The organism is Pedobacter sp. AK013 (assembly GCF_014205835.1).
Classification (GTDB): domain Bacteria; phylum Bacteroidota; class Bacteroidia; order Sphingobacteriales; family Sphingobacteriaceae; genus Pedobacter.
The window spans coordinates 1-57,671 of sequence record NZ_JACHCQ010000010.1 but is presented as its reverse complement, the minus strand read 5'-3'; the positions used below and the strand labels follow the sequence as shown (position 1 = coordinate 57,671).

Below are 57,671 nucleotides of genomic sequence, written 5' to 3'. Positions count from 1 at the left end.
CATACGAACATATTGCCAGATATCACGCTTCGAAAGCCTTTTTAGGTGTAGATGGGATCGCTGCTGAGGGATTATATGCAGGCAGTGAGCATGAGGCTTCAAATACTTTAGCTATGGCATCGCAAAGCGATTGTGTTTATATGCTTTGCGATGCCAGCAAAATAGGAAAAACATCCTACTTAAAGTTTAATGATTTATCGCTCGTAGATATTTTAGTTAGCGATTATAATGGACCTGAAGTAACCGAATTCGGTTCAAAAGGTATATCCGTGCTTTCGGTAACCGTTTAAGATTACGAAAGATTCTTATCACGAGAACAATCCATGTGTAATTTCTTCAACAGCATCATCAGCATAGAAAAAGATGGTCAGGCAGCTGGGAGCTTGTGTAATGGCTAAAATATCTTCACGTTTAATGTGGTTTTCGTTAATAAAGCGGGTAAGGCGTTCATGCGAACTGAAGTAATCTGATTTTAAAACGATCATAAATTTAAGATTTTGATTAAGACGGTCAGTACCAAATAATGTTACAATATTCAAATAGGTAAATGGTAGTTTAAAACTCAGGCAAATACTTTTGCAGGCACCATCTTCTCCCATAAAATGGATAATTGTTTTTGATGTTCTTTCTTTTTCGAATACAGCTAAATCCTTACCAAATCTTGCTGTTACTTCATATAATTTTTGTTTATCTAAGCGTATTTTTCTTATTTCCGGACCCAAAATATTCTTGGTTTGGCAAACTATAATCAGGAGTAAAGTGGCCAATAAAATCTTGTTTGTTTTCATAATATATCTTTTTATTATGGTTAAAATTACTGGTACTAAAGGCGCTAAAATAGGATGAATCGGAACTGAAATTAAGCTTACATAATGATTATATTCACCTGAAATACAGAAATTTGAATCAAATTCATAACAATATATTAAAAAGAAAAATCGTCATTTCGGCTGAAGCTTAGTTCCGAACTTTCGGGAGAAAAATCTATATAAACAGATAAGCTTCACTGAGTTCTACGTGGTTCCAGCCTCCGTTGCACGCTGCTCGAAATGACGATTCTTTGCCTTATTGGTAATCTAAGCGATCAGATCTGCTTTCCGCTCCAAAAGCATGGTCGATCACAATTTTCCATATCCCATCTTCACCTTGTTTCATCAGTTCGATCCCTTTTGCCTTTATTTTCACTTCATCTCCATCGGTGATATTCCACTCCGATCTTCCCACTGCAAGGTTTCCGGCTTGCAGACAATAAACGGTCTTAATTTCCATTGTTCCTTTAATAGCTAAGATTGCTTTAACCGCTTCTTCAAATTCCACTCGCCCTGATACAGGTTTCCCAGGTTCAGGAACAATGATGCCTGATGTATCGTACATACTAAGAACAGTGGCCAAATCGCCCGTGTTAAATGCGGCAGCTAATGCTGAGTGGGCATCTTCTGCCCTTTTTGGTAAATTCATATCGATATTTATTAATATTTAAGAAAAAATGTCGGAAAATTCTTGCTCCGCCAATATTTTGCGGGCAAGTACACCTGCATAATCGTATACTTTATTGAAAAAGAAACCGCCCATACTAATGCGCTTAACGCCTAGCAACTCCAGTTCTTTAAAGCCTGGGAGATCGGGCATACACATTACATTAATGGGTAGGGAACTAGATTGAACTACAGTTGCAATGTCCTCACTTTTGGTAATACAAGGTACAAAAATGCCATCGGCGCCTGCTTTCTGATATAGTTTAATACGTTTTTGGGTTTCTTCCAGTGCATTGGGCAATCCCAACAGAAAAGCATCAGTACGGATGTTGAGGAAAATATTCAATCTTTTCTGTATGATGTGTCCCGCTACAGCAGCAATGGTCTCCGCAAAAGAAGCTGCCGGTGTTAAGCTTCTCTTTTCTCCAGGTATGGTATCTTCGAGGTTAATACCTACGGCACCGCGATCATGCAATTTTTCGATATTTTTCAAAATACCATCCAAATTGCGGCTGTACCCCGCTTCCATATCAACCGTTAGCGGAAGATCAACTACCTTTGTAATACGTTGGCTGATGCGGAGCAGATCTTCGAAAGGTAGATTTTCACCATCTGGATAGCCAAGCGCATTAGAAATGGCCTGACTGGAAATACCAATCGCTTTAAAGCCTGCCGATTGAAAGGTTTCGGCACTTTTCACATCCCATACATTCCCTATTAAAAGCGGACCGCTGTTTTTGTGCAGTTGTTTAAATGTCTCAAAAGAATTCATGTTATATCTTGTTTTAATTGATTATAAACCAAAGATATATCACTAAAAAAGCATCGGATTGTACAAATCCGAACAGATTAAAAGTTATGGAAAAAGCAATTGATTTACTGGAGTAAGGTTATCCAGATAACTCGAAGGAGTAAGCCCCGTGAAAGATTTAAAATCTCTGATAAAGTGTGATTGATCAAAATATCCACAAGCATAGGCAATGGCAGTAAATGGCTGATCATTTTTAGAGATCATTTTTAAACTCTGCTGAAAACGGTTAATCTTATCGTATGATTTTGGCGAAAGCCCGGTATGCTGCTGTAATAGCCGCTGTAGATAACGCGTAGTAATATTGTGTCTTGAGGCAATATTGGTGATATTACTAATCGAAGCATCTTTTAAAATACTATTTAAAATATCGGCCACTTTAGTAATATGAAAGGACTTTTTTTCTTGGCTGATCAATCTTTTTAAAAGAAACGCTTCTAACAGATCAATCCTGTTCTGCTCGTCTTCGGTTTCTAATAATTTTTGATGGATGGTATTTGCATTACCTCCTATTACATCCTGCAGATCGGTAATACAATCATTAAAGAGCCCCATTTGCTCATTAAAAAAGTATGATGCAGAATGCGTGTAAAATTTGATGCCCAACATAACGTGTTTACCTGTTGATCTAATGGATAAAGGTTTGGTGATCTGTCCCCATAATTCAACCTTCGGGGTTTTCTTAAAGCTATTATCTACAAAAGACTCCCAACTTCCATTGCCAAGGTTAAATATCACCTCCATATCCCCGCTAGGAAACACCACATCTTCAAAAACAGAATCAACATCCGATTTAAAAATGTAATAATGCCTGATATAAGGCTTTAAAGTATCTGAAGGTACAAACTGTTTAAATTCCATATCCTTAATCATTACAAGATCGTAAATTTAAGGCAATACTAAATGGCAAAATTGTAAAAATCGGAACAAAACCACACGCACCATCTGTATAGTGGTTACAGTTGTAGGTGGTTATATTTTTAATACATTTTCAATCCTATCGATTCTTTATTTGGCTGATTTACAGGAAGTGGCAAGAAATAGCTTTTAGCATCCATCAAAATTTCCGATATTTGTAGTATTGGAATGTCGAAATCAAATCCCGATTCCTACAATTTTCTTTCCCCAATGTAAAACAAAGGGGCTTAATAAACGTTATGACAAACACAAATAAATCTGTAATTTTGAGCCATGTATAATAAAAGTGATATTGAATTAAAGGTAGCGGAATTTTTATTACAGATAAAAGCAATTAAATTACAGCCAAACAATCCCTTCACTTGGGCATCAGGCTGGAAATCGCCAATTTATTGCGACAATAGAATTACTCTTTCCCACCCTCAAGTTAGAACTTACATCCGTCAGAAACTGGCACAGGCCATACAAGAAGAGTTTGGTTCAGTAGATGTTATTGCAGGTGTTGCAACCGCAGGTATCCCACAGGGCGTTTTAGTAGCTCAAGAGCTTGGTTTACCTTTTATTTATGTAAGAGCGAAGGCCAAAGAACATGGCACCGGAAGTTTAATTGAAGGCGAAGTGGTAGAAGGTCAACGTGTGGTAGTAATCGAAGATTTAATTTCAACCGGAAAAAGCAGTTTACAGGCTGTTGAAGCACTAAGAGCTGCAGGCTTATCGGTAGCTGGTTTAGCAGCAATTTTCACTTATGGTTTCGAAAAAGCAGACGAAAATTTCGCCGCTGCAAAATGCCGTTACTTAACCCTATCAAACTATGGCGCTTTAATCGATTATGCTGCCGAGCACAGCATTATTGCCAAAAGTGATATGGAATTATTAGGCAAATGGCGTTTAAACCCTTCAGAATGGGGACAAGGACAAGTTTTGAGTTCGGAGTCTTAAGTTTTGAATAAAAACAAAAACCAATAAAAAATATATAATGACTGTTATTGAAAGCACAGTAGAGGTAAATAAACCGGTTACAGAGGTTTATGCATTTCTATCCAATATGAATAATCATCAGCAACTGATGCCAGAAAATATTTACAACTGGGAATCTACAGAAGATGATGCACGGTTTACCATACAGAATATGGCAAAATTGGCTATTAAGATTTCTAGCCGTATCGAAAACCAAGAAATAACAGCAATTCCGAGCGAAAAAGCACCTTTTGATGTAGAATTAAAATGGACGGTTACCGATAACGGAAATGGAACAACTACGGCCAAACACATTATCTCAGCTGATCTGAACATGATGATGAAAATGTTGGCATCTGGTCCGCTACAAAAATTGGCTGATCATCAAACAGAAAAGCTGAAAGAGATCTTAGGTTAAAAAGTGATTGCACAGATTTAATTGATTACACAGATAAAGAAGACGAGTTAATCCTCGTCTTTTTTTATGCGTAAAAATTCTATTGCGTTCTTATAACAGCACATTATTTTAATACCTTAGTTTTATAACCTTTAAACTATGAACCTCAGATTTCTTCAGGTAACTACTTTATTTTTTGCTCTTGCTCCTCTTTCCAAAACATTTGCTCAATCACTTACCGCTTTAAAAACCGAATATTTGGTTAACCCCATCGGCTTAGATAATCCTAGCCCACGTTTTACCTGGCAAATGAACGATACCAGCCAAGGTGCCAAACAAACAGCTTACCGCATTCTTTTAGATACCGATTCGGCCTTGCTTGTTAAAGCCAATGCAAAACTTTGGAATACGGGCTGGGTTAAATCAGATAATAATCTGGTTATTTATTCGGGCCAGCCACTAAAACCTTTTACTAAATATTTCTGGAGGGTAGATATTGCTGATGGAGGGCAAAAGAAATCAAACAGGGCATATATCGCCAGCTTCGAAACAGGCATGATGAAAATGGAAAACTGGCAGGGCGCCTGGATTTCGGATACCGAGAATACCCAGCTTAAACCCGCCCCCTATTTCAGAAAGACCTTTACCGTAAATAAAAAAATCAGGTCGGCCAGGGCATACATCGCCGCAGCTGGCTTGTACGAACTCTCTATTAACGGTAAAAAAATTGGCAATCATCGAATGGACCCGATGTACACCCGTTTTGATAGACGAACATTATACGTTACTTACGATGTAGCCCAGGCCATCAGTCAAGGCAAAAATGCTATTGGCGTATTGTTAGGCAATGGTTGGTACAACCACCAATCTACTGCAGTTTGGTATTTCGACCGTGCACCATGGCGCAACAGACCAACTTTTTGCCTCGACGTACATATTACTTATGAAGATGGCACAACCGAAATCATTAAATCGGGTAAAGAATGGAAAACAGCTTTAAGTCCGATTATTTTTAATAGTATTTATACCGCCGAACACTACGATGCCCGCCTGGAAAAAGCAGGTTGGAACATGCCAAATTTCGACGATACAGATTGGAAAAATGTGATTTACCGTTCAGCACCGTCTAAAAATATTGTGGCACAGGCCATACACCCTATCCGCAATATTGAAGAGATAGCCAGCAAAAGTTTAAGGAAATTTAACGATACCACATACCTGTTCGATCTGGGCAGAAATATTTCAGGGGTAAGCAAAATCACGCTAAGTGGCCCTGCAGGAACGCTGATAAAACTGAAACACGGAGAGCGTTTATATACCAATGGGCATGTGGATATATCGAATATTGATGCCCATTACCGCCCAACCGATGATACTGATCCTTTCCAAACCGACATTTTGATTTTAAACGGAAAAGGAGAACAAAGTTTTATGCCACATTTTAATTATAAAGGTTTTCAATATGTAGAAGTAAGCAGTTCTGCCCCTATTGAATTGAAAAAAGAAAATCTGGTGGGTTACTTTATGCATAGTGATGTCCCGGTTGTGGGTAATGTTAAATCTTCAGAGTCGATCATTAATAAAATCTATTACGCTACCAATAATTCTTACCTGTCGAATCTTTTTGGCTACCCTACAGATTGTCCGCAGAGAGAGAAAAATGGGTGGACGGGCGATGCTCAGATTGCGATAGAAACGGGTCTTTACGGATTTGACGGCATTACCGTTTACGAGAAATGGCTCGCAGATCACCGTGATGAACAACAACCAAATGGTGTTTTACCTTCCATTATCCCTACCGATGGCTGGGGTTACGAATGGGGCAACGGACCCGATTGGACCAGTACCATTGCCATTATACCATGGAACATTTACCTGTTTTATGGCGACAAAAAACTACTTGCTGATTGTTATGAAAATATCAGAAAATATGTAAACCACATTGACGAAACTTACCCAACTGGCTTAACTACCTGGGGCTTGGGCGATTGGATTCCGGTGAAATCTAAATCTCCTGTCGAACTTACCTCTACCTGTTATTATTATGCTGATGTGGTTATTTTGGCAAAGGCAGCAAAAATTTTAGGTAAAAATGATGATTATGAAAAGTATATCACTCTCGCAAAAAAAATTAAAAACGCTTTTAATGCAAAATACCTGAATAAAGAAAAAGGAATTTACCACACTGGTATCCAGACCGAAATGAGCGTTCCGTTGTACTGGAAAATTGTTCCTGAAGAATCGATTGCCCTTGTTGCCGAAAACCTGGCCAAACGCGTAGAGGCTGATGGTTTCCATTTGGATGTTGGTTTATTGGGCACAAAGGCCATTTTAAATGCATTGAGTGAAAACGGCTATAGTGATATTGCTTATAGAGTTGCCGCTCAGAAAACCTATCCAAGCTGGGGCTGGTGGATGGAAAATGGCGCTACTACCTTGTACGAAAACTGGCCTATAGATGCAAAATCGGATATTTCTATGAACCATATTATGTTCGGTGAAATTGGGGCTTGGTTATACAAATCGCCAGGTGGTATTAAGCCAGATGAAAAACAGCCTGGCTTTAAACATGTGATATTGGATCCGCATATTATGGAGGGCCTAAATTCTTTTGAAGCCAGTCACATTGGTCCATATGGTAAAATTGTAAGTGCATGGAAAAGAATTAACAATGGAATCAGGTACGATATTACCATTCCTGCAAATTCTACAGCCACTATTAACCTCCCACTTACGCGTGGAATGGATAATTATATAAATGGCAGGATAAACAACATTGGAAAAATAAATTTAGCAGCTGGTAAATATGTGATTGAGCATAAAGCAAAAAATTAATCTGGCATACTAGATACATTCATTTCGAGTGAACTGCAACGAAGTCGAGATGACGACTTTTACTATAAAACCTGTGAGGTCTAAAACAATATTAGTTAAACGCCTCACTTGCATGCACTCAGGTGACTTAGGTGGTCAATATTATTTTGAAAAGCAGGGTTCGGTGCTTTTGGGCCATGAAAGCCCTGCTATCTCTTCAAGTCCTCACTCCACATTCTTCGCTGCGGACTTTCCGTTCTATCAGGTTTATTTTACAGGGTCCTGCATTTCATATTGTCGTTTCTCACCCCTCACAGGTTTTGAACAGCTTTGTCATTCTGAACGCAGTGAAGAATCTTTTGCTTAGGCCTTAAGTTTGTTGAAACCTATGGTGTCTAAATCCATAAGCAGTTAATACAAACCTACTAAACAGTTAACCATATCACTTAGATGCACTAAGATGGCTTAGGTGGTTAATAATAATTATAAAGCTTGTTTAATGTCCAATCGGTTCGGCAGTTAGCAATTGGCAATTCTAACACGACAAAATTTCAGCACAAAACACTATAAATCAGCAATTTAGTCATAAAAATAAAAATATTACCGACAAAATTTCCGATTGTAAAATCAAAATGGCCGTGGCATTTGTTTTGACTTAAAAGGGATATGAACTTCAACAATTTTACTATAAAAGCCCAGGAAGCAGTTCAACAGGCTTCTGAAATAGCCCAAGGCAATCAGCAACAGGCTATTGAAACGGCACACCTGCTTAAAGGTTTGCTTACTGTTGATGAAAACGTGGTTTCTTATGTTTTAAAGAAATTAAACGTCAATCTAAATTCATTAAATCAAAATTTAGATGCAGAGATTGCCAAGTTCCCGAAAGTGAGTGGAAGCAATGTCTATCTGTCATCTAACGCAAATAGCGTTTTACAAAAAGCGCAGACGTTTTTAAAAGAGTTTAAAGATGAATTTGTATCTGTAGAGCATCTATTATTGGGTATCCTAGCCGTTAACGATAGCACTTCTAAATTACTAAAAGAACAGGGTGTTAACGAAAAAGACCTTAAAAAAGCCATTATTGAGCTGCGTGGTGATAACCGTGTAACCGATCAAAATGCCGAGGCCACCTATCAGGCCCTGAGCAAATATGCCAGGAATTTAAACGAATACGCAGAAAGCGGAAAACTAGATCCTGTAATTGGGCGCGATGAGGAAATCCGCCGGGTAATACAGATCTTATCACGCAGAACCAAGAACAATCCTATTTTAATTGGCGAACCTGGTGTGGGTAAAACCGCCATTGCCGAAGGAATTGCTTTTAGGATTATAAAAGGTGATGTACCTGAAAATTTAAAAAGCAAAGTGGTTTATTCACTCGATATGGGTGCTTTAATTGCAGGAGCAAAATACAAAGGCGAATTTGAAGAGCGTTTAAAAGCTGTAGTTAAAGAGGTTACCCAAAGCGATGGTGATATTATCCTGTTTATCGATGAGATCCACACTTTGGTGGGTGCCGGTGGCGGTGAAGGCGCTATGGATGCAGCCAACATTTTAAAACCTGCCCTTGCGCGTGGAGAACTGCGTGCCATTGGTGCAACAACTTTAGATGAATATCAAAAATATTTAGAAAAAGATAAAGCTTTGGAACGTCGTTTCCAAAAGGTTATGGTTGAAGAACCTGATACCCAGGATGCCATTTCTATCCTCCGTGGTTTAAAAGAACGTTATGAAACACACCATAAAGTAAGGATTAAAGATGAAGCCATTATCGCAGCCGTAGAAATGAGTCAGCGATATATTTCGGACCGTTTCTTGCCAGATAAGGCCATCGATTTAATGGATGAAGCTGCATCTAAATTACGTATGGAGATGGACAGCGTGCCTGAAAATGTGGATGCTCTAGACCGTGAGATTATGCGTTTAGAAATTGAACGTGAAGCCATTAAACGGGAAAAAGACGATAGGAAGGTTAAAGAACTTTCAGAAGAAATTGCTAATCTATCAGCAGAACGTGATGAATTTAAAGCGAAATGGCAAGGTGAGAAAGACTTGGTAGATGCCGTAAATAACGAACTGGAGCAAATTGAGCACTACAAATTAGAAGCAGAACAAGCTGAACGCGCAGGCGATTACGGTAAAGTTGCCGAAATCCGTTACGGAAAAATCAAGGAAGCCCAAGATAAGGTTGAAAAACTTAAAACCGATTTAGAAAGCCAGCAAAGCAATAGCCGTATGCTTAAGGAAGAGGTTACTGCTGATGATATTGCAGGCGTAGTAGGCCGTTGGACAGGCATTCCGGTTACGAAACTGATAGCCAGCGAGCGCGAAAAATTACTTCATTTAGAAGAAGAATTACACCAGCGTGTGGCTGGTCAGGATGAAGCAATTGAAGCCATTTCTGATGCCATTCGCCGCTCGCGTGCAGGCTTGCAGGATAAACGTAAGCCAATTGGATCTTTCATCTTTTTAGGTACTACTGGTGTAGGTAAAACGGAGCTTGCAAAAGCCCTGGCCGAATTTTTATTCAACGATGAAAATGCCTTAACCCGTATCGATATGAGCGAATACCAGGAGCGTCATGCAGTTTCACGTTTAATTGGAGCACCTCCAGGATATGTGGGTTATGATGAAGGCGGACAGTTAACTGAAGCCGTTAGGCGTAAACCTTATTCGGTGGTATTGCTTGATGAGATTGAAAAAGCACATCCTGATGTATTTAACATTCTGTTACAGGTATTGGATGATGGACGTTTAACGGACAATAAAGGTAGAACGGTGAATTTTAAAAACACCATTATCATCATGACCTCAAACATTGGTGCGCATTTAATTCAAGATAATTTCAAAAACTTAAACGATGAAAACCGCGAGGAAGTAATTGCGAAAACCAAAAACGAGTTGTTCGAGGTACTAAAACAGACCATTCGTCCGGAATTTTTGAACAGGATTGATGAGCTGATTATGTTTACCCCGTTAAACCGCAGCGAAATCAGAAATATTGTAAGCTTACAGTTTAAACATGTACAGCAAACATTGGCCGAAATGGGTATAGAAATGGAAGCCAGTGATGAAGCTTTAGATTGGTTGGCACAATTGGGTTACGATCCTCAGTTTGGTGCCAGACCATTAAAAAGAGTGATCCAAAAAAGAATCTTAAATGAGTTGTCGAAAGAGATATTGGCGGGTAAGATAGATAAAGACAGCAAAATTAAGTTGGATATGTTTGATCATAATTTTGTGTTCCTGAACCAAAAAGCGGATTAAATACATAATCATCAAATCCCATAGATTAATTTCTATGGGATTTTTTTATTTAAAGCTAGTTAATTAGCTAAAAAGGCCGTCATCTCGACCGCAACGCAGTGGAGCGGAGAGATCTGCCTCTAGATAGATTTAGCTTCGCTGAATACTTATGTAGTCCCTGCATTTGCTTCAAGTTGGTCTGGATTTGCAATACAGCCCCGCGAACTGTGAATTCATAATTCACTCACCAAGCCCGCTTTATGTAACTAACATAATAGTTCGTTTTCTTGTTTTTTGTTTCAATAATGATTATTATTGATTACACACAAAAACACAAATAAAATGAAACCTAAATTAATCATCATGGCGCTGCTATGCGCCATCAGTTGGCGCAGCTATGCCCAAACTGAAAAAGGAACCGGATTTATTGGCGGAAGTCTGAGTTTTGGAACTTCTAAGCAAAACAGCTCATCACCTAGCTTAAACACGTTTACCCTAACGCCAAGAGGAGGTTATTTTTTAGCCAATAATTTTGCCATTGGTTTAGAAATCCCCTTAAATCTTTCGAAGCTCAGGGGTGAAAATTATATCGCATGGAATGAAGAATACGGGTATTACGAAGAACAGCTTGGGGTAAAAGAATTTAGCTTTGGTTTTTCTCCTTTCATACGCAAATACATCGACGTTAAAGATCGCTTTAAGTTTTTCATGCAAGCCAACCTGCTCCTACAGGTAAACACTTTTAACCGTATTGACAATGAAGGTTACCTGATCCGTACCGATGCTAAGATAAAGGGATGGGGTGCAAGCGTAAGTCCTGGCTTTAGTTATTTCATATCGAAACATTCAGCCTTGGAATTTTCATTACCGGTTGTATCTTTCTTCCATCAAAATTACTATGCTGAAGAATCGCTCTACAACTATGACAAAACCAATAACCTGAAGCTCGCCCTGCAAAATTTCACACCAACATTTACCTTCAATTATCACTTTTAATATTTAATAAAATGAAAAATATATTCAGCAGGTTAAGCTTAAAGGTTTTAAGCTTAACCATGCTTTTAACTTATACAGTTAATGTAAAAGCACAAACTACAGCGAGCACCGAAATAAAATATTACAGAAGCATTTTCCCCGAAGAAAACGGAAAGATCAAATCAATCGGTAATACCAATTTTGAATACTACAAAAGTATTTTCCCTGAAGAAAATGGGAAGATTAAATCAATCGGTGATAAAAAATTTGAATATTATAGAAGTATTTTCCCTGAAGAAAATGGTAAAATTAAATCTGTCGGCGATAAAAAAATAGAATATTTCAAAAGTATCTTTCCCGAAGAAAATGGAAAGGTAAAATCAATCGGTGATATGCCAATCGAATATTATAGAAGCATCTTCCCTGAGGAAGATGGAAAAATCAAATCAATTGGTAATGTTGTCATCGAATATTACAGAAGCATTTTTCCTGAAGAAAATGGAAAGATTAAATCCATAGGTAGCGCACAGATCGAATACTACAGAAGCATTTTTCCTGAGGAAAATGGAAAGCTCAAATCAATTAGAGGTGAAACAGGTAGTGCCTTCAATTTTTCGCCTACTGAACTGTATTATTTTATCCTGAACGCAAATTCGAAGTAAAATACAATCTAGTCATTCTTATTAATCAACACCAATCCAATAATTTAGATTGGTGTTTTTTTTTATACCTGACGATCAATCACTTAAAAAACAAATAAACTAAACAAATAGTTAATATCGGTTTTTTATGCTATTATTGAATACACAAAAACACAAATGAAAATGAAAAAACAACTATTAACGTTGGTAGCGGTATGTACTATCATGATTGGAGCCAATGCTCAAACAGAAAAAGGAGATAATTTAATTGGTGGTGCTATTGGATTTAATTATAACAAACAAGAGCCATTAAATTCTAATAATACTTTTACTACCGGCAATTCAAAATCCTTTAATATTTCACCACGATTTGGACATTTTTTTGGAAAAAACCTAGCGCTAGGTTTACAGGTTGGATATGGCGGAAATAAGTCGGAATCCCAATCAGTATATTTTCTGGGAAGCGGCAGTCCACAATACATCAATTCAGTTAGTAAAAGTCATTCCTTCAATATTATACCGTATTTAAGGTACTACGTAGATATTGTTGATAAATTTAAATTTTTCAACCAGGCAAATATTGGAATGGCTTGGGGTAAAAGCAAGTATACCCTAACATCATTAGGTAATTACATTAATGAAACCACCAATTATAAAAGTACCTATTATCAGGCTTCTATAGACCCTGGATTTGCGTTCTTCCCAACTAAAAAATGGGCCGTTGAGCTTTCTTTTCCTTTACTTTCTTATAGCAAACAAAATGTGAAAGATGATGGTGTAAATTCAAATTCTCAAGCCTCAAGCAATAAATCATTTACATTTGGCTTTAGTTCTTTCACGCCAAGCGTCGGAGTTAACTTACATTTTTAAATCGGATAGCGCCATCTTTGCTAAAGATGGCGCTAATTTTTATTTCTTCTTCGTTTCTATATTAGGCAAGAAACCGGTTAATAACCCGATTAAAGGCAGAAACGCACAAACATTAAATACGTATTCTATACTAGTAGAATCAGCTAGTTTCCCCAATAAAGCCGACCCAATGCCGCCCATTCCAAAGGCAAAGCCAAAAAACAAACCGGCAACCAAGCCTACCTTTCCAGGAATCAATTCTTGTGCATAAACCAGAATTGCAGAGAAAGCAGATGCCAAAATCATCCCAATAGGAACAATAAGAACACCTACCCAAAATAAACTGGCATGCGGAAGCAATAATGCAAACGGTGCAGTACCCAATATGGACGCCCATATTACATATTTCCGGCCTATTTTATCACCTATTGGCCCGCCCAGCAACGTTCCGGCAGCTACCGAGAATAAAAATACAAATAAATAAATCTGTGAGGTTTGCACCGAAACATGGAATTTATCGATCAGATAAAAGGTAAAATAATTAGTCAAACTCGCCATATAAAAATATTTCGAGAAAATTAATAAGAGTAAAATACACACCGAAAAGATTACCTTTCCTCTCGAAAATTGATTCACAACAGTTTGAATATTGATCTTTTTACTTCTCGAAAGCATAAATCCTTTGTACCAGTTACCTACATAGGTTAAAATAATAATAGCTAAAAGTGCAATTACCGAAAACCAGATCACGCTGAATTGCCCATATGGCACAATAATCCAGGCCGCCAATAATGGACCTAAAGAACTGCCTGCATTACCACCCAACTGGAAAACAGACTGTGCCAGTCCCCTCTTTCCCCCAGATGCGGCATGTGCCATCCTTGAGGCTTCGGGATGAAATATAGAAGAACCAATTCCGATAAAACACACAGAAAGCAAAATGGTATAAAAATGTGTCGATTGGGAAAGCGAAATCAAACCGATCAGGGTAAACCCCATCCCTACCGCCAACGAATATGGCTGAGGTTTTTTATCTGTATACAAACCTACAAATGGCTGTAATAAGGAAGCAGCCAATTGAAAAGTAAGCGTAATTAAACCAATCTGCGAAAAACTTAAATGATAACTGGTTTTGATAATCGGATAAATCGCCGGAATTAATGATTGTATGGTATCATTTAACAGATGCGAAAAACTTAAAGCAAAAAGAATGGGAAAAACGGTTTTTTCAATAATTGATGTGGTAGTAGTATTCTCAGTCATAACGGTATCTTATACCGTCAAAAATAGCGATTATAATTTTTTAAACTACACGATATGTCCTTGTAAAAACCAACATTTTGATAAAGTTTTGGTTTTATAACTATGGAAAAGAACAGAAAAATTGTTGGTTTATGCGGAAGAATATAATTATGGAATGTGGGGAACAGTTAGAATTCAAACCGCATTTTTACCTTTTTAAATATGAATCCGGTTTTACAACCGGAAGTTTTAATTGCGCAAGCTCAAAACAAATTCGATACTGAAGGAAATCTGACAGACGAGAGAAGCATCGATATTATTAAAAAGAAAATAGAAAATTTAATTTCTGCCTGTAAGGTCTAATCCAAAACCACAACAACTCTTCTACAAGATCTGCCATTTTAGACATAATAAAATCTGACATTTATACAAAAAAAGTCAGATTGTCAATCTGTCATGTCTAAAAAATTAATCAGTCGATTAATTTTTAGTCACACGAAAATAATATTGACTTAACATTAATTTTATATCTCTTTATCAATTAGACAGTTGACCAAAAACTGATTTTTTGATGACGCAGACAAAGTTTTTTGGCACAAGTGTTGACTTTTATTCAAATATAGTCAGAAATTAAAAAAGTAAAATTGACTATATTTTAATAACAAATAAATAATAAAAAAGATGAAAAAACTATTATTATCTTTAGTAGCAGTAGCAGGTTTAGTTTATGGTGCACAAGCACAAACTGAAAAAGGAAATTTTATGTTAGGTGGTAATGTAGGTGTAAACTCTACAAAAGTAGACGGCGCTCCAAAAGCAGATTTCAGCTTTAGCGTATTACCAAGTGTTGGTTATTTTATCAGCAATAATTTTGCTATCGGTACAGGTGTTGGTTACGAATATGATAAAAAAGTAAGCAGCAGAACAGAGAATGGTGCATTTAAAGTTGCTCCTTTCGGTCGTTACTATGTTGGTTTATCTGATCAATTTAAATTCTTCGGACAATTATCAGTACCATTGGCTTTCGGTCAATTAAAAGCAACAGATGCTAACGGCGATAACGCAGTTAAAGTGGGTACCACGACCAAAATCGGTGTAGAAGTTGCTCCAGGTTTTGCTTTCTTCCCAACTAAAAAAATCGGTATCGAACTTTCAGTTAAAGGTTTAAGCTACGACAATTACACTGTTAAAGCTGAAGGAACTGGCGCTAAAGTTAAAACCAATACTTTTGGCTTAAACGCTGATACTTTTGCACCAAGATTAGGTGTACAGTTCTACTTTTAATTAATTCTCCCTTAAGGGAAATTTAATAAAATGACTTTTTTTTCGAAGAGCGTCCCGGTTTACCATCGGGACGCTTTTTGTTTTATTTCTTTTCCCGGATGGCTTTAAATTCAGATCCGTCTTTCCACTTAGGATACGAATCTTCATTGCTGATGCGATATCCCATATTAAAAAGCATTCTAACATCTTCTACGATACCAGATAAATCCCATGTTTTGGCATCAAAATTATCTTGTGGCGAATGGTAGCGGAATTTGGTAAAATCGGCTACCTGCTTTAATCCCCATTCCCTACCATTTTTAATGTTATCTACTCCAGAACCCGTAAACAATGAAGGCACACCAACTTTAGCCAGATTAAAATGATCTGAACGGTAGTATAATCCCGATGATGGAACAGGATCTGGAACAATTACCCGCCCCTGCTTTTTAGCCGCCGCAGCAGCATAATCTTCGAGTTCTGACTGGCCAAAACCATACACGACAATATCTTTCGTTTTACCTGCTATGCCCATCATATCCATATTAATATTGGCAACAGTTTTAGCTAATGGAAAAACAGGATGTTTGGCATAATATTCAGATCCTAAAAGGCCTTGTTCTTCTGCTGTATAAGAAATAAACAAAATAGTACGTCCAGGTACTTTAGGCAACTTTTTAAAGGCCGAAGCAATTTCGAACAAGGCCGCTACACCTGTTGCATTATCAACCGCACCATTATAAATAGAATCGCCTTGTATTTTCTCTCCTACACCTAAATGATCCCAATGTGCCGAATAAATAATAGCTTCATCTTTACGTTTATCGCCAGGTATTTTAGCCAGAACATTATAAGTAACTGATTTTTTGATCGTATTTTTAACTTTTAGTGAGGTGGTAATATTTAAATCGACAGCTTTAAAACCTTTTTTACGGGCACTTAAAGCCAATTGATCAAATGATTTCCCATCCAGCGCAAATAATTGTTTCGCCTTATCTAAAGTAATCCAGCCTTCTACTACAGCCCTGCTCATTCCATTGTCTTCGCTTTGCAAGGTAAGCTTAGATTTCGACCATCCGCTCCGAACAACTGTCCAGGGGTAAGCCGCTGGCTCGGTATCATGAACAATAATAATACCGGTAGCACCCTGCCGGGCCGCCTCTTCAAATTTATAGGTCCATCTGCCATAGTAAGTCATATTTTTACCTTTAAATAAGGTAGAATCCGCAAAGCCAGGATCGTTAATCAACACCACCACCGTTTTTCCCTTTACATCAAGATCCGCATAATCGTTCCAGCCGTACTCGGGTGCCACAATACCATAGCCAGCAAAAACCAGTGGTGAGTTACTAATGCTTACCTCATCTTGCACATGGCGGGTACCAGCCACAAAATCGGTTAAATAATTTAAGGTTAAGGATGCTGTTTTTCCTTTAAGCACCATTTTATCTTCTGGAACAGATTTAATCTCTACCATGGGTACCTCTTGAAAGAAACTATCTCCATTACCAGGTTGCAAACCCAGTTTTTCGAACTGTGTTTTTAAATAATTAATGGTTTTCGTTTCTCCATTGGTAAACGGTTTTCTCCCCTGTAAACTATCAGCCGCAATTACCGATAGATATTGGGTTAAACTCGAATCGTTAATGGCTTTTATGGCCAAAGAATCGGCGCTAACATCAGTGCTTTTTACACCTTGCTTGCAGGAACCAAAGAAAAGGAGCGCGCAACTGGAAAGTAGGAGAAGTTTTTTCATTTATAAAGAATTGGATTTTAATAAAAATGCATTGCTGAAAATTACGAAGAAATTAGGAGTTTCAGTCTTTATTCTCTTAAATCTGCAGGAGAAAGTATATTTAATGCAGGATCAAGTAGAATATAATACCGGTTATTTCTTAATCAGCTTAAATTTCTTCAATTGCTGCCCGTTTTTATTAATCACACCGACATAAACACCCGTTGATAAAGCATTGAGCAAAAACCGATTGGAGCTTGTAGCTTTTTCTTCAAAAACCTTTTGCCCTAAGATATTAAAAATCGATAGGTTGTAATCTTCAAATGATCCACTCAGAACGGTTAAATAATCGGCTACCGGATTGGGGAAGAACGTAAATTCATTTTCTTTAAGAAACACCACCGAAACCAGATCACTCTGTACCTGGCCGTTGGCTGTTTGGAAAGTAACACGGTAAAACTGGATTCCATCTTTTGGTTTTTCATCAAAAATTGTATAATCGAGTTGATTTGAAATTGGTTTGGTCTGCTGTAAAATACTAAAAGTATTTGGGCCTGTCTGTTTTTCCCAGATAATGTTCTTTAAATCCAGCGTACTGCCTATACTCAGATCAACCCTTATCCGGTTATCATCCGCTACTGATGCAAATAAATTTTTCACATAACAGGCTACTCCCTGTTGCGTATAATCAATGGTGTAGCTTTTTAAACCTGTAAAATCTGTACCGTTTGCTGCCACCGCAAAATACCTGCTATTGATCTTGCCTGCATCAAGCTTAACTACGGTATCAGCAAGGGTTAACACCGGAGAAAGGCTATTATCTACTATATTGTACAAAGTATAGTCTTTAGCCCCAGGCTGAGGGTTCCAGTTTAATACAATTCCATCTTTGCAAACATAACCCACCTGCAATGCCCTTGGCTTCGAAATTACAAATGTCCGGCTCAATATTACATTTCCTTCCACTTCCATTTTAACTATTGCTTTAGCAAACAAATCTGGCGTATTCCAATGGTAAAAACCTTTACTTAAATCGACATTGGTGACAATTGATTTCCACGTGACACCCTCATCATAACTCACGGATAGATTTCCGGTTTTGCTGGTATAAGTATTCTCCCACCTGATGTAGTTACCTTCATTGGCAAAAAAGTATTCGTTTTTTTCAGGACTAATAAAGGAAAAAGTGTTTTTGAATATGTAACGATAAGCCAATGCAAATGGCTGGTTATTGCCTTGCACTATCCTATTACCCTTAACATGAATATTATAAACACCTGCAGTGGGATTATCAAGCGTAACCTGTTGAATATTATTGATAACATCTGCCTTACGCACTGCTGGTTTTGAGAGTGAATCTAAATGAGGAAAACTGCTTAATACCCAAGGTAGCGTTAAATTTCCTGCAGGATTTTCGAGACTTAAATCTAGTCCATTAACCAAACTTTGGGCTGCATTTACAACAGCAGGAGGATCGTTCCAGGCAATAGTCAGTTTCACTTCAGCTACATTAGCCGGAATAGCTAAGGGAATAAGCAGATCCTGATTTTTGGCTACTTCGTATAATAACGCCCTATTTTCATCTAAAGTTTTTAACGATTGTGCTACATTGAGTTTTCCATAACCGTACACAAAATCAACCTGTGGTGTGCCTAAATCATCGGCAGAATTAATTACTGTTGCCCTGATTAGTGAAGCGGGAGCAGTTTTTTTATATTTCTGCTGATAAAATTGTTCCAACAAAGCAATCGACCCACTGGTAGTTGCTGCAGCGCCTGATGTTCCGTCTTCGCCTAAAGCAACAAGTTCTGGTTTTACACGACCATCGTAGGCAGGGCCTTTACTGCTCAGATTTTCGGAAATGTTTTCTCTGTTGATACCTCCTATTACTAATAAATTTTTCGCCTGCTTAAAATTTCCCGTTAAATTGGCACGAGCAGTCATGCCTTGATAAAATCCTACAGAAGGTGTGCTTGTTCCTTTATTTCCGGCAGAAAAAACATGCATCAAAGTATCGGTTTCGAAGATCTGTTTATCGTATGCTGCCGCCTCCATTCCGTAATCGTTATCTATATCAGTACCATAAGAATGATTTTGAACGTTAATCTGAAGTTTGTTTAAATCGGTTACCAGATCGGGCATCAGATTAGTGAAATCCGAATAGGCAAGTTTGGCCTTTGGTGCCGCGCCTAAACCCCGGATAAAGGAATTACCGTTTCCTAATGCTAAAGTAGCCATAATAGTGGCGTGGGTAGTTGGCGTTTTACCAATAGTGGCCCCTGTAACGGTTTTTCCTAATAAATCAAGATCAGTAGCATCGTACATCCCTTCTTTAAATGAAACATTTATACCTGTGCCATCAACACCGGGAAAAAGATTTCGGGCGTTAGAAATTTGGTTTAAAGCCAGGTCCAGTCCATTAATTACCACTTCCTCTTTGGCTACAGGCAAAACATCGGCGTATAAAACATCGCCAAGTTCTAACAACAACATTAAATCTGCCGGCAATAGGTAAGCAGTACAAATGTTGTTTACGTTATCGGCTGATTTTATCTTTAGGTTTGCAACAGCCTTTGGTAACGCATTTATATTTTTGAAAGCCAGCCGAACCAGGATAGAATCGTTCTTTTTATTGGTTTTACTTAATACTTTCATCAATCTATCGCTAACCTTCCAAAGTCCATTGGCTTGTTCCTGAGAAACTATACTGTTAGAAAAGCTAGAAACATTCGATTTTTCGACAATAAAATAATCACCTGAAAGACGTTTTTTGGGTTTCAACAATTGAATTTCGGCAGCTGTTAAAGTACGGTTGAACCTTACCAAAATAGGCTGATCGCCGCTTGGTTTTAAAGTGTTGCCTGTTTTTGAAATATATTTTTCAAAATATTTTTCCATTCCACCAGGTTGTACCTGTGCATTTAAACTAAGAACAGACAGACAAAAGCATATAAATAAAAATACAGTGTTGACTTTCAAAAATTATTTTATTATAAAATTTTGTTTACATCATTTATCTTCTCTAAATTAGGATTTATAAGGTAATCCACAAATTTTATTAACTAACTTATTCAACCTAAACTAATTTAATTCTATTCAAGATGAAAACAAACAAATTTTTATCGATTGCAGCCGCATGCTTCTTAATCACTAACCTATACTCATGTAAGAGTAATAATACAGAAAATGCAGTAGAAAGCAAAACTGACATCTCAGCAGATAAGTTATCACAGATCAAATCTTTAGGCTTCAACACCAATAACATCCGTAAAATAGACGAAGGATATTTGATAGAGGGTGACATTCTTTTAACTGAGGATAACCTAACTGAAACTTCTACCGGTGCAAATTTAAACATTGCCGAAACCGAACAGTACCGAACCACAAATCTGGTTAAATCATTACCACGTGTAATTACCGTTTCAGTAACTAACCTTCCTCAGGTATATAGTGATGCTGTAAATACAATGATTTCGAGATACAACTCATTAGGTTTACGTATCACTTTCCAAAGGGCAAGCGCAGGTACAACCGGAAACATTAATGTGGTAGGTTTTAACGAAGGTCCGAGCGGTGGTTTTATCACCTTAGGCTCTGCTGGTTTCCCTACTTCATCAGGTCAGCCATTTAACCAGATCAGAATGAACACCAATTCAGCCGCCTATGGTTCCAATCCTAATTTATTGTACCTGGCTTCTGTAATTCAGCATGAAGTTGGCCACTGCATCGGTTTCCGCCATACCGACTACATGGACCGCGCGTTTAGCTGTGGCGCAAGTGGTGCAGGTAACGAAGGTGCATCAAATGTGGGTGCAATTAGAATACCAGGAACTCCTTCAACTCCTGATGCTGGTTCATTTATGCTAGCTTGTTCTAATGGTGGTAACCGCACTTTCAATGCAAATGATGTAATTGCAGTAAATTACCTTTACAAATAAGATCAAAAAACAAGGATTACCTAAACTTAAGATATGGCCTCCCGATGTAAAAATCGGGAGGCTTTTTTTAAAAAGAAAATTAACGATACAAATTATAAGAAGATGCATTAAACAAACTCGATCAACGCTAATAAAAGAATAAGGGCTTATTAATGTTGAGTTTTGGTTTGGAGCGCAAGGCTTCTACAAGACAATAAGCTTTTTCCCGTTTTACGCTTATACGCTTCACTGCCTCGTACCTCGTTGCTGCAGGGTATCACTGCAACCGGGGCTAGGTGGCTAAGGCAGCATTTCATTTTTGAGGTTGCAGGGGTGCCTAACCTGATAACAGTACTAAAATAACCGAAAAGAATATGATCCGTGAGGATACGAATCATAGCAAAGGAAAAGAAAAACTTTGCAATTGAAGGCTTGTATTTGGAAAACAACCCAAATTAAGCAAACCTGATAGCGCCAAATAGCTCCCGATTTAGAACAAAAGTGTATTTAAAAAGATTCAAATCGGGACTATGGGCAATAGTAGAACTGGAACAACAAAAGAATTACCGGAGCCTGCTTTTCTAAAAACAAAAATTGGTAAAAAAATAAAGTGTTTCATGAGGACATGAACCACGGTGAGAGAAAAAAAGGCCTGCGTTTCCACAGGCCATTGTAATCACTTATTGTATTAAAAATTACTTGCCATTCTGCTCAATATCCCTATCCATTTCTACCAGATCAACATCACTTGGTTCAGAAAAATCGCCGATTAAATATTTGTTAAAATGATCGGCCAGTTTCCAGAAAGCATACTCCGTCATATCTCCAAAACCATGGCGCTGACCGGGAATAATCAAGAAATCGAAACGTTTACCTGCTTTCATTAGTGCATTGGCTACACGGATTGAGTTTGCTGGATGCACATTATTGTCTACATCGCCATGCATCAATAACAAATGACCCTTTAGATTTTTGGCCAGATCAGGATTTTTATCAATGCTGTATTTAAATGAGGTATCGCCTTTTAACGAAATGGTTTCTTTTACGCCATGGTGTTTTTCGCTCCACCAGCGGTTGTAAATGCTATTATCGTGGTTTCCTGCATTCGAAACCGCAACTTTAAAGAAATCTGGATAAACCAACATAGCTGCTGTCGACATAAATCCACCGCCAGAATGGCCGGTAATGCCCACTTTAGATTCGTCTATGTATGAATACTTTGCAGCCAATTGCTCTATAGCCGTTTTCTTATCTGCTAAACCGTAATCGCGCAAATTGCCGTAACCGTAAGTATGGTACCATTTAGACCGCGAAGGGTTTCCACCGCGGTTTCCTACTGTAATTACGATATATCCAAATTGTGCCAAACGTTCGGTACGGTCCATACTTTTGCTGAAAGCTTTGTTTACAGCTTCGGTTTGTGGCCCTGGGTAAACATACTCGATAATCGGATATTTTTTATTGGGATCGAAATCGAAAGGTTTATACATTACGCCATACAGATCAGTTATTCCATCATCTGCTTTTACTTTGAAAGGCTCAGGAAATTTGTAGCCTGCCGCTATAAGCAATGAAAGATCTGTAGTTTCAAGATCCATTACTTTTTTGCCTGCTCCATCATAAAGTGTAGCTTTTGGCGCAGTATTTACTCTCGAATAATTATCTACAAAGAAAGTATTGTTATCATTCATATTCGCCACATGGTCAAAATCACCTGCATTTAACAATTTCATGTTTGAACCATCAAAATTGATGCTATATAAATGTAAGTAATAAGGATCTTCTTTGCCTTCCCTACCATTTGCGGTGAAATAAAGGATACGTTTTTTCTCGTCAATATTTACGATATTCTCACAGTGGAAAGCGCCTTTTGTAATCTGGTTTTTTAGCTTGCCATTTTCGTCAAAAAGATAAAAATGTGCCCAACCATCGCGCTCGCTCCAGTGAATTAATTCTTTACCATCATTTACCAAGCCTGGGCGGTTAACTTCAACATAAGTATTAAAACGTTCGTCGATTAAAGGTGTTACTTTCCCCGTAGCAATATCAACGGTACCAATGTCTATACGTTTTAAATCGCGGCTGGTACGTGAAAAATAGAACCGGCTATCATTACCCAGCCAAATAGACGGGCGGAATTCGTTATCACGGTCTTTATTTAATGATGGTTTGCTCCAAACCGAAACACTTTGATCTTTAAAAGCCGAAACATTGAGTTTTTTATAAGATTTTGCAGCAAAATCGAATAACAAAACCTCATCCTGAGGGGCTTCGGCCTCTCCTGGCATTTGGTATTTATAGGTTTCTAAAGTTGGGCGACCAGGTGTAACACTATTAATTACCCAAAGATCTTTAACCTTACGCGAATCAGTCCTATCCAATACAAAATATTTCGAATTCGGCGACCAAAGCACATAAGCACCGCGACGTTTTTTATTGTTTTTTTCGTTTTCTACATTGTTTTCGCCATCGCCATCGCTTCCATAAGAATAGAATTTAACCCCATCTTTAGTAAGCTGATGCTCTACAATGGTACTATCATCTTCATTTTTAACAGCTTTTTTGTAATTCTCTTTATCCATCCAATACAAGTTGTAATTACGGGAAAAGATAATGGCTGAAGAATCGGGGGCTACCGATCCCCATGATGGTTTTGGTTTTGGTTTACTGAAATTCGGTACTTCAGTTAATTTTGCACTTGCCAGTTCGTATTTGAAAGAAAATATTTTCTTCTGCATAGAATCTGCAGCTTTTTTATCTTTTCTATCTTTTTTTAGTTCATCAATTGTACTTTTTATTTCAAAAGAAATACTTTTTTCGTCGGCTGCAAATTTTAAGTTTTCGAGTGGCAAATGTTCTGCATCAAATGGATCGCGAACAATCAGGGTAATATCTGCTGCTAGTTTAGCATTATCAAACATTATTTTTTTGCTTTTTGATGCAGGATCTACCAAGTACCAAAACTTTCCTTTTGGACTTTCAAAAGTATACCAAAAACGGTTGCTCAATTTTAGCCAATGTGGGTCTACAGCAGTAGAATAAACCATTTTTTTCAATTTATTTGGCGAAAAACGCGAAGCAAGCTGATAATTTGCTTTAGGTTGTTGCTGAATATTTTCGGTAATGGTAAATGTTTTATTTTGTGCAGTAACAGTTAGAGATAAAAACTGTGCACCCAACAGGAGTTTATAAAGTTTATTCATTAAAATTTGTTTGAGCCGCTAAATTATTTAATTAAAGGATATTAAGCAGATTTTGATATGTAATAAATGCGATAGTTAGTGTAATTTCCTGCAACTAAAATTAATTATTAACACAATTTATTTTGATGGATAAATAATTAATGGATTTTATAGTTTTGTAGCTATATATCCTAATAATGAAATACAGCTTTTTAACACTGATAACAGCCGGAGTAATCTTATTTGCCAGCTGCCAATCTAAATCTCAGACAGAAAATTCTGCCACTAAAGATTCTTCTGCGCAAAGCAACAAAACTGCAGCAAGCTCCGGAACACCAGTTGATGTTTCGAAAATAAAAGTGGCTGATGCGAAAACCATCCTAGCCAGAAAACAAGTTCCAATTTTATGTTACCACCAGGTAAGAAACTGGAAACCAACTGATGGCAAAGTAGGTAAAGATTATATTGTAGAAATCCAGAACTTTAAAGATCAGATGAAAATGTTGGCCGATAGCGGTTATCATACCATTTTACCAGATCAGCTGTACGCTTACTTAAATACTGGTGCTGCCCTACCTAGTAAACCGATTATGTTAACTTTTGATGATACCGACATGGACCAGTTTACCGTTGTACGCCCAACTTTAGATAAACTGGGCTATAAAGCTGTTTATTTTATCATGACGGTTTCGATCGGTAGAAAAGGCAAGTTTGTGGATTATATGACGAAAGAGCAGATCAAACAACTTTCTGACGAAGGAAATGTGATCGGCAGCCATACTTACGATCATAAAAATTTCAAAAAATATGCTGGTAAAGATTGGGAAGAGCAATTAGACAAACCAACCAAAAAACTGGAAGAAATTACAGGTAAAAAGATGACAGAATTTGCCTACCCTTTTGGTTTATGGAATGCGGAAGGTATTCCTGAGCTTAAAAAGCGTGGTTTTAGAATGGCTTATCAGTTATCGACCAAACGTGATGAAAAAGATCCGTTGTTTACCATCCGCAGAATTATTGCCAGCGGTTATTGGTCGCCAAAAACATTAAGTAACAGCATTAAAAACAGCTTTTAAACAAGATCGCTACATTATGAAAAGTTTCTTGCTCTATGGTGCAGTTTCTACATTACTTTTAACCTCTTGCCAGCCTTCTAAGGCTTCAAAAGAAAAAGAAGCTGCAGATACTACCGAAACGGTTAAAATAGACTCTGCAAATACCAAACCTGCCGATAACAAAACCATTTTGGCGCGGAGAGAGGTACCCGTTCTGTGTTACCATCAGATTAGAAACAATATTGCCAGCGATAGTAAAAGAGCTCATGACGATATTATTGCCCCTGATAAATTTAAGGAACACATGAAAATGCTGGCCGATAGCGGTTATCATTCTATTTTACCCGATCAGCTGTACAATTACCTTGTTTACGGTGCTAAATTACCCGAAAAGCCAATTATTATCACTTTTGATGATACAGATGAAGATCAATTTACCATTGGGAATACAACATTGAAAAAGTACGGTTTTAAAGGCGTTTATTTTATCATGACGGTATCAATAGGCAGAAAAGGGCGGATTAATTATATGACCAAGGAGCAGATTAAACAATTATCTGACGAGGGAAATACGATTGCCAGCCATACCTACGATCATAAAAACTTTGCTCAATTTACTGACGAGGACTGGACAACCCAAATTGATGCGCCAACTAAAAAACTGGAAGAAATTACAGGCAAAAAAGTGGAGTATTTTGCCTTTCCCTACGGCGTTTTTAAAGCTTCAACTTTACACAAACTGAAAGAGCATGGCTTTAAAGCAGCATTTATACTTTCAACAGCGCGGGATGAAAATTATCCACTTTATACCATTAGGAGAATAATTGATCCTGGAAGATACACGGCAAAAAATCTATATTATAGTATTAACAAGAGTTTTAATAAAACAAAACCTTAGTAGAGGGGTTAATGATTAGAAGCTGAAATCCTTTAACATTAAAAACCCCTGTAACAACCGCCCTATGAAATATTTTTTTCTTTGTTTTCTTTCCGGATTATTGATCATATCAGCCTGTAACAATCCTAAAAACAGCGCCAATAACACCGAAGCTACAAATAACGCAACACCTATAAAAACCGAACTCAGCGATAGTTTTTATAAGAGGCTTGAAGGTACCATTGCAGGCAAAAAAGTTGTGCTGCACCTGCAAAAAGTGGATGATGATGTGAGCGGAACTTACTATTACGACGGTGCATGGCTTAACCTATCAACTGATACTTTAATCGGGAAAGATAGCATCGTACTTACTGAATATAGTTTTTATGAATCATACTTTTCGCCCGATTTTAAATCGCCTCATTTAGCTTTAAAATGGAATGGAAATGGCTTCAGTGGGCATTGGGAAAGTGGCGATAAAACCAAAAAATACCCGATAGCCTTGACAGAAAAATATCCTGAGGGCAGCTATCCTTTCAATGCCGGAATTTACAAAGATGCTATTAAAGCATTTGCCGACCAGCCAAAATCTCCTACAGCGGAAATCAGCTTTGAATACCTGGAAAGCAAAAGCAATGATGAATATGGCAACTGGCTAAACTCAGAACTTAAAAAAATTTCAGGATTAAAATCGCAGGCCGATCGCCCAATAGGTTTCAAAAATATTGCAGCTGCTTATTTCAAAGACTATAAAACCCAGGTTGCCGAGGAACAAAAAAATGGCCGCGACAATGATTTCCAGGCATGGATGAATTATACCGAAAACAGTCAGCAATCGGTTAATTATAACGATAATGGTTATATAGTAATCGATTTCCTGGCTGATTCTTATACCGGTGGCGCACATGGCAATTATAGTAGCACAATGTTTTGTTTAGATGTGATGAACAAAAAGCAATTGGCGCTAAACGATATCATAAAAATAGATTCGAATACCTTACAAAGCATTTTAGAACGCAATCTTCGTAAAGAATATAATATTAAAGCCAAAGATGCACTGAGCACCGTTCTTTTTGACGACTTTATAAAACCAAATAACAACTTTTATTTTAATGCCAATGGTATCGCTTTTATGTATAATCCATATGAAGTAGCCAGTTATGCCCAAGGGCAGATTGTGGTTTTTGTACCTTATTCGGATTTAAAGACCTATTTGGTGCCTGCTTTTGCAAAGCGGATGGGAATTAAATAGTTGGCAATTGGCGGTTATCAGTTTACAGTTGATTTTAGGATATTGATTAATCAGTTAATTGCTTCAATCGGTCAACTGTGAATTTCAAACTGCCAACTGCTTCTGCGTTCATCATCTTAAATCAGCCGGAAATTTATTTGTTAATCGATCAACTGAAAACTTTATAATATCTCTTTCACAATATAATCTTTTCCATTAAACTTAAAACTTTCATTTATAGCTTTTCCGATCAAAAACCGCCCGATTGGCGAAGCCTGCGATACTGCAAAGAATTTTTGCCCATCGGTATTTAATTCACCTGCACTAATGCTGATATAAAAATTACCTGCTGAGGTTAAAACCAAACTTCCGTTTTTAACCAAGTGGTCCGATTCTACATTTTCGATCTGCTGTAATGCAATTTTCTGTTGCCCTGCTTCGTACAGCAACTTACTGTTCCGGTCCATCTCCTGCTGCATCATTTCGCGCGTCGTTTCGTATTTATCGCCTGCACTACTTTTTGTATCATCATTAGAAGCTTGCCTGGCCTGCTGCAGAGAATATTCAATATTTTCTATCCTATTTTGAATAAATGTTAAACAAAGCTGATAAAGTTTTGATTTTAAGGCTGACATATAATAGTTAGTAATGGAAAATGTAAAACGGATGATATTAATGGAAGACAGACTATCTCCTTAAGGCAAAGGCCTGTATTAAAATAGATTCGATTTTCTTTTTGGGAATATCTTTGAGGTGGTTGATCAATAAAATTTTCATTCTGGCCCTTTTCTCCTGCAACAAATCTTTGTGTTCAATTTTATTTCCATCAACCAAACCAATGTAAGGCTGATGGAGCTTTTTATGTATCCAAAGATAGCAGAACATTTTTCCTTTATGATAATAAAAAGGCATTCCGTATTTCCAGTGTTCAGTAATATCGGCATAATCCATTAAAAGCGACCTTAAATATTGAAGGCAACTTTTAATAGGCTCATCTTTTTTTTCGAAATAATTATCCAACGGACTTAGCATAATTTTAGATGATGTTAGATGGAGATAGTCTATAGTCTTCAGTCCGTAGTCTAAAGTCGATTAACCGGTTAACCGCATCTACCACTTAACCTTTGACTAATGAACAAATGAACTACCCTTCTATCCACCTCACCTTTTCTTCCATCGAAGTCCGGTTTGGCGCCCATGGTTTTTCGTTATGATAGCCCATGTAAAATAAGCCGATGCACTTTTCATTTTCACCCAGGCCTAAGAAATTGCCTAAATCATCAATTAATGGTGGAGAACTCCAATATGCGCCAACTTTTAAACTTTCGGCAGTTAAAGCCATATTTTGAACAGCGCAGGAAACAGCGGCCAACTCTTCCCATTCGGGTATTTTACCACTAACCTGCATGTTTATTGCAATAATGCAATCAGCCTGGCTCGTTTTCTCAGCAAAGCTGTCGTACTTTTTCTGTAAAAACTGTTGGGGGCTAACCAATTCCTTATATAATTTTCCCAATTCTTCACCAAGTTTTGTTAATCCCGCCTTTCTGATCACAACGAAGCGCCAGGGCTGGGTTAACTTATGCGTTGGCGCATAATTAGCTGTTTCCAAAATCTGGTTAATTACTTCTACAGGGATTTCTTTTTTGATATAGCTTGCAGGAAAAATACTGCGACGTTCTTTTATAACTTTTGAAATGATATCGTATGTTGTACTCATTTGGTAAATATAAGGTAAAAGGCTTAAGGTTAGATAAGGCGGAAGTTGAAGGTTTAAGGTTTAAGGCTAAAAGCACAAAGATTTGACTTTGCGTTAACCGAAGAAAAAGTTGAGGGCTAAGAAACATCAACTAAAAATTGCGAACTGATAACTGCTTCCTAATCTGTTTAACTTTCGCGAAAAAGGCAATACTTTCTTTATCCACCAGAAAATCCATCGTTTGCAACAATTCTTCTTTAATCCAGTTGTGCCTGGCATTTAAATTGGCCAAAATATTTAAACAATGTGATTTTACAGCTACCGGAATCTGCGCATCAATTAACCAGGCGAAAACAACTTCTACCAAATGGTTGGTATCATAATCGGCAAGGATTTTCTTAATTTCCACTGAGGCATTTTTCTTAGTCATTAAGGCGAGAATTTTAACATAATGCCTCAATGCCGATAAATTGCTTTGTTGCGGAAGTTTCTCCAAAAAATAAAGCGCACAGGGCAAAAATCTATGCTGATGGTTAGTAAATACATTTTCTAAAATCCATGCAGCCCTAAAACCAATCTGTTCATCCTGATAAAAGCTTAAATTGATCAAATCTTTTACCGAAAAGGCGTCTTCCGAGGCTATGGCTGCCAATTTTTCTACTTTACTTTTTTGAAGAGTTGTTTTAATGTTTTCGAGCAAGGTTTGATTTAGCATGAGGCTAAAATAAATATTTTAGGATAAAGTATTTTGAGATAGGTCCTCATTCCCAACTCGATTGCGAATCTTAATGCATACGGCATATTGTGTTAAGATTCCCGCCTACGCGGGAATGACGTACCCCTTAATTTAATTTGCTTAATAAGTTTTAATTTTCGGGAACTAAGTTTTTAGCCTTTAGCTCAAAAGCTTCTCCCCTTTGTAAAATAAACCCGGTAGCAGCGAACACGGAGTGTAACGGAGTAAAGCGGATAACGGGGCTTCACCCGCAACCAAGAACCAGCCCCTACATTTCTTAACCCTTCCAACTTATAATATTTCTGTACTAAAACTTTCCGGCAAGCAAACCATTAAACACTTTCCTACCCTCAACCTTTTTCCGTATCTTTGCGGCTTATTTCAATTATAGCATGATTTCAGTTTCTAATTTATCGTTACGATACGGCAAACGCACATTATTTGAAGATGTTAACTTAAAATTTACCCAGGGCAACTGCTATGGTGTAATTGGGGCTAACGGCGCAGGTAAATCTACTTTTCTAAAAATTTTATCAGGAGAAGTGAGTCAGACCTCTGGTAGCGTGGCTTTTACTCCAGGCGAAAGAATGGCGGTTTTAAAACAAAATCACTACGAGTTTGATGAGTTTTCGGTATTAGAAACCGTAATGATTGGTCATAAAGAACTTTATGCCATTATGAAAGAGAAAGACGCCATTTACATGAAAGAAGATTTCTCTGAGAAAGATGGCGAACGCGCCGGAGAGCTTGAAAATCTGTTTGCAGAAATGGATGGCTGGAACATGGAAAGCAATGCAGCAACCATGCTGAGCAATTTGGGTATAACCGAAGATAACCACTATAAACTGTTAAAGGAACTCGATAATACACAAAAAGTACGTGTATTATTGGCGCAGGCCCTGTTTGGCAACCCAGATATTTTACTGCTGGATGAGCCTACCAACGATTTGGATATTGAAACCATTGCCTGGTTAGAGAATTTTTTGGCCGATTATCAGAACATTGTATTGGTAGTATCGCACGACAGGCACTTTTTAGATGCGGTATGTACACATATTGTGGATATCGATTTCGCTAAAATGAGCATTTATACCGGTAACTATACCTTCTGGTACGAATCTAGTCAACTGGCACTAAAACAACGCAGCGACCAGAATAAGAAAATGGAAGATAAGGTGAAAGAGCTGCAGGAATTTATCCGCAGGTTTAGTGCAAATGCTTCTAAATCAAAACAGGCTACTTCACGTAAAAAAGCTTTAGATAAGATTGATATTACTGAAATTAAAGCATCAAGTAGAAAATACCCGGCCATTATATTCAACAATACCGGTCGTGAGGCTGGCGACCAGATTTTACAGGTAGAAAACCTGGGCAAAAACGGAAATGATGGTGTATTATTCGATAAAATTACTTTCATGGTTAATAAAGGCGATAAAATTGCCATATTATCTCAGAATAGTTTAGCCACCGCTGCATTTTACGATGTTTTAACAGGCAGAGATACAGACCATAAAGGCGAATTTAAATGGGGTGTTACCATCAGTACAGCAGATATTCCGAATGATAACTCTGAATATTTCGCCGGTAAAGATGAAAACCTGGTAGATTGGCTGCGCGAGTACTCTGGTACTGATGCTGATGAACAATTTGTACGTAGCTTTTTAGGCCGTATGTTATTCTCAGGTGAAGAAGTACTCAAAAACGTAAAAGTGCTTTCAGGAGGAGAGAAAATGCGCTGTATGTTCTCCAGAATGATGTTACAACAAGCTAACTTATTAATGTTTGATGAGCCAACCAACCACTTGGACTTAGAATCGATCGAAGCATTGAACAATGGTATGAAGGATTTTAAAGGTACCATATTATTTACCTCACGAGATCACCAGTTAACAGAAACCGTTGCCAACCGCATTATCGAAATTACACCAAAGGGTACTATTGATAAGTTAATGACTTATGATGAATACATTAACAGCAGTGATGTTGCGAAATTAAGAGAAGAGATGTATTCTTAATTACACTTAAAATATTTGCTTTATAGCCACATGCACCCCCATGTGGCTTTTCTTTTATAAAAAAATGAGCACAGGTGTAGCGTTTTCGTTCCGTTAATCGTTTTACAGGAAAAAAGCGTTAATGGCCATTAACCAATTTTGTTTAAAAATTGATTTAAAACATTAAAATGAAAACGGATTTGAAAAATTTTAGCAGTACAGTAAAAATTATACTCTCTCTATTTGCAATAACTTTAACTATTTCAGCTTGTAAAAAGGATTTCAATAACGATCCGATAGAAGCAGCGGGCATTGGTTTTGTTCATGCATCGCCCGGAACAGGTCCTTTGGATTTTATATTGGATAACCAAAAAATAAACAGCTTTACTTACACTAAAGATTTGGGATATTATGCAGCTTATCCTGGAACAAGATTGGTAGGTGTTGCTAAAAAAGATTCTTTAAAATATTTAACAAATACTACAGCTACATTAAAATCGGGATTCTTTTATTCGGTTTTCGTGGTTGATACTTTAAAATCTACAAAACTTTTGATCCTTGAAGATGATTTAAAAGCACCTGAAACTGATAAGGCTAAAGTTCGTTTTGTAAACTTAAGTCCGGGTTCTGCTCCGTTTGATTTAGCAGTTGCAGGTACTGATGCACCTTTATTTACTGCTAAAGCATTTAAAGAGTTTACCACTTTTAGCAATATTGCACCAAATGACAGCTATACTTTCCAATTAAAACAGGGTGGAGCAGTTAAGGTTAGCTTACCAGCCGTTAAAATCGAAAAAGGCAAAATTTATACCATCTGGGCTAAAGGCTTATCGAGCAAAACCGATAGTACGGGCGTTGGTTTATCAGTGATGACGAACAAATAAAAATATTTCACTCTACCTGTGGAAACGGAAACTGACATCACCCAAAAATTGGGTGGTGTTATTTTTCTTAAATTTGCAATAATTAATCATGATAAACCTTTAATAAATAGTCCTTTACAGGAGTGATAAAAAAAATACTCAGTTTTGAGGAAATTTTAAAAGGCTGTGTAAAAAACGACAATAGCTGTAAAGAAATGATGTATAAATCATTTTATGGCTATTTAATGGGCATAATTTTAAGGTATACCAAGAATCCTTCGGATAGTGAAGAGCTTGTAAATGATAGCTTTATCAAGATTTTCAAACATGTTGGTGGCTTCAAAGCACCAAAGAATCCGGAAGAATTACAACGATCGTTTAAAGGTTGGATTGCCCAGATTGCTTCGCGAACGGCGATAGATAAGATTCGGAGTGCTAAGGTTCAGTTTTATGTTGATGATTTAGCAGAAAGTGAACATCCTGTTACCCAGGTTTCGATTGCTTCGGAACTACACGTTAATGATATTTTGAATTTACTAAATCACTTACCAGATACGCAGAGACTGGTATTTAACTTATATGAAATTGAGGGCTTTGCCCACGATGAAATTTCGAAGATGTTAAACATTCCGGAAAGTTCCAGTCGTGTTTACCTCACACGTTCTAAAAATAAGTTACGTACCCTTTACCTAAATACCATGGTTAATTCATACGAAAAAAATGGATAAGGAATTAATTGAGCATATTACCGCGCAACTCCAAAACCATGAGGAAACATACCCTGATGGTGCCTGGGAGCGCTTTTCGGAGAAAAAAAATAAGAAACGAGGCATTGCTTACTGGCCTTTATGGGCTGCTGCTGCCTTAATTTTCATCTTCGGAGCTGTATTTTTTGCGCAAAACAATATAGATCAGAAAAAAAATGCTACAATAGCTAAATCTAAAGCAGACCATAGTCCTGTTCATGGAAATACAGATATCCTAATTTCGCCAAAAAATATTAAGCCACCATTAAACAATAATATTAACAACCATACCACTGCAGTAAATAATTTAGCTGGTAATTACTCTACCAAGGTTACAGAAAATTTAAAACCGATATTGGAACAACAGCATAGCTATGGATTTATCAATACATCGGAAGAATTAAATCCAATTAATAACAATTTATTGGATAATAAACTTTCTGGTACAAATCTTTCAAATTTAAAATCAAAAGAATTTAATATTTTAACAGAAAAGAACAAGCCTCAACCCAGCCCACAAACAAACTTTGAAAAGTTGCTTGCTCATGATAGTTATGTAAACCAGCACAAACCTGCCGATAAAACGAGCGGGAGCTCTAAATGGCAACCTGACCTATACATTGCCCCTGCTATGGGTAACGACAATAAAGTAACCATGAATTATGGATTTTCTTTGTCGTATGCCATTGCCAATAAATTGTCAATAAGTTCTGGTGTATCATATGCTTCTATTAGTACAACGGAATCGTTAGATGCCACTGCACCACAAACCTTATCAGGCAAAAACTTAGCTTCAGTTGATGCTAAAGTGCGTGGAATTAATGTTCCTTTAGAATTAAAGTACAATATAAGTGATAAACTTTATACCAATGTTGGGGTATCTGCGCTAGCTGTTTTAAATAATTCGCAGCAAAACAGTTATATCGTAAATCAGGTTCAAAGCTTTTCTTCTCCGGCGGTAAATGGTTATGCAGATTCTAAAACCATGATTGTTAAAGAAAAAACGGTTGAGCCGCAACCCGAGGAGAGCATAAATCCTGATAGATATATCGGGTTCTACAATTTCTCTTTGGGCTATAAGCAGAAAATTTCCAAAAAGAATAACATAGCTATCGAGCCCTTTTTAAGGTTGCCTATGAAAACTTTCTCTAAGGAAAACCTTAACCTCACTAATGGTGGACTGCGGTTGAAAATTGATTTTTAAAAAAAACTAAGATATTTAGTATATTTGGTTAAATGCCTCATATGAAAAATATCAAGCCATACCCTACCGAAGAGGAGTTACCTCCCATTAAAACCCTTAACGAGGTAGATTTTTCTGCTATTTACAGTTATGCAGATTATATGCGCTTCGAATTTGAAGAGCGCTTAGAGATTATTAAAGGCTACATTTTTGAAATGAGCCCCGCTCCTTCTAGGATCCACCAGGGTATTTTAACCAATATTTTTGGGCCAATTTACAATGCGCTCCAAGGCAAATCCTGCCGTGTTTACACTGCACCCTTTGATGTACGTTTGGCTAAAAAGACTCAAGATGACAGAGAAGTTTTTACTGTGGTGCAGCCCGATATTGTGATAGTTTGCGATCCGACTAAATTAGATAAGCGTGGCTGTATTGGTGCACCAGATATTGTTGTCGAAATTTTATCTCCAGGCAATAATAAAAAAGAACTAATCAACAAATATGAAGTCTACGAAGAAGCAGGTGTTAAAGAATATTGGATCGTAAGTCCATCTGACAAAACATTTTTCAGGTATATCCTTGATGATAACGGCAAGTTTCAGCCTACCAAACTGCTTACTGAGGGCGAAGAGGTAACCACAGCGATATTGCCTGGCTTTAAACTTGTCCTGGATGAGGTTTTTCAAGATTAAACTTTGACATATTAACGAAAAAAGTCAAGTTTAAACGGCAAAATTGCTATTTAAAACTTGACTTCTTTGAAAATCGTTTATATCGATTAATTAGTGACCTGAGTGACCATCAGCTCCGTGCGCATGGCCATGAGCCAATTCATCTTGAGTAGCCTCACGTACATTTAAAATCACACCGCTAAACAATAAGTTTTTACCAGCCATTGGATGGTTTAAATCTACTGAGATGGTTTCATCGTGAACAGCAGTAACACCTGCTCTAAACTGGTTGCCATTATTATCTTGCAATGGAATCACATCACCAACATTTGGCAATTCGCCTCCTGCTTCAGTAAACATTGTTTTTGGTAGATCTGCAAAAGCACCTGGATCAATATCGCCATAACCATCTGCAGCAGATAGCTCAAAGCCATATTCATCACCAGTTTTCAAACCGGTTAAATGCTCTTCAAATTTAGGCAACATCATGCCAACGCCATATAAAAATACTAAAGGATTTTGTTCGTCAGCTTTTTCTACAAAAACTTGTTGTCCTTCTTCGTTAGTAGTATGTAATTCGTAAGTTAACGCTACTACAGAGTTTGGTGAAATATTCATTTAAATTAATTTATTGTAAATACCCTAATGCGTCCTCAACAGTGTTAACCGGCAACTGGCATACTTTATTTCGGCAAATATAAACTTTTGTTTCGTTGCTTTGCTTACCTTTTAACAGCGGCAGGTTACTTTTTGTTCCACCCAATGTAATTTTGTTCGGAATATAATATCCGCTTAATGCTAATTTAATATTATCGGTTTCTAAACCGGTAATGGCAATTTCGTTTATGCCGTAAATTTCGTTTAACAATTGAATGGCCCAGTTTGAATAAGCAGAACCATAACTTTTGATCTTCGGATGAACCGCAGCAAGCATTTCTGCAGCTTTTTCGATATATTGTTCAACATCAAAAAGCAAACCCAGTTTTTTTAAATTCTGCGCCATGGTAGAATTTGAAGCCGGAATAACATTATCCATCACTTCATGTTTACGGGCAATTAAATCTTCGCTTTCTGCTGAGGTATAAAAAAACATGGACGAATCTGCATCCGTAAAATTAGCGATTACATAATCAGTTAACGATTTTGCCTCTTCCAACCATTTTTCATTAAAATCAGCTTCGTACAAGGCAATTAACGCTTCAATAAAAAAAGCATAATCATCCAAGAAGCCCGTAATAGAGGCCTTTCCATTTTTATAATTACGGTATAAGCCACCATTTTTAGCTTTTAAGTGGTTTAAAATAAAACTGGCTGCAGTTGAGGCTCTTTCATAATAGTGTCTGTGATTCAATACGGCTGCAGCATCAGCCAAAGCTTTAATCATCATGCCATTCCAGGCGGTTAAACATTTATCATCCAAACCTGGCCTAACTCTTTTGCTGCGAACAGCCATCAATTTTGTTTTGGCGGAGTTTACCTTGTCATAAAGTACCTCAGCCGTAATGTTAAATTTCGCCAGTAAATCATCATCACTGATTGTTTTACGCAGGATATTAGTTTGTTCTTCTTCCCAATTACCATCTTCTGTAATATTATAATAAGCGCCCATTAGTTGAGCATCGTCTCCCAAAACCTGATCGAATTCTGCTTTGTCCCAAACATAGTACTTACCTTCTATCCCTTCGCTATCTGCATCCAATGCCGAATAAAACAATCCATCTGTAGAGGTCATTTCGTCAAAAACCCAATTAATGGTTTCTACAACAGTCTGTTTAAAAGCGTCAAATTTGGTACACTGATAGGCTTCTGCATATAAACTGATCAATTGTGCATTATCGTAAAGCATCTTTTCAAAATGTGGCACATGCCATCTATCATCAACCGAATAACGGGCAAAACCTCCACCAATCTGATCATAAATACCGCCTCTACTCATTTCTTCGAGCGTATGGCAAACCGCTGTAAAAACAGATTCATCATCTTTTAAAAAACCATAACGCAATAAAAAGACCCAATTATTGGGCAAAGGAAATTTTGGAGCGCGATTATAACCTCCATAACCAATATCGAAATGACGTTTCCAAGGATCGATAATTTCAGTTAAACGCTCCTGGGTATATTCTTCTGCAGTTACTGCTGGGATTATCTTTTCACTGTCTTTAATGCCCGAAGTTAACCTTTCAGCATATTGAATGGCTTTATCAGGCTCATTTGCCCATAAAGCAGCCACGTTTTCCAGAATATTGATCCAATCATTTTTCCTGAAATAAGTTCCGCCATAGATTGGACGCTGATCTGGCAAGCAAATACAGTTTAAAGGCCAACCACCGCTACCCGTCATGAGTTGGATGGCATACATATAAATCTGGTCAATATCCGGACGTTCCTCGCGATCAACTTTAATACAGATAAAATGCCTGTTCATCACTTCAGCAACTTCGTGGTTTTCGAAACTTTCGCGCTCCATTACGTGGCACCAGTGGCAGGCCGAGTAACCGATACTTACTAAAATCAGTTTGTTTTCGGCCTTGGCTTTTGCTAATGCTTCAGTCCCCCATTCGTACCAATTAACCGGGTTATGGGCATGTTGCAGCAAATAAGGTGATGAAGCATGGATTAAATTATTGGTTTCTGACATGGTCGCGTGGTGTAAAATATAATGGGGAATCGAATTTAATTTGAAACGTAAAGCTATTAATAATCTACAAACCTGTTTCGATTTAGTTTTTGTTTTTATACTTTAGTTAGAAATCTATCTGGATGAATGGATTTGAGCAAAAATGAGTTGTTTATCCGAAAATTTGACACAGTGGCTCAAGAATTTAAACTACACAAACTGACTACCCTTTGATTAATAAATCTTAAACCTTAAGCCTTTTATCCTTAACCCTAAAAAATGAAAATCACCCATACAGAAATATACCGCTTTAGCATCCCCATGGAACCTTTTGTAATTGCCACAGGAACCATGCACTTTGCCCAGAATGTATTAGTGAGGATTTATACCGATACAGGTATTCACGGCATTGGAGAGTGCTCTGCTTTCCCGATGATTGTAGGCGAAACCCAGGAAACCTGTATTGCCATGGCTAAAGATTTTGCTGCTATTTTAAAAGGTAAAGATCCTTTAGAAATTCCGGAACGGATGAACGATTTATTGGGCTATGCTGATCATAACAGTACTATTAAAAGTGCTTTCGATATGGCATTATTTGATATTGCAGCGAAAAATGCCAAATTGCCATTGTATAAATTTCTTGGAGGAACGAAACGCAGCATCGAAACCGATATGACCATCGGCATAGACACACCAGAGGGAATGGCTACAACAGCATTGAAATATAAAAGCCAGGGTTGCCGGATTATAAAAATTAAGCTGGGCAAAAAAGTACATGATGATATAGAAAGGGTAAAACATATCCGCGCTGCAGTAGGCGAAGATTTGATTTTGCGCCTGGATGCCAACCAGGGCTGGAGTTTTGATGATGCTTTATTTGCTTTAGGCGAACTGGAAAAATACAATATTGAGTTTTGCGAACAACCCATGCGCACCTGGTACGATGATAAATTACCAGAGCTGAATGTAAATTCGCCAATTAAATTAATGGCCGATGAAAGCTGTTATAACCACCATGATGCCCGGAAACTGATTAATAGCCAGTCTACCACTTATTTAAACATTAAATTTTCAAAATCCGGGGGTATTTTAGAAGCGCAAAAAATTCATGAAGAAGCCTTACAACGGGGCGTAAAATGTATGATTGGAAGTATGCTCGAAACCAGAATTGCCTTAAGTGCGAATCTCCATTTTGCTTATGCCAGTCCTAATGTTGAATTCTTCGACCTCGATACTGCTTTATTGGGGCATTTGGTCGATCCGGTTGTTGGTGGCCTAACTTACAATGGTTACTTTCTTGATGTTCCTGAAGAAATCGGTATCGGCGCTGAAGCTGATGAATTTTTCTTAGCGGAATGTGAAAGCTGGACGGTTTAGTTCAATGGTTCATTGGTCAATAGTTCATTGGTTTTCCTGCCTGGCGCCTTATCGATTAGCTGGTTTGAAGAATTAATCAATGATTAAGCACCGATTTATTATCTGATTAACGACCTCTAGAAACTACTAACCAGGTTGCTTCATCGCCTGAAAAAGCCTTCTTGCAATGACGAAGACGGTTATCATGCCTAAGAACTAATACCCAATGAACCAATGACTAATGAACCGATGACTAATGAACTAACAACTTATCCAACGCCAAACTATCGCCATTAAAGGCATTAAAATCTACCACATGGCCAATACCGTTAATTTTGGCTTTATCAGAATGCTGCCAGAATTTCCACCGGCTTTTATCCATCCTTAATTTTGGCTGATAATAATGGGCAATCCACAAAGGATAATCATCAAAATAATCAACTAAATAATCTTCGTAAAATTTAAGCCCGGTGTAGATAATTGGTCTTACTTTGGTTTTCATTTCTACATAATTGAGAAAATCGGACAATTCTGCCCTCATTTTTAGGGGCGAAACGCCATCTAAAGATTCAATGTCCACAACTGGTGGTAAATCACCTTTCTCGATATTTACCACTTGTAAAAAAAATTTAGCTTGTGTTTTACCATCCTTTTTTGGTCTGAAAAAATGATATGCACCGCAAATAATCCCTACTTTTGGAGCCTCACGCCAATTGCGTTGAAAATATGGATCAACCAGCATTAATCCTTCTGTAGCTTTGATAAAGGCAAAACGGATACTCACTTCATCCTCTTTCATTTCCTTTACTTTTTGCCAGTTAATTTTACCTTGATAATAGGAAACGTCGATACCATGAACTGTATATTTTTTAGGGATTTTGATGTTAAAACTTTCGTAGGTTCTGTAATTAGGATCTTGCCCCCAATCTTTAACCCAGCGCCAGGTAGCTACAAAACTTCTTAATACATAACCGTAGTAAAATGGAGATAGCAAAATCAACAATAAACCTGCAATAACCAGTTTAAGCTGAACCGAAATACCACCCTGCTTTTTTTTGCCTGTTGTGGATTTTCTGGCTGCAGGTTTCCTAACGGCAGGTTTTCTGGTAACTGTTTTTTTGTTTATTGGGGTTCTTTTCTCTGGCGGCATTTGATCGGTTTCCGGATGCAAATTTGTAAAAATTATGGGATATTTTTTTGCCCATATTTTTTAACCTAACAAGCGGATATTGAATTCAGATGATTAATTAATATTTGCCTTTTGTTATTTTTACAACATCTAAATACACTATGTTCAAACTTATTTTCAATACCTACAAAACATCATTTAGCGGATTAAGCAGAGAAACTTGGCTTTTAAGCTTTGTGATACTCTTTAATAGGTTTGGAAGCATGTCGGTTCCGTTTATGGGGCTATTCGTTACCCAAAGTTTACATCGATCTGTAACAGATGCAGGTTTAATCATCATTTTATTTGGTGTGGGTTCAGTGCTGGGCTCAGCAACAGGTGGTAAACTGACCGATATGATCGGCTTCCGCCCTGTACAGGTCTTGTCTTCCATTATAAGTGGCCTGCTATTTATCCTATTTTCTACCCTAACCCACTTTTACAGTCTATGTATACTGGCTGTGGTGATCAGTTTTTTTTCTGAAGCTTTCCGACCGGCCAACTTTACAGCAGTTGCCCATTATGCGGCAGAAGGTACTTTAACAAGATCATATTCTTTAAACAGGTTGGCCACAAACATGGGCTGGTCTATTGGAATTAGTTTTGCGGGTATAATTGCTTCCATTAACTATCGACTGCTTTTTATCGTTGAAGGTGTTGTAAGCATTATTGTGGGTTTATTGATACTATCATTTTTGCCACAGGTGAAAGGTTTTATCAAAAAAGCAAAAGAGACGGCCAATACTATGATCATAATGAAACCATGGGAAGATGTTTTCTATGTAAAATTCATTTTGCTTACTACTGTTTTTATTACTTGCGCTTTTTTAATGTTCAGGATTGTGCCAGTATTTTTTAAACAAGAATGGCATATTGACGAATTTGCAATCGGCCTCATAATCGGGATCAATGGTGCTGTTATTGCCCTGTTTGAGATGGTGATGATCAATAAAATTGAAGCAAAAAGATCGCCAATGTTTTTTATTATTGTTGGGGCAATCTTATTTTCAATTTCGTATACTATATTAAGTGCGCCGGTTAGTCTTCACATTGTGATGGCAATATTAACCATTGTCGTATTTACTTGTGGGGAGATGCTTACATTGCCCTTTATCAATACCATTGTAATCAGTAGAAGTAATCCGCACAACAGAGGGTTATATGCAGCAGGTTATACGTTGAGTTGGTCGTTTGCACAACTCGCAGGTCCATATCTGGGCTTTTTAGTTGCCAAAAAATTCGGCTACAACTGGCTTTGGCTGGGGCTTGCCGCAATGCTTTTACTATGCACATGGGGATTTAATACACTTAATAAAAAGCAGATAAAAACTGTTTTACAAAAAAGTGAAGCCCAGTTGGAAATTGAATAAAACCTCCAGCCGAGCAGCAATTATTTAACTTTCTGGGCTTTTACACCTTCGTTTGTAATTTTTACAGGAAGAATATTACCATCTGCATCAAACTTCATTTCATCGATACAGGTTACGCGATGGTTACCATCAGTTTCGGTTAAAGGCCTGCGGTGGTAAACAATGTAGTACTTTCCTTTTTTCTCGTTAATAATTACAGAGTGATGGCCGGCTCCGGTAGCAATTGCAGCATCTTGCTTTAAAATTTTACCTACCCTTTTAAACGGACCGAAAGGCGAATCGCCAACAGCATATGCTACTGAATAATCTGGGCCGGTCCAGCCGCCTTCGCTCCACATAAAATAGTATTTCCCATCTCTGATGAACATATATGGCCCTTCTACATAGTTATCAGGCGTAATTTCTTTAAAGGTTTTGCCATCTTCAAATGGCAAAAAGCCAGTAAAATCTTTATTCAACTTGGCAATATTACAGTGTTTCCAGCCACCATAAATTAAATAGTACTGACCATCTTTATCTTTAAACACAAACTGATCTATAGGTTGGGCGCCATTATAAAATTTATCTACCAGAGGTTTTCCCAAGTGGTCTTTATACGGTCCTTCTGGTTTATCGGCAACAGCTACCCCTATCCCTCCAATCTCGTTATCGTTCTGGATATCGTTGGCACCGAAAAACAGATAATATTTTTTATCTTTTTGAACAATTGCAGGCGCCCACATGGCTTTATTGGCCCATTTTATGGCAGCAGTATCCAAAATATGAGGATGTTTCTTCCATTTTACCAAGTCATCTGATGAAAAGGCATCTAAAAAAACCTGTTCCCTATATTTAGCTGAATAGGTAGGATAAATCCAATACTTATTGTTAAAAATAGCAGCATCAGGGTCTGCATACCAACCTTGAAATATTGGGTTTCCAGACTGATTAATCGTTTTAGTATCCTGAGCAAAAGAAGTAAGCCCAGATAAAAGTAAAAGAGATGAGAATAGGTATTTCATGGCACCAATTTAGAAAAAAATCCGTGGTAAAAAAATTTAGCGTCAGGTTTAACTGCAAAATGCACGAAGAAAAGGCGCAAAGAACACTGATTCAAATTTAAGAATATTTTTTGGAAAGCAACTGCAGTGCTTATCGGTTTCGATAGCCCCGCTCCCGTTCCTGCTCCGATGAAAAATCGGGAGCATCCACTAAAATCGGGTTTAGGTGGCAAGATTGGCAATACTATTTAAGTTTTATAACGAATGTAGGAACAGGCTCTGTTTCGAAGAACCAACCACTGTTAAATAAACCCGACAAAGCTAAATAGCCCGCAGCGCAGCGAGGACTATAAGCGAATGGCAGGACTACAGAACCTATGAAAGACAAACCGCTCATTTCTCAGTCAAATAAACCTGCTTAGTAAATGAGATAGGCCTTTTAATTCCGCTTAAAAATTAATTTTATTAAGTTGTTTTGGAAAGCAAAATCTGTAGCAATTCGGTCAAACCTGCCCCGGCCTGTGTTTCAAATCCTCGCCCTCATGCTTCGGCCTGCGGGTTTTACACTACGGTCGGGTTTAGGTGGTAAGATTGGCAATACTATTTAAGTTTTATAGCGCATGTAGGAACAGGCTCTGCCTCGAAGAACAAACCGCTGTTAAATAAACCCGACAAAGCTAAATAGCCCGGAATGAAGTGTAACGAAATGAGGACTATAAGCGATGGCGGGACTAAAGTACCTATGAAAGACAAACCGCTCATTTCCAAAAAAAATCCCTGCTTATTAAAATAGGCAGGGATGGTCTTCGACTCCGATCAGACTGACATTTTCGACTACGCCGCGCTTTGCTTGAAATGACGTTTTTTTTATTTGCTCAGCTCTGCGAAATATTTATGGAATAACGGCAAGGTTTCTATTCCTTTATAATAATTGTAAATATCATATTTCTCATTTGGAGAGTGTAATGCATCGCTATCTAAACCGAAGCCGAAAAGTACCGATTTAATACCCAATACATCTTCGAACAGCGCTACAATAGGAATACTACCCCCACCTCGTGTTGGAATAGCTTTTTTACCAAAACTATCTTCAATTGCTTTTTCCGCTGCCTGATACGCGATACTATCAGTTGGGGTAACCACTGGTTCGCCACCATGGTGAGGCGTAACTTTTACCTTTACATTTTTAGGCGCAATGCTTTCGAAATGTTTGGTAAAAATCTCGGCAATTTCTTCTGAGCTTTGATGTGGAACCAAACGCATAGAAATTTTTGCATTGGCTTTACTAGGTAATACGGTTTTTGCGCCCTCGCCAATATAACCACTCCAAATTCCGTTTACTTCTAAAGTTGGGCGGGTACCTGTGCGCTCCAGGGTCGTATAACCTTTCTCCCCCCAAACTTCTTCAATATCAAGATCCTTTTTATATTCTGCTTCATCGTAAGGTGCTGAATTTAAGGCCTTTTTCTCTTCATCTGATAATTCTACAACTTTATCGTAAAAAGCAGGGATGGTGATGTGGTTATTTTCATCGTGTAAAGAAGCAATCATTTTGCAAAGGATAGTTGCCGGATTGGCTACTGCCCCGCCATAAACGCCAGAGTGTAAATCGCGGTTCGGACCAACTACTTCTACTTCCATGTAAGCTAAACCTCGTAAACCGGTTTCAATTGATGGATGTTCCATGCTAATCATCGAAGTATCAGAAATTAAAACTACGTCGGCTTTTAAACGCTCTGTATTTGCATTTACAAAAATACCCAGATTTGCAGACCCTACTTCCTCTTCACCTTCAATCATGAATTTAACGTTGCAAGCCAAAGTATTGGTTTGCATCATCAGTTCGAAAGCCTTAACATGCATGTAAAACTGGCCTTTATCATCGCAAGCACCGCGGGCGTAAATTTTACCATCGCGTACAGTGGGCTCAAAAGGCGGTGTATGCCAAAGTTCTAACGGATCTGCCGGTTGAACATCGTAATGGCCGTATATTAAAACTGTTGGTAAAGAAGCATCAATAATTTTTTCGCCATAAACAATAGGATACCCTGCGGTTGGGCAAATTTCTACCTGATCAGCACCTGCATCCCTTAATTTCTGCGCAACATAATCGGCAGTTTTTAAAACATCGCCTTTATATTTAGGATCGGCACTAACCGATGGAAAACGCAATAACTCAAACAATTCATCTAAAAAACGTTGTTTGTGCGTTTCTACGTATTTTTTAATCTCTTGCATAACAAAATTAGTTTGAGCAAATATAGGCTTTACCAAATAAAAGGCACAGTAAACGGTTAAATTATCCCACTTAGGCATAAAACTTTGCCTATCGTTAAGATGGTAATGAGTTTAATTAAATTTAAAGCGCTAAATCAATATGTTATCTTAAAACTTAAAACCGTCTTTTAATAAATACAAAAAAATGTTTTAATGTTGTAAAAAAGAATAACACAGCATTATTTATATTTACTTTTTTGTAAATTGCGCCAATAACAGATATCCTTAATCCTGTACGAAAGAATTTTAACAATGAAGTTTAGCGCAAAAGTTTTTCTATCTCTGCTGCTGCTTCTTGTTGTTCGCATTTCTTCGTTCGCTCAAGGTACAACTCAACCCCCAACCCGTGTAAGTTGCCCAGAAGCAGCCCAATATTATTCTAAAGACAGTATAAATATTGTAACTTTTGGAGCCAGTACGGTAGAAGGCGTAAAAGGCCTTGGTTTTCAAACCCTGCTCCAGAACAATTTTTTAAATTGTTATACGAACAAGATAGTGGATATTACCAATCATGGTATTGGGGGCCAGACTACTTATCAGGGATTGCTCAGAATTGATAATGCCATAGCCAATAGAACCGGCTTTATTGTGATTGATATGGGCATTAATGATGCTATTGCCATTGCTGCTGGCAAAGGAAGTGTAGCTGAAACCGTAGCTAATATGCGCGTTTTGATTACGGCAAGCCTTAAACAGAAATTAATCCCGATTTTATGTACGCTTCAGTTTGTTGATGATAGGACTATTAAAGGTTATGTTGCTGTAAATACCAACATCAGAAACCTTAATACGGCATACAAAAAATTAGCAACAGAGTATAAAATATATTTAGCTGATGTAAATGCAGCCATGAGGCGTGATTTTTCACTTTATCAGGATGCATTTCATCCAAATGCACGCGGTTATAGATTGGTGAGCTACGTTATTTTCGACACTATTAATAAAGCCATTTTTGATAAATTTTTGAAGTTTACCGTTACCCAGAATTACCCAAATCCTGCAGCAATGCAAACATTTATTGATATCGTTTTGCCAGAAGCGGATAAGATTAATGTGCAGATTTACGATTTAATGGGCAGATTGGTTAAAACAGTAGTAAACGAATACCTTAATACCGGCAAACACACTTTAGAAATCAATACCTCTACTTTTGTTCCCGGTATTTATTTCTTCAAAATCTCTTCCGATTCCGGTCAGTACAATTCTGCAAAAAAGTTTATTGTAGCCAGGTAACAAAAGATTTAAACAGGAGTCTATTTATAGATTAATATGTTTTATATCTTTAAGTATGACTACTGAGACCGTTTTCACCAATGAAGTTATTGATCTTGATCTTCTTCCAAAATACGAAGACATTCAGTTAAACCGACCGCATCCCGATTACTGGAAAATTATCTGTATTAATCTGTTGATTTTTTTTGGCCTGGTGGGAATAACTATTGGTATACTCCTATTTTTTATTGATGAACTAAAACCAAATGCAAAATGGATTATTCCGCTTTATCTGGTTTTTTTAGCCATCTTTTTGCTACTCTATCGCGCCAGTTTTAAGAAACGGGGCTATGCTATCCGCGCACATGATGTAATGTATAAGAGTGGAATTATCGCGGAATCCACAACAATTGTTCCTTTAAACAGGATTCAGCATATCGAATTAAATGAAGGAATTTTTTCCAGAATGTACAAATTAGGGTCATTACAGCTATTTACCGCAGGCGGACAAACGGGGCATATCCATATTTCGGGCATCGCAATTGATGACGCAAAGCGTATTAGAGATCTGCTGTTGAAAAAATTGGACCTGCTTGAAAACCCAACAACTGAATCGAATCCTAATGAATAACGATTTTAGCAAACCACAGCGCGAATCGGCCTTTGGTATTATTATAATGGGCGCTCATACCATGCTAAAGATTGGTAAGGCGAGCTTTTTCTTATTCGTTGTTGCATTTGTAAAAATGTCTAGCACTTCTTTTGCCTATCTTATATTAGGTATTTCTGCTATCGTTGTATTCAGTTTTATATTCGCCTATTTATGGTATTTAAAATTCACTTTCTTTCTGGATAAAGAAAAACAGGAATTTGTGGTAAATAAGGGGATATTCAGTCGTGATCAGGTCATTATTCAGCTCGATAAAATACAACAGGTTAACATTAACCAGAATATTCTACAAAAAATCATTGGTGTTTACGGGTTAAAAATCGATACTGCTGGTACTCATGGAGAAGAAGTAAGCATAAGAGCTATTGACGAAACTTCGGCCTATGACCTTAAAGAACATTTATTAAATGGAAAAGCGGCAATTGAAACACAATCGGAAATTGAGCAAGAAAATGGCAAGACAGCGGAAGCACCTTTTTTAAAAATAAGTGCCTGGACTTTGTTTAAAGTTGGATTAACCTCTAATTACGGACAAAGTTTGGCTTTACTTGCTGCTTTTTTTTACACGGTTATTTACGAAGGAAGACAGTTGCTTGATGCTTTTAAAATTAATAAAGATGAAATTCAGAGTACAGTAACGGGTATGTTAACCATTGTTACAGTTTTTATCTTAATTGCATGCCTTTTAATCGTACTGTTAATTATTAACCTGGTTAGAACCTTTTACAAGTATTTCGAACTTCAAATTAGTGAGCATAAAAACACGCTCTTACTCTCTTCAGGACTGATTGCGAAGAAAAATACCCTGATTAGCCCAAATAAAGTCCAGATTACAAAATACAGCCAGAATTACTTTCAGAAAAAGATGAACTTGCTGAATATGAGTTTAAAGCAGGCTCATTTTGGCCAAAGTAAAAAAGGACATGAAATGCAGGGAAACACCCTGGAAATTCCGGGCTGCAATGCTGGTGAACGGGACGAATTGTTAAAAATGATATTAGGCCAAACACCTTTGAAATCAAAAATATTTATCCCAGACTGGCGTTTTTTGAATTTACCCATCTTCTTTAAACTGATTTTACCCATTGTGGCATTTTTAATCATTGCGTTTAATATCCCTGAAGTTAAACCTTACATAGCTGCATCAATTGTTTATTTTATCATTGGCACTTTGATGATTTATATCAGCTATCGCCGGCATCGGATTTCCGTAAGTCAGGATTTCATTATCAAAACCAGTGGAATTTGGGATATTTCGAATGAAATTGTACTGCCTAATAAGATTCAGGCCATTACCACTTTTCAGTACCCTTGGCACAAAGGAGTGGATGTTGGCCACCTCACTTTACATACCGCAGCCGGTCAGATCCATTTTAAATATGGCAATTATACCGCAATTAAACAGCTTGTAAATTACTGGCTATACCAGGTAGAGTTTAAAAACGAGAATTGGATGTAACATAACAGTTGTCCGACTGCTAAACCGAACAACTGTTATGCTTTAATTAGCTATGATATGCTGAAGCAAAATCTGCAGCGAAATCCTTAAGTTTAATGTTACCTAAAACAGGCCTGTTTTTGTAATAATCTACAAAAAGTTTATTGCTTCTGATCGCATCGCCCATTTCTACATAGCTTTTGGCTATTTCTTCAGGTAAACCTGCTCCTACCATTCCGTTCAATGCATCTTCGTCGCTAAATTCTATCCATGGCAATTCTGGTTTACCCACTGCAGTTCCTAATACTTTTGCAACATCAGCAGGAGTACTTTCATCATCGCTTGCTACATACTGTAAGGTTTTACCTATAAAATTGCTTTCTAATACCTCGGCTGCTACCTCGGCAATGTTACGGGGGTGTACCAAAACAAGTTTTGCACCGGCACCAAAATTAGATCCCAATATGTTTGCATGTTTGGCCATATCGATGTTGGCTAAAAAGTTGATATAGAAATAACCGGCACGCAAATGTTTTACATCTACCCCATTTAATGCGGCAAAAATATTCTCTACGTCATGCAAACCAGCAATTGGGCCAGTTCCATCCGGCAGATCTGCACCTACACTACTTAAATTCACAACTTTTTTAACCCCCGACTCTTTTATAGCGACAGCATAATTTTCGCCGATACCTTTAATATATGCTCTGAAGTTTGGTGCTGCAAAATTTGGAGGAACCATGGTGTAAATGGCGCCAGCGCCAGCGAAAGCATCTTTTAAAAATTCTGTATCACTTACACTACCAATTAAAGGTATTGCACCCAGCGATTTAATTTCTTCGGCTCTATCAACGTTACTGCTAATAACTGTGACTTCATGACCTTTAGCCACCAATATTTCGGCTAAAGGTTTTGTAATATTACCTGTAGATCCTGTTAATGTTATTTTCATGATTTTTTATTTTTAAATATTGAATACAAAGCTATATTTGTACTTACTTTTATACAAGTACTTACCCCAAAGTATGTAACTATGACAGCTGTTAAAGAAAGTTCGACCCGTAATTTTAATAAAGGCGTAGCATTAACCAGCTGCCCTGTTACTTTTGTAATGGAGAAAATTGGTGGTTATTGGAAGCCGATCATTATTTTTCATTTAATGAGTGGGCCAAAACGTTACAGTGAGTTAAAACGTGCTATACCACAGATTACGGAGAAAATGCTTATACAGCACTTAAAGCAATTGCAAAGTGATGACCTTGTTCATCGAGATGCGCAAGCCGTTATTCCTCCTGTAGTTGCGTACAGCCTCACAAAATCGGGACAGGATCTATTTCAGGTATTAGATTCGATGGTAGATTGGGCCATTAAAAATGGCTCTGTTTAATTATCACATCATATAAACCTCAGTGAAGCATTACCCCTATAGCAAGGAGACAAGACAAAGGGAAGCACCGGAACCGACTTGATTACCTACACAGTCATTGCGCTCCGAAAAGAAAATTAGACGATAAATAGACTATTTTTTTTATTGATTGGAAATGAAAGGCTAATTTTCCATTGGAGATTGCAGCCCTGCTGTTCGCTGTAGCCCTCATGCTTCGGGACTGTCGCTGCCATCAGGTTAGGAACAGCATAGCTACAAACTGCAACCTCAAAATGAAATACGAATCGAGCTTTTTTAAAACCAAAAGAAAATCATTTTAAATATGCGGGAGCGCCTACAGTATCATAATTCCTTTGATGTTACCCACTTGTTTATAAACAGCTATAACTTCATCAGCATTTTGCACTGGCTTTTTTACTGTAATCGAAACATATTTTCCGGTTTTTGAGGCATGTTCAATAAACTCATCATCAGGTAAAATAACACGTAAATCTTGTATTTTGTCTAGCCCGCCAGTGACAATAAATTTAAAATTATAAACACCTGGAAACTGCTCAACACTTTCCAGTTTCTCTTTTAAATTGGCGTAAATATCTGTATTTGCTCCATCAGGGATATCTGTAAATTCAATATCCTTATTTATTCTTTTCTCTTCCATGAGCAGACTATATCAAATTCCATACCTAAACCATCTATGTGTAATTCTGGCAGCATACTACATTATTTAATTGAAAATCTTACGATTTTGATTGTTTTGAGGGTATTTCCATTAACCCTAATAATAGCACAAGCCCAATTAAATAAACCTTGGCGAAGCGGATACCGGCCCAGCGCTTAAGGCCTGCAGGTGTATGAGCAAAGCAAAGGACTACCGAAGCCGATGAAATACAGATGTAGCTTTTCTAAAAACCAATGTAAAGAATTTACCTTAGCGACAATTAATTCGATATAAAACATGATTCAATTACCATTGTAAGCACAGAAGTCTTTGCCTAATAGATTCTGAAACAAGTTCAGAATGACGAACGATAACTTTGGGGTTTTAACCCTTAATAGTAGCACAAGCCCAATTAAATAAACCTTGGCGAAGCGGATACCGGCCCAGCGCTTAAGGCCTGCAGGTGTATGAGCAAAGCAAAGGACTACCGAAGCCGATGAAATACAGATGTAGCTTTTCTAAAAACCAATGTAAAGAATTTACCTTAGTGATAATTAATTCGACATAAAGCATGATTCAATTATCATTGTAAACACAGAAGTCTTTGTCCAATAGATTCTGAAACAAGCTCAGAATGACGAACGATAAAATATGACTTTTGGTTTTTAACTAATTACTAACAACTTTGGCAAAAAGCGATAGGAATTGTTATTTTTGAACCTCAAAAAAACAGGAGCCGATTTGGATTATTTAGCAGGATTAAACCCACAACAAAGAGCAGCAGTAGAGAACACAAAAGGACCGGTAATGATTGTTGCGGGTGCCGGTTCGGGCAAAACCAGGGTAATTACCTTTCGTGTAGCCCACCTCATTCAAACCGGCACCGATCCATTTAATATTTTGGTGCTCACCTTTACCAATAAAGCGAGTAAGGATATGCGTGAGCGTATTAGTAAAGTGGTTGGCGCAGAGGCAAAGAACATCTGGATGGGTACTTTTCACTCTGTTTTTGCAAAAATTTTACGGGTAGAGGCCGAGAAAATAGGTTATCCAAGTAATTTTACCATTTACGATACTGATGATAGTAAAAGTGTAATCCGTGCAATTTTGAAAGAAATGCAACTGGATGATAAATTATATGCAGCAAACTTTGTTTTCAACAGAATTTCATCAGCCAAAAATAATTTAATTTCATGGGGCGAATACCAGTCTAACGATCAGATACAGGCCGAAGATATTCAGAATAAACGCCCCTTAATTGGTCAGATTTACGAAACCTATGCTAAACGTTGTTTTAGGGCGGGTGCAATGGATTTCGACGATTTATTGTTCAAAACCAATATCCTGTTAAAAGAACACCCTGATGTTTTAAATAAATATCAACAGAAATTCAGGTACCTGATGGTGGATGAGTACCAGGATACCAACTTTTCACAGTATACCATTGTGAAAAAACTGGCTGCTGCTTATCAAAACATTTGTGTAGTGGGTGATGATGCACAGAGTATTTACGCTTTCCGTGGTGCAAACATTCAGAATATTTTAAATTTCGAACGCGATTATCCTGATTTAAAGGTTTATAAATTAGAACAGAATTATCGTTCTACCCAAAATATTGTTGATGCAGCGAGCAGTATTATCGCTAACAATAAAAACCAGCTCGAAAAGAACGTTTTTTCAGACAACGAACCTGGTGACCGTATTAAGGTTTCGCGGGCTTTTACCGATAATGAGGAGGGTAAATTAGTTGCCGAAGCCATTATTCAAGAACGAAGTACAAAAGGATATCAATATAACGATTTTGCCATTTTATACCGTACCAACGCGCAAAGCAGGGCAATGGAGGAAGGTTTACGCAAGCTAAATATTCCCTATCGGATATATGGCGGCCAGTCTTTTTACCAACGCAAAGAGATTAAAGATTTAATTGCGTATTTCCGTTTAACTTTTAATCCTAAGGATGAAGAGGCTATAAAACGCGTAATTAATTATCCTAAGCGTGGTATTGGCGACACCTCGATTGATAAAATTATTGTTGCGGCAGACCAACATGGAAAAACCATGTGGGATGTAATTTCGAATGCACATGAATATGTAGATGGGCGTTTAGCCAATCAATTGAACGATTTTGCCACGATGGTGCAAAGCTTTCAGGCAGAGGCTAAAAAGCTAGATGCTTATGATACGGCTTTGTTTATTGCCCAGCATGCAGGTATTTTAAAAGAATTATATACCGATGATAGTGTTGAAGGACGTTCGAGATACGAAAATATTCAAGAACTATTAAACGGTATTAAAGAGTTTGCGGAGCGCGAAGACATTGAGGAAAAAGGACTGGATATCTTTATGCAGGATGTTGCTCTTTTAACCAATGATGATAAAGACGGTGACAAGAATAAGGATACCGTTTCTTTAATGACCATCCACTCGGCCAAAGGTTTAGAGTTTAAAAACGTGTTTATAGTAGGATTGGAAGAAAATCTATTTCCTTCGCAAATGTCGTTAACTAATCGTACTGATTTAGAAGAAGAGCGTCGTTTATTTTATGTGGCCATTACCCGTGCTGAAGTAAAATTAACACTTACCTATGCTACTTCGCGTTACCGCTGGGGAACCTTAACCAACTGCGAACCAAGCCGTTTCATCAACGAAATTAATCCGAAGTTTTTAGAATTGGATGTTAAACCAGCCAAATCGAACAGTTTTGAAGGTAATTTTGATGATGATCGCAAAACATGGACCTCACAGCCGCGAGATTTCTTTAGCAAACCCAAACCAGCAGCCGGCGCAACTACTTCTGCCCCGCCAGCCCGTCCAAAAACTACATCACTACTGGCAAAAGCACATGTACCAACCTCTGGCTTTACCCCTTCACAACCACACGAATTTCAGGGCGGTATGGAAGTAGAACACGAAAAATTTGGCTTCGGAAAAATTATCAGTTTAGAAGGAGCTTTACCAGATGTAAAAGCCACTGTATTCTTTCAAGGTTTAGGCAACAAGCAATTATTGCTTAAATTTGCAAAACTGATGATTGTAAAATAAACGCAGATTTCCATTTAGCCACGAAAACTCAGATGCACGGAAAATAACGTTGATTCGTCATCCTGAACTTGTTTCAGGGTCTTTTATAGGTAAAACAAATAGATGCTGAATCAAGTTCAGCATGACGAGTGGTATTAAAATTATGTCCAACTCAGTGCTCTCTATGCTTTTCTTTCCGCAACCTTTGCGGTTAAAATCACTTGAAAAAACACAAAATTATCCTTAATATTGAGGCTGGTTCTCCCGATTACAAACCATGCAACTTACTAGGTTAGAAATTAAAGGTTTTAAGAGCTTTGGCGATAAAGTGACCATCAATTTTAATGAGGGTGTTACTGCTATTGTTGGTCCTAACGGTTGCGGAAAATCTAATGTAATTGATGCCATGCGCTGGGTTTTGGGCGAGCAGAGTACCAAAGCACTTCGTTCTGAAAAGATGGAGAACATCATTTTCAATGGAACAAAAAACCGAAAACAGGCACAGCTCGCCGAGGTTTCATTAAGCTTCGATAATACAAAAAACATCCTTCCTACAGCCTACTCGCAGGTTACCGTAACCCGTAAACTCTATAGAAATGGCGATAGTGAGTATCGCTTAAACGATGTTCAATGTAGGTTAAAAGACATTACCGACCTTTTTCTGGATACCGGAATCGGCTCTGATAGTTATTCGATCATTGAGTTGAAAATGGTTGATGAAATTATTACCAACAAAGAACATAGCCGTCGTTCTTTATTTGAAGAAGCATCGGGAATTTCGAAATATAAATTACGCAAAAAACAGACTTTCAGCAAGTTAAAAGATACCGAAGCTGATTTAGAACGGGTTGAGGATTTACTTTTCGAGATCGAAAAAAACCTTAAAACCTTAGAGAATCAGGCACGTAAAGCTGAACGTTATTATAAGTTAAAAGAGCAATACCGAGAACTGAGTGTTCAGTTGGCCACACACCGTATTGCCTTCTTCCGTACCGACTTAAATGCTTTAGAAACACAGGAGCAAAATCTGCAGGTAAACCGCACAGAACTCAGCACCAAAATAGATACCGGTGAAGCTGAGCTGCAAAAACTTAAATTAGGCAGTATCAGTCAGGAAAAGAACCTTTCTGTACAACAAAAGGCCACAAATGAGTTTGTTTCCAAAATTCGTGCTTACGAGAGTGAGAAAAAAGTAAAGAACGAACAGATGCGTTTTTTACAGGAAAAAGAAACACGTTTATCTGGCGAGCTCGAAAAAGATAAAAATCAGGTTAACCACATTAAATACAATATCAAACGTTTAAATGAAGAAGTTTTAACAGAAACTGAGGTTTTTAACCGGCTGGAATCTGATTTAAAAAGCTTAAAATCTACGCTTGATACTTTACGCGAGCAGCAGCAAACCGAAAAGAACAGAATTGATAACCTGATCAAATCGGTTAACGAGTTGCAAAATCAAGTATATCAATCGCAAAAGGAAATCGATATCCTGAATATCCAAAAAGATGCTCTGGTGCAGGAAACCAACCGGAATGTTGATGATACCGAAACCAAAACGTTAGAATTAAAGGCTTTTGATCATGCTTTGGCCGAACTAGATATTCAGGTAAGGGAAAAGCAGGCCAATATTAAAAACCTAACGGAAGCCGAAGAAATCTTAAAAGAAAAATTAGCCGCTTCAGAAATCAACCTGGGTGCAAACAAAGAAAAACTTACGGCAGAAAACCGTAAAAAAGATGCCAAGCAGAACGAGTATAACCTCACGAAATCGCTGGTAGACAGCCTGGAAGGTTTCCCAGAATCGATCCGTTTTTTAAAGAAGAATAATGCGTTTGCTAAAAGTGCCCTGCTCCTTTCTGATATTTTATTCTGTAATGAAGATTACCGCGTAGCGATAGAAAATTACCTGGAACCGGTAATGAATCACTACGTTGTTGATCAGTATGCAGATGCAGTACAGGCCATTAACCTTTTAACTGACGCCAGCCGTGGCAGGGCAAACTTTTTCATTTTAGAGAATGTTCCCGATAAAAATCCTGTTATCGGCACTCACGAAGGGCTTATTTCGGCTTTATCGGTAATAGAGGTCGACAAAAAATACCAGCACCTTTGCAACCTGCTCTTACAAAATGTGTACATCGCAGTAGCTGAACAAGAGCATTTATTTAAAACCACGCCAAGCGAAAGTTTAACCATTTTGGCTAAGAACGGAAAATATGCCCAAACCAAATTCACTTTGGCAGGTGGATCGGTAGGTTTATTTGAAGGGAAAAGAATTGGTCGTGCCAAGAATTTAGAAAATCTGGCAAAAGAAATCAAGGCATCAGAATCGTTGATCAATCAATATAATGCGGCAATAAAAGCAGAAACTGATAATATATTTACATTAAAAGAAGCTTCAAAAATCAATCAGATCAATGCTTTGCAGCAAGAAATGAACCGCTTAAACAACGAACATATTTCTGTGCAAACCCGTCGCGATCAGTATCAGGAGTTTATTACGACAAGCGAAAACCGTAAAACAGATATTGCCCAAAAGATTGTATCAATAGAGAAAGCCTTGTCTGAAAAATTGCCTGCATTGGTTCAATTGCAAAAAGACCAGCAGGAAGCTCATATTAATTTGCAGGAGCAACAACTAAATTATCAGGAAATTGCCGACCAGGTAAACGAAAGTGCGGGCAAATATAACCAGGATAATATCCGTTTCCACCAACAACAAAATAAATTATCAGGCTTGGAAAAAGATTTAGATTATCGTTTTGTTCAGGAAGAAGCTTTAAATAAGCGGATTGCCCAAAACGATAAAGAATTACAGGAAGCACTGACCCAAATTACGGCAACTTTACAGCACACTGATCTCAACGACGATACACTTTTAGAGATGTATCAACAACGTGAAGAGATGGAAAAAGGGCTTGCTGAAGCCGAACAAGCTTATTTCACAAGCAAGGGGAGCATTAACGAGGTTGAAAACGACCTGACCAATATCCGTAAAACGCGCGAAGAAACCGATTTCTTATTAACCGAAATCAAGGATAAAAAGAACGCATTAAAGATAGATCTGAATGCCTTAAAAGAACGATTAGCCGTCGAATTCAACATCGATATCAATGATCTTTTAGAAACAGACACCGAAATTGAAGCTTTGGAAAGTGAGTTCGATCTACGCCAAAAGGTAGAGCGGATGAAACGTCAACTTGACGAATTTGGCGCCATTAACTCTATGGCGATGGAGGCCTTTAAAGAAATGGAAGAACGTTATACTTTTATCCAGAATCAAAAAAAGGATCTTAATGCAGCCAAAACCGATCTTTTACAAACAATTAAAGAGATAGACGATACGGCTAAAGATAAATTTATGCAGGCCTTTACCCAGGCCCGTGAGCACTTTATTGTGGTTTTCCGCTCTTTATTTAATGAAGAGGATAGCTGCGACCTGATTTTATCTGATATTAATAATCCCTTGGAGGCCGATATTGATATTGTTGCCCGTCCGAAAGGGAAAAGGCCTTTATCTATCAATCAGTTATCTGGTGGAGAAAAAACATTGACGGCTACGGCCCTGTTGTTTTCGCTTTACCTGTTAAAACCCGCACCTTTCTGTATTTTCGATGAGGTTGATGCACCTTTGGATGATACTAACATCGATAAATTCAATAATATTATCCGTAAATTCTCTGATCAATCGCAGTTTATCATCGTATCACATAATAAACGCACCATTGCCAGTACCGATATCATTTATGGGGTAACCATGGTAGAGCAGGGTGTTTCGAGGGTTGTAGCGGTAGATTTAAGGGAAGTAGCAGCGTAAGCATTATTATTTCGTCCTTGCAAAGGAAGTATGGCGAAGCAATTTTTTATGCATTTTTTCAATTGGAAAATGAAAGATGTAATTACTTTTTTAATTCCCCTTTATTTCAATCGTCATGCTGAATTTATTTCACTGTTGTCCGGTTAAAATTGATTATTGAAGATAAATAAGGCTTATTGGCTAATTAAGGTTGTTTATGTTTTAAAATCTATTTCTAAGGTCC

The 57,671-nt window shown here is 37.6% G+C and carries 46 protein-coding genes (1 of these 46 running past the window's edge); 27 read left to right on the top strand and 19 right to left on the bottom strand.

The genetic code is table 11. From position 1 onward, the window contains the following. A protein-coding gene (locus HDC90_RS08870) for a DeoR/GlpR family DNA-binding transcription regulator (protein ID WP_184465606.1) crosses the window boundary here: on the top strand, positions 1-290 show its 3' end. Its footprint begins 463 nt before the window's first position; the window shows 290 of its 753 coding nt (coding positions 464-753); its start codon lies beyond the left edge, outside the window; the stop codon is at positions 288-290. 18 nt (positions 291-308) lie between these two features. On the opposite strand, the gene HDC90_RS08865 is transcribed toward HDC90_RS08870, so the two are convergent. From HDC90_RS08865 to HDC90_RS08850, 4 genes are all read right to left on the bottom strand, one after another. After that, positions 309-788, bottom strand: coding sequence for a hypothetical protein (locus HDC90_RS08865; protein ID WP_184465605.1), 480 nt, complete (start codon positions 786-788; stop codon positions 309-311). 277 nt (positions 789-1,065) lie between these two features. Next, on the bottom strand, positions 1,066-1,458 hold the full coding sequence (locus HDC90_RS08860; RefSeq protein WP_184465604.1) for a DUF4440 domain-containing protein: 393 nt from the start codon (positions 1,456-1,458) through the stop codon (positions 1,066-1,068). An 18-nt stretch (positions 1,459-1,476) separates the two neighbouring features. Beyond that, positions 1,477-2,247, bottom strand: coding sequence for an isocitrate lyase/phosphoenolpyruvate mutase family protein (locus HDC90_RS08855; RefSeq protein WP_184465603.1), 771 nt, complete (start codon positions 2,245-2,247; stop codon positions 1,477-1,479). Between the two features lie 84 nt (positions 2,248-2,331). Next, positions 2,332-3,156, bottom strand: a complete 825-nt coding sequence (locus tag HDC90_RS08850) for a response regulator transcription factor (RefSeq protein WP_184465602.1) — start codon at positions 3,154-3,156, stop codon at positions 2,332-2,334. Between the two features lie 318 nt (positions 3,157-3,474). Between HDC90_RS08850 and pyrE the strand changes: the two genes are divergently transcribed. The 7 genes from pyrE (at position 3,475) to HDC90_RS08815 (ending at position 13,101) form a co-directional block, all read left to right on the top strand. Then, positions 3,475-4,140, top strand: a complete 666-nt coding sequence (gene pyrE / locus HDC90_RS08845; RefSeq protein WP_086547031.1) for an orotate phosphoribosyltransferase — start codon at positions 3,475-3,477, stop codon at positions 4,138-4,140. Between the two features lie 37 nt (positions 4,141-4,177). Next, positions 4,178-4,576: an SRPBCC family protein gene (locus tag HDC90_RS08840; RefSeq protein WP_184465601.1), complete on the top strand. Its 399-nt coding sequence runs from the start codon at positions 4,178-4,180 to the stop codon at positions 4,574-4,576. Between the two features lie 138 nt (positions 4,577-4,714). Continuing rightward, positions 4,715-7,390, top strand: coding sequence for an alpha-L-rhamnosidase (locus HDC90_RS08835; RefSeq protein ID WP_184465600.1), 2,676 nt, complete (start codon positions 4,715-4,717; stop codon positions 7,388-7,390). Positions 7,391-8,035: 645 nt separating this feature from the next. After that, positions 8,036-10,636: an ATP-dependent chaperone ClpB gene (gene clpB / locus HDC90_RS08830; RefSeq protein WP_184465599.1), complete on the top strand. Its 2,601-nt coding sequence runs from the start codon at positions 8,036-8,038 to the stop codon at positions 10,634-10,636. A 321-nt stretch (positions 10,637-10,957) separates the two neighbouring features. Beyond that, the gene (locus tag HDC90_RS08825; protein ID WP_184465598.1) at positions 10,958-11,611 is read left to right on the top strand and encodes a hypothetical protein; all 654 of its coding nucleotides are present in this window, start codon (positions 10,958-10,960) and stop codon (positions 11,609-11,611) included. 11 nt (positions 11,612-11,622) lie between these two features. Next, positions 11,623-12,252: a hypothetical protein gene (locus HDC90_RS08820; RefSeq protein WP_184465597.1), complete on the top strand. Its 630-nt coding sequence runs from the start codon at positions 11,623-11,625 to the stop codon at positions 12,250-12,252. Between the two features lie 162 nt (positions 12,253-12,414). Next, on the top strand, positions 12,415-13,101 hold the full coding sequence (locus HDC90_RS08815) for a hypothetical protein (RefSeq protein ID WP_184465596.1): 687 nt from the start codon (positions 12,415-12,417) through the stop codon (positions 13,099-13,101). A gap of 39 nt (positions 13,102-13,140) precedes the next feature. Here the strand turns inward: HDC90_RS08815 and HDC90_RS08810 are convergent, their stop codons facing one another. After that, positions 13,141-14,343: an MFS transporter gene (locus tag HDC90_RS08810; RefSeq protein ID WP_184465595.1), complete on the bottom strand. Its 1,203-nt coding sequence runs from the start codon at positions 14,341-14,343 to the stop codon at positions 13,141-13,143. Between the two features lie 201 nt (positions 14,344-14,544). Here HDC90_RS08810 and HDC90_RS08805 point away from each other — a divergent pair, with 201 nt between their 5' ends. Both HDC90_RS08805 and HDC90_RS08800 read left to right on the top strand, forming a co-directional pair. Continuing rightward, entirely contained in the window at positions 14,545-14,685 is a 141-nt protein-coding gene (locus tag HDC90_RS08805; protein ID WP_184465594.1) for a hypothetical protein, read from the top strand. A 318-nt stretch (positions 14,686-15,003) separates the two neighbouring features. Continuing rightward, a complete protein-coding gene (locus HDC90_RS08800; protein ID WP_184465593.1) occupies positions 15,004-15,606 on the top strand; it encodes an outer membrane beta-barrel protein in 603 nt (200 codons plus the stop codon). Between the two features lie 82 nt (positions 15,607-15,688). Here the strand turns inward: HDC90_RS08800 and HDC90_RS08795 are convergent, their stop codons facing one another. After that, a complete protein-coding gene (locus tag HDC90_RS08795) occupies positions 15,689-17,341 on the bottom strand; it encodes a M28 family metallopeptidase (RefSeq protein ID WP_184465592.1) in 1,653 nt (550 codons plus the stop codon). 132 nt (positions 17,342-17,473) lie between these two features. After that, the gene (locus HDC90_RS08790; protein ID WP_184465591.1) at positions 17,474-20,218 is read right to left on the bottom strand and encodes a S8 family peptidase; all 2,745 of its coding nucleotides are present in this window, start codon (positions 20,216-20,218) and stop codon (positions 17,474-17,476) included. A 203-nt stretch (positions 20,219-20,421) separates the two neighbouring features. Between HDC90_RS08790 and HDC90_RS08785 the strand changes: the two genes are divergently transcribed. Beyond that, on the top strand, positions 20,422-21,258 hold the full coding sequence (locus HDC90_RS08785; protein WP_184465590.1) for a M57 family metalloprotease: 837 nt from the start codon (positions 20,422-20,424) through the stop codon (positions 21,256-21,258). A 674-nt stretch (positions 21,259-21,932) separates the two neighbouring features. Here the strand turns inward: HDC90_RS08785 and HDC90_RS08780 are convergent. Continuing rightward, entirely contained in the window at positions 21,933-24,440 is a 2,508-nt protein-coding gene (locus HDC90_RS08780) for a DPP IV N-terminal domain-containing protein (protein WP_184465589.1), read from the bottom strand. A 176-nt stretch (positions 24,441-24,616) separates the two neighbouring features. Between HDC90_RS08780 and HDC90_RS08775 the strand changes: the two genes are divergently transcribed. From HDC90_RS08775 to HDC90_RS08765, 3 genes are all read left to right on the top strand, one after another. Further along, complete coding sequence (locus tag HDC90_RS08775; protein WP_184465588.1) at positions 24,617-25,495, top strand: polysaccharide deacetylase family protein; 879 nt, start codon at positions 24,617-24,619, stop codon at positions 25,493-25,495. A gap of 16 nt (positions 25,496-25,511) precedes the next feature. Then, entirely contained in the window at positions 25,512-26,372 is an 861-nt protein-coding gene (locus HDC90_RS08770) for a polysaccharide deacetylase family protein (RefSeq protein WP_184465587.1), read from the top strand. 64 nt (positions 26,373-26,436) lie between these two features. Then, positions 26,437-27,603 carry a DUF3298 and DUF4163 domain-containing protein gene (locus HDC90_RS08765; protein ID WP_184465586.1) on the top strand — a complete coding sequence of 389 codons (1,167 nt, stop codon included), beginning with the start codon at positions 26,437-26,439 and terminating at the stop codon, positions 27,601-27,603. A 161-nt stretch (positions 27,604-27,764) separates the two neighbouring features. Here HDC90_RS08765 and HDC90_RS08760 read toward each other — a convergent pair whose 3' ends face one another. The 4 genes from HDC90_RS08760 to HDC90_RS08745 form a co-directional block, all read right to left on the bottom strand. Then, positions 27,765-28,217: a 3-oxoacyl-ACP synthase gene (locus tag HDC90_RS08760; protein WP_184465585.1), complete on the bottom strand. Its 453-nt coding sequence runs from the start codon at positions 28,215-28,217 to the stop codon at positions 27,765-27,767. Positions 28,218-28,269: 52 nt separating this feature from the next. Continuing rightward, complete coding sequence (locus HDC90_RS08755; protein ID WP_184465584.1) at positions 28,270-28,614, bottom strand: DUF1801 domain-containing protein; 345 nt, start codon at positions 28,612-28,614, stop codon at positions 28,270-28,272. Positions 28,615-28,726: 112 nt separating this feature from the next. Beyond that, positions 28,727-29,302: a nitroreductase gene (locus HDC90_RS08750; protein ID WP_184465583.1), complete on the bottom strand. Its 576-nt coding sequence runs from the start codon at positions 29,300-29,302 to the stop codon at positions 28,727-28,729. A 130-nt stretch (positions 29,303-29,432) separates the two neighbouring features. Beyond that, on the bottom strand, positions 29,433-29,996 hold the full coding sequence (locus HDC90_RS08745; RefSeq protein ID WP_184465582.1) for a hypothetical protein: 564 nt from the start codon (positions 29,994-29,996) through the stop codon (positions 29,433-29,435). Between the two features lie 413 nt (positions 29,997-30,409). Between HDC90_RS08745 and HDC90_RS08740 the strand changes: the two genes are divergently transcribed. The 5 genes from HDC90_RS08740 (at position 30,410) to HDC90_RS08720 (ending at position 35,495) form a co-directional block, all read left to right on the top strand. Further along, a complete protein-coding gene (locus HDC90_RS08740) occupies positions 30,410-32,032 on the top strand; it encodes an ABC-F family ATP-binding cassette domain-containing protein (RefSeq protein WP_167295052.1) in 1,623 nt (540 codons plus the stop codon). A 167-nt stretch (positions 32,033-32,199) separates the two neighbouring features. Then, on the top strand, positions 32,200-32,895 hold the full coding sequence (locus HDC90_RS08735) for a DUF4397 domain-containing protein (protein ID WP_184465581.1): 696 nt from the start codon (positions 32,200-32,202) through the stop codon (positions 32,893-32,895). Positions 32,896-33,017: 122 nt separating this feature from the next. After that, the gene (locus HDC90_RS08730; RefSeq protein WP_184465580.1) at positions 33,018-33,602 is read left to right on the top strand and encodes an RNA polymerase sigma factor; all 585 of its coding nucleotides are present in this window, start codon (positions 33,018-33,020) and stop codon (positions 33,600-33,602) included. Continuing rightward, positions 33,595-34,824 (top strand): hypothetical protein, encoded by a 1,230-nt coding sequence (locus HDC90_RS08725; RefSeq protein ID WP_184465579.1) that lies wholly within the window; start codon positions 33,595-33,597, stop codon positions 34,822-34,824. Before HDC90_RS08730 ends, HDC90_RS08725 begins: the two co-directional genes overlap by 8 nt. Positions 34,825-34,865: 41 nt before the next feature. Continuing rightward, complete coding sequence (locus HDC90_RS08720) at positions 34,866-35,495, top strand: Uma2 family endonuclease (RefSeq protein WP_184465578.1); 630 nt, start codon at positions 34,866-34,868, stop codon at positions 35,493-35,495. A gap of 90 nt (positions 35,496-35,585) precedes the next feature. Here the strand turns inward: HDC90_RS08720 and HDC90_RS08715 are convergent, their stop codons facing one another. After that, a complete protein-coding gene (locus HDC90_RS08715) occupies positions 35,586-36,092 on the bottom strand; it encodes a peptidylprolyl isomerase (RefSeq protein WP_113951462.1) in 507 nt (168 codons plus the stop codon). 10 nt (positions 36,093-36,102) lie between these two features. Continuing rightward, positions 36,103-38,112 carry a thioredoxin domain-containing protein gene (locus HDC90_RS08710; RefSeq protein ID WP_184465577.1) on the bottom strand — a complete coding sequence of 670 codons (2,010 nt, stop codon included), beginning with the start codon at positions 38,110-38,112 and terminating at the stop codon, positions 36,103-36,105. Between the two features lie 258 nt (positions 38,113-38,370). Here HDC90_RS08710 and HDC90_RS08705 point away from each other — a divergent pair, with 258 nt between their 5' ends. Then, positions 38,371-39,468 (top strand): mandelate racemase/muconate lactonizing enzyme family protein, encoded by a 1,098-nt coding sequence (locus tag HDC90_RS08705; RefSeq protein ID WP_184465576.1) that lies wholly within the window; start codon positions 38,371-38,373, stop codon positions 39,466-39,468. A 232-nt stretch (positions 39,469-39,700) separates the two neighbouring features. On the opposite strand, the gene HDC90_RS08700 is transcribed toward HDC90_RS08705, so the two are convergent. Further along, positions 39,701-40,597: a glycoside hydrolase family 25 protein gene (locus HDC90_RS08700; protein WP_184465575.1), complete on the bottom strand. Its 897-nt coding sequence runs from the start codon at positions 40,595-40,597 to the stop codon at positions 39,701-39,703. 140 nt (positions 40,598-40,737) lie between these two features. Here HDC90_RS08700 and HDC90_RS08695 point away from each other — a divergent pair, with 140 nt between their 5' ends. Then, positions 40,738-41,985 carry an MFS transporter gene (locus tag HDC90_RS08695; protein ID WP_184465574.1) on the top strand — a complete coding sequence of 416 codons (1,248 nt, stop codon included), beginning with the start codon at positions 40,738-40,740 and terminating at the stop codon, positions 41,983-41,985. A gap of 20 nt (positions 41,986-42,005) precedes the next feature. On the opposite strand, the gene HDC90_RS08690 is transcribed toward HDC90_RS08695, so the two are convergent. Together HDC90_RS08690 and HDC90_RS08685 are read right to left on the bottom strand one after the other, a co-directional pair. Continuing rightward, positions 42,006-42,986, bottom strand: a complete 981-nt coding sequence (locus HDC90_RS08690; protein ID WP_184465573.1) for a glycoside hydrolase family 43 protein — start codon at positions 42,984-42,986, stop codon at positions 42,006-42,008. Between the two features lie 846 nt (positions 42,987-43,832). Next, positions 43,833-45,203, bottom strand: a complete 1,371-nt coding sequence (locus HDC90_RS08685) for a dipeptidase (protein ID WP_184465572.1) — start codon at positions 45,201-45,203, stop codon at positions 43,833-43,835. A 291-nt stretch (positions 45,204-45,494) separates the two neighbouring features. Between HDC90_RS08685 and HDC90_RS08680 the strand changes: the two genes are divergently transcribed. From HDC90_RS08680 to HDC90_RS08670, 3 genes are read left to right on the top strand one after another with little or no spacing between them, the layout of a single operon-like run. Further along, complete coding sequence (locus tag HDC90_RS08680) at positions 45,495-46,475, top strand: SGNH/GDSL hydrolase family protein (protein WP_184465571.1); 981 nt, start codon at positions 45,495-45,497, stop codon at positions 46,473-46,475. 55 nt (positions 46,476-46,530) lie between these two features. Next, positions 46,531-47,085 carry a PH domain-containing protein gene (locus HDC90_RS08675; RefSeq protein WP_184465570.1) on the top strand — a complete coding sequence of 185 codons (555 nt, stop codon included), beginning with the start codon at positions 46,531-46,533 and terminating at the stop codon, positions 47,083-47,085. After that, positions 47,078-48,583, top strand: coding sequence for a PH domain-containing protein (locus HDC90_RS08670; RefSeq protein WP_184465569.1), 1,506 nt, complete (start codon positions 47,078-47,080; stop codon positions 48,581-48,583). Before HDC90_RS08675 ends, HDC90_RS08670 begins: the two co-directional genes overlap by 8 nt. Positions 48,584-48,629: 46 nt before the next feature. Here HDC90_RS08670 and HDC90_RS08665 read toward each other — a convergent pair whose 3' ends face one another. Further along, on the bottom strand, positions 48,630-49,514 hold the full coding sequence (locus HDC90_RS08665; RefSeq protein WP_184465568.1) for an NmrA family NAD(P)-binding protein: 885 nt from the start codon (positions 49,512-49,514) through the stop codon (positions 48,630-48,632). An 81-nt stretch (positions 49,515-49,595) separates the two neighbouring features. On the opposite strand from HDC90_RS08665, the gene HDC90_RS08660 reads away from it, so the two are divergent. Then, positions 49,596-49,949 (top strand): helix-turn-helix domain-containing protein, encoded by a 354-nt coding sequence (locus HDC90_RS08660; protein WP_184465567.1) that lies wholly within the window; start codon positions 49,596-49,598, stop codon positions 49,947-49,949. Positions 49,950-50,283: 334 nt separating this feature from the next. Here the strand turns inward: HDC90_RS08660 and HDC90_RS08655 are convergent, their stop codons facing one another. Then, positions 50,284-50,607: a DUF493 family protein gene (locus tag HDC90_RS08655; RefSeq protein WP_184465566.1), complete on the bottom strand. Its 324-nt coding sequence runs from the start codon at positions 50,605-50,607 to the stop codon at positions 50,284-50,286. A 741-nt stretch (positions 50,608-51,348) separates the two neighbouring features. Between HDC90_RS08655 and HDC90_RS08650 the strand changes: the two genes are divergently transcribed. Both HDC90_RS08650 and smc read left to right on the top strand, forming a co-directional pair. Then, entirely contained in the window at positions 51,349-53,652 is a 2,304-nt protein-coding gene (locus HDC90_RS08650; RefSeq protein ID WP_184465679.1) for an ATP-dependent helicase, read from the top strand. Positions 53,653-53,908: 256 nt separating this feature from the next. Next, on the top strand, positions 53,909-57,448 hold the full coding sequence (gene smc / locus HDC90_RS08645; RefSeq protein WP_184465565.1) for a chromosome segregation protein SMC: 3,540 nt from the start codon (positions 53,909-53,911) through the stop codon (positions 57,446-57,448). Positions 57,449-57,671: the final 223 nt, after the last annotated feature.

What these genes read in the sequence shown, in the direction of transcription:
- HDC90_RS08720 (WP_184465578.1), top strand. Translation starts at nt 34,866, where the DNA reads ATGAAAAATATCAAGCCATACCCTACCGAAGAGGAGTTACCTCCCATT.
- HDC90_RS08665 (WP_184465568.1), bottom strand. Translation starts at nt 49,514, where the DNA reads ATGAAAATAACATTAACAGGATCTACAGGTAATATTACAAAACCTTTA.
- HDC90_RS08740 (WP_167295052.1), top strand. Translation starts at nt 30,410, where the DNA reads ATGATTTCAGTTTCTAATTTATCGTTACGATACGGCAAACGCACATTA.
- HDC90_RS08855 (WP_184465603.1), bottom strand. Translation starts at nt 2,247, where the DNA reads ATGAATTCTTTTGAGACATTTAAACAACTGCACAAAAACAGCGGTCCG.
- HDC90_RS08760 (WP_184465585.1), bottom strand. Translation starts at nt 28,217, where the DNA reads ATGTCAGCCTTAAAATCAAAACTTTATCAGCTTTGTTTAACATTTATT.
- HDC90_RS08810 (WP_184465595.1), bottom strand. Translation starts at nt 14,343, where the DNA reads ATGACTGAGAATACTACTACCACATCAATTATTGAAAAAACCGTTTTT.
- HDC90_RS08860 (WP_184465604.1), bottom strand. Translation starts at nt 1,458, where the DNA reads ATGAATTTACCAAAAAGGGCAGAAGATGCCCACTCAGCATTAGCTGCC.
- HDC90_RS08655 (WP_184465566.1), bottom strand. Translation starts at nt 50,607, where the DNA reads ATGGAAGAGAAAAGAATAAATAAGGATATTGAATTTACAGATATCCCT.
- clpB (WP_184465599.1), top strand. Translation starts at nt 8,036, where the DNA reads ATGAACTTCAACAATTTTACTATAAAAGCCCAGGAAGCAGTTCAACAG.
- HDC90_RS08790 (WP_184465591.1), bottom strand. Translation starts at nt 20,218, where the DNA reads ATGGAAAAATATTTTGAAAAATATATTTCAAAAACAGGCAACACTTTA.
- HDC90_RS08795 (WP_184465592.1), bottom strand. Translation starts at nt 17,341, where the DNA reads ATGAAAAAACTTCTCCTACTTTCCAGTTGCGCGCTCCTTTTCTTTGGT.
- HDC90_RS08840 (WP_184465601.1), top strand. Translation starts at nt 4,178, where the DNA reads ATGACTGTTATTGAAAGCACAGTAGAGGTAAATAAACCGGTTACAGAG.
- HDC90_RS08765 (WP_184465586.1), top strand. Translation starts at nt 26,437, where the DNA reads ATGAAATATTTTTTTCTTTGTTTTCTTTCCGGATTATTGATCATATCA.
- HDC90_RS08755 (WP_184465584.1), bottom strand. Translation starts at nt 28,614, where the DNA reads ATGCTAAGTCCGTTGGATAATTATTTCGAAAAAAAAGATGAGCCTATT.
- HDC90_RS08705 (WP_184465576.1), top strand. Translation starts at nt 38,371, where the DNA reads ATGAAAATCACCCATACAGAAATATACCGCTTTAGCATCCCCATGGAA.
- HDC90_RS08675 (WP_184465570.1), top strand. Translation starts at nt 46,531, where the DNA reads ATGACTACTGAGACCGTTTTCACCAATGAAGTTATTGATCTTGATCTT.
- HDC90_RS08725 (WP_184465579.1), top strand. Translation starts at nt 33,595, where the DNA reads ATGGATAAGGAATTAATTGAGCATATTACCGCGCAACTCCAAAACCAT.
- HDC90_RS08660 (WP_184465567.1), top strand. Translation starts at nt 49,596, where the DNA reads ATGACAGCTGTTAAAGAAAGTTCGACCCGTAATTTTAATAAAGGCGTA.
- HDC90_RS08800 (WP_184465593.1), top strand. Translation starts at nt 15,004, where the DNA reads ATGAAAAAACTATTATTATCTTTAGTAGCAGTAGCAGGTTTAGTTTAT.
- HDC90_RS08735 (WP_184465581.1), top strand. Translation starts at nt 32,200, where the DNA reads ATGAAAACGGATTTGAAAAATTTTAGCAGTACAGTAAAAATTATACTC.
- pyrE (WP_086547031.1), top strand. Translation starts at nt 3,475, where the DNA reads ATGTATAATAAAAGTGATATTGAATTAAAGGTAGCGGAATTTTTATTA.
- HDC90_RS08820 (WP_184465597.1), top strand. Translation starts at nt 11,623, where the DNA reads ATGAAAAATATATTCAGCAGGTTAAGCTTAAAGGTTTTAAGCTTAACC.
- HDC90_RS08850 (WP_184465602.1), bottom strand. Translation starts at nt 3,156, where the DNA reads ATGATTAAGGATATGGAATTTAAACAGTTTGTACCTTCAGATACTTTA.
- HDC90_RS08710 (WP_184465577.1), bottom strand. Translation starts at nt 38,112, where the DNA reads ATGTCAGAAACCAATAATTTAATCCATGCTTCATCACCTTATTTGCTG.
- HDC90_RS08825 (WP_184465598.1), top strand. Translation starts at nt 10,958, where the DNA reads ATGAAACCTAAATTAATCATCATGGCGCTGCTATGCGCCATCAGTTGG.
- HDC90_RS08690 (WP_184465573.1), bottom strand. Translation starts at nt 42,986, where the DNA reads ATGAAATACCTATTCTCATCTCTTTTACTTTTATCTGGGCTTACTTCT.
- HDC90_RS08770 (WP_184465587.1), top strand. Translation starts at nt 25,512, where the DNA reads ATGAAAAGTTTCTTGCTCTATGGTGCAGTTTCTACATTACTTTTAACC.
- HDC90_RS08775 (WP_184465588.1), top strand. Translation starts at nt 24,617, where the DNA reads ATGAAATACAGCTTTTTAACACTGATAACAGCCGGAGTAATCTTATTT.
- HDC90_RS08700 (WP_184465575.1), bottom strand. Translation starts at nt 40,597, where the DNA reads ATGCCGCCAGAGAAAAGAACCCCAATAAACAAAAAAACAGTTACCAGA.
- HDC90_RS08815 (WP_184465596.1), top strand. Translation starts at nt 12,415, where the DNA reads ATGAAAAAACAACTATTAACGTTGGTAGCGGTATGTACTATCATGATT.
- HDC90_RS08685 (WP_184465572.1), bottom strand. Translation starts at nt 45,203, where the DNA reads ATGCAAGAGATTAAAAAATACGTAGAAACGCACAAACAACGTTTTTTA.
- HDC90_RS08805 (WP_184465594.1), top strand. Translation starts at nt 14,545, where the DNA reads ATGAATCCGGTTTTACAACCGGAAGTTTTAATTGCGCAAGCTCAAAAC.
- HDC90_RS08835 (WP_184465600.1), top strand. Translation starts at nt 4,715, where the DNA reads ATGAACCTCAGATTTCTTCAGGTAACTACTTTATTTTTTGCTCTTGCT.
- HDC90_RS08750 (WP_184465583.1), bottom strand. Translation starts at nt 29,302, where the DNA reads ATGAGTACAACATACGATATCATTTCAAAAGTTATAAAAGAACGTCGC.
- smc (WP_184465565.1), top strand. Translation starts at nt 53,909, where the DNA reads ATGCAACTTACTAGGTTAGAAATTAAAGGTTTTAAGAGCTTTGGCGAT.
- HDC90_RS08670 (WP_184465569.1), top strand. Translation starts at nt 47,078, where the DNA reads ATGAATAACGATTTTAGCAAACCACAGCGCGAATCGGCCTTTGGTATT.
- HDC90_RS08680 (WP_184465571.1), top strand. Translation starts at nt 45,495, where the DNA reads ATGAAGTTTAGCGCAAAAGTTTTTCTATCTCTGCTGCTGCTTCTTGTT.
- HDC90_RS08745 (WP_184465582.1), bottom strand. Translation starts at nt 29,996, where the DNA reads ATGCTAAATCAAACCTTGCTCGAAAACATTAAAACAACTCTTCAAAAA.
- HDC90_RS08785 (WP_184465590.1), top strand. Translation starts at nt 20,422, where the DNA reads ATGAAAACAAACAAATTTTTATCGATTGCAGCCGCATGCTTCTTAATC.
- HDC90_RS08715 (WP_113951462.1), bottom strand. Translation starts at nt 36,092, where the DNA reads ATGAATATTTCACCAAACTCTGTAGTAGCGTTAACTTACGAATTACAT.
- HDC90_RS08695 (WP_184465574.1), top strand. Translation starts at nt 40,738, where the DNA reads ATGTTCAAACTTATTTTCAATACCTACAAAACATCATTTAGCGGATTA.
- HDC90_RS08865 (WP_184465605.1), bottom strand. Translation starts at nt 788, where the DNA reads ATGAAAACAAACAAGATTTTATTGGCCACTTTACTCCTGATTATAGTT.
- HDC90_RS08780 (WP_184465589.1), bottom strand. Translation starts at nt 24,440, where the DNA reads ATGAATAAACTTTATAAACTCCTGTTGGGTGCACAGTTTTTATCTCTA.